Annotated in this window: 54 protein-coding genes (2 of these 54 running past the window's edge); 39 read left to right on the top strand and 15 right to left on the bottom strand. The window is 51.6% G+C overall.

Annotation, left to right across the window (positions count from 1 at the left end):
- Nucleotides 1-590: the 5' end (the start) of an undecaprenyl-phosphate glucose phosphotransferase gene (locus C510_RS0105975; RefSeq protein ID WP_025893056.1), read on the bottom strand. It extends 811 nt beyond the left edge of the window; 590 of the gene's 1,401 nt are visible here — the first part of the coding sequence; the start codon lies at nt 588-590; the stop codon falls past the left edge of the window.
- Nucleotides 591-1,045: 455 nt separating this feature from the next.
- Between C510_RS0105975 and C510_RS16150 the strand changes: the two genes are divergently transcribed.
- The 5 genes from C510_RS16150 (at nt 1,046) to C510_RS0105945 (ending at nt 7,639) form a co-directional block, all read left to right on the top strand.
- Nucleotides 1,046-1,237 (top strand): hypothetical protein, encoded by a 192-nt coding sequence (locus tag C510_RS16150; protein ID WP_022340025.1) that lies wholly within the window; start codon nt 1,046-1,048, stop codon nt 1,235-1,237.
- A 411-nt stretch (nt 1,238-1,648) separates the two neighbouring features.
- Nucleotides 1,649-4,006, top strand: coding sequence for a DUF3987 domain-containing protein (locus C510_RS0105960; protein ID WP_040366042.1), 2,358 nt, complete (start codon nt 1,649-1,651; stop codon nt 4,004-4,006).
- 356 nt (nt 4,007-4,362) lie between these two features.
- Complete coding sequence (locus tag C510_RS0105955; RefSeq protein ID WP_018710428.1) at nt 4,363-4,590, top strand: DUF4248 domain-containing protein; 228 nt, start codon at nt 4,363-4,365, stop codon at nt 4,588-4,590.
- A gap of 473 nt (nt 4,591-5,063) precedes the next feature.
- Nucleotides 5,064-6,527 carry an ATP-binding protein gene (locus tag C510_RS0105950; protein ID WP_018710427.1) on the top strand — a complete coding sequence of 488 codons (1,464 nt, stop codon included), beginning with the start codon at nt 5,064-5,066 and terminating at the stop codon, nt 6,525-6,527.
- Nucleotides 6,528-6,697: 170 nt separating this feature from the next.
- The gene (locus C510_RS0105945) at nt 6,698-7,639 is read left to right on the top strand and encodes a hypothetical protein (RefSeq protein WP_018710426.1); all 942 of its coding nucleotides are present in this window, start codon (nt 6,698-6,700) and stop codon (nt 7,637-7,639) included.
- A gap of 25 nt (nt 7,640-7,664) precedes the next feature.
- Here C510_RS0105945 and C510_RS0105940 read toward each other — a convergent pair whose 3' ends face one another.
- Together C510_RS0105940 and C510_RS0105935 are read right to left on the bottom strand one after the other, a co-directional pair.
- Nucleotides 7,665-8,297, bottom strand: coding sequence for an MBL fold metallo-hydrolase (locus C510_RS0105940; RefSeq protein WP_018710425.1), 633 nt, complete (start codon nt 8,295-8,297; stop codon nt 7,665-7,667).
- The gene (locus C510_RS0105935; protein WP_018710424.1) at nt 8,297-8,620 is read right to left on the bottom strand and encodes a hypothetical protein; all 324 of its coding nucleotides are present in this window, start codon (nt 8,618-8,620) and stop codon (nt 8,297-8,299) included. The genes C510_RS0105940 and C510_RS0105935 overlap by 1 nt, the downstream gene beginning before the upstream one ends.
- Nucleotides 8,621-8,926: 306 nt before the next feature.
- Between C510_RS0105935 and C510_RS0105925 the strand changes: the two genes are divergently transcribed.
- The 10 genes from C510_RS0105925 (at nt 8,927) to C510_RS0105880 (ending at nt 19,552) form a co-directional block, all read left to right on the top strand.
- Nucleotides 8,927-9,367: an HU family DNA-binding protein gene (locus C510_RS0105925; RefSeq protein WP_018710422.1), complete on the top strand. Its 441-nt coding sequence runs from the start codon at nt 8,927-8,929 to the stop codon at nt 9,365-9,367.
- 127 nt (nt 9,368-9,494) lie between these two features.
- On the top strand, nt 9,495-9,977 hold the full coding sequence (locus C510_RS0105920; protein WP_018710421.1) for an N-acetylmuramoyl-L-alanine amidase: 483 nt from the start codon (nt 9,495-9,497) through the stop codon (nt 9,975-9,977).
- Between the two features lie 365 nt (nt 9,978-10,342).
- Nucleotides 10,343-11,308: a toll/interleukin-1 receptor domain-containing protein gene (locus C510_RS0105915; RefSeq protein WP_018710420.1), complete on the top strand. Its 966-nt coding sequence runs from the start codon at nt 10,343-10,345 to the stop codon at nt 11,306-11,308.
- 110 nt (nt 11,309-11,418) lie between these two features.
- Nucleotides 11,419-14,019 (top strand): hypothetical protein, encoded by a 2,601-nt coding sequence (locus tag C510_RS0105910; protein WP_018710419.1) that lies wholly within the window; start codon nt 11,419-11,421, stop codon nt 14,017-14,019.
- Nucleotides 14,016-14,897: a M48 family metallopeptidase gene (locus tag C510_RS0105905; protein WP_018710418.1), complete on the top strand. Its 882-nt coding sequence runs from the start codon at nt 14,016-14,018 to the stop codon at nt 14,895-14,897. Before C510_RS0105910 ends, C510_RS0105905 begins: the two co-directional genes overlap by 4 nt.
- Before the next feature lie 19 nt (nt 14,898-14,916).
- Nucleotides 14,917-15,171, top strand: coding sequence for a hypothetical protein (locus tag C510_RS0105900; RefSeq protein ID WP_018710417.1), 255 nt, complete (start codon nt 14,917-14,919; stop codon nt 15,169-15,171).
- 9 nt (nt 15,172-15,180) lie between these two features.
- A complete protein-coding gene (locus C510_RS0105895) occupies nt 15,181-15,699 on the top strand; it encodes a zinc ribbon domain-containing protein (RefSeq protein WP_018710416.1) in 519 nt (172 codons plus the stop codon).
- Nucleotides 15,700-15,857: 158 nt separating this feature from the next.
- The gene (locus C510_RS0105890) at nt 15,858-16,841 is read left to right on the top strand and encodes a hypothetical protein (RefSeq protein WP_018710415.1); all 984 of its coding nucleotides are present in this window, start codon (nt 15,858-15,860) and stop codon (nt 16,839-16,841) included.
- 49 nt (nt 16,842-16,890) lie between these two features.
- Nucleotides 16,891-19,254 (top strand): hypothetical protein, encoded by a 2,364-nt coding sequence (locus C510_RS0105885; RefSeq protein WP_018710414.1) that lies wholly within the window; start codon nt 16,891-16,893, stop codon nt 19,252-19,254.
- 4 nt (nt 19,255-19,258) lie between these two features.
- Complete coding sequence (locus C510_RS0105880) at nt 19,259-19,552, top strand: RyR domain-containing protein (RefSeq protein WP_018710413.1); 294 nt, start codon at nt 19,259-19,261, stop codon at nt 19,550-19,552.
- Nucleotides 19,553-19,645: 93 nt separating this feature from the next.
- Here C510_RS0105880 and C510_RS0105875 read toward each other — a convergent pair whose 3' ends face one another.
- The 3 genes from C510_RS0105875 to C510_RS16850 are packed head-to-tail and all read right to left on the bottom strand — an operon-like array spanning nt 19,646 to nt 24,764.
- Nucleotides 19,646-22,603, bottom strand: coding sequence for a CHAT domain-containing protein (locus C510_RS0105875; RefSeq protein WP_025892549.1), 2,958 nt, complete (start codon nt 22,601-22,603; stop codon nt 19,646-19,648).
- Nucleotides 22,604-22,648: 45 nt separating this feature from the next.
- A complete protein-coding gene (locus C510_RS0105870; RefSeq protein ID WP_018710411.1) occupies nt 22,649-23,299 on the bottom strand; it encodes a hypothetical protein in 651 nt (216 codons plus the stop codon).
- Nucleotides 23,300-23,312: 13 nt separating this feature from the next.
- Complete coding sequence (locus C510_RS16850) at nt 23,313-24,764, bottom strand: SUMF1/EgtB/PvdO family nonheme iron enzyme (RefSeq protein WP_018710410.1); 1,452 nt, start codon at nt 24,762-24,764, stop codon at nt 23,313-23,315.
- A 511-nt stretch (nt 24,765-25,275) separates the two neighbouring features.
- Here C510_RS16850 and C510_RS0105860 point away from each other — a divergent pair.
- The 17 genes from C510_RS0105860 (at nt 25,276) to C510_RS0105780 (ending at nt 42,837) form a co-directional block, all read left to right on the top strand.
- A complete protein-coding gene (locus tag C510_RS0105860) occupies nt 25,276-25,710 on the top strand; it encodes a BACON domain-containing protein (RefSeq protein WP_018710409.1) in 435 nt (144 codons plus the stop codon).
- Nucleotides 25,711-25,733: 23 nt separating this feature from the next.
- The gene (locus tag C510_RS0105855) at nt 25,734-28,100 is read left to right on the top strand and encodes a M64 family metallopeptidase (RefSeq protein WP_025892552.1); all 2,367 of its coding nucleotides are present in this window, start codon (nt 25,734-25,736) and stop codon (nt 28,098-28,100) included.
- A gap of 179 nt (nt 28,101-28,279) precedes the next feature.
- Complete coding sequence (locus tag C510_RS0105850) at nt 28,280-29,542, top strand: MFS transporter (protein WP_018710407.1); 1,263 nt, start codon at nt 28,280-28,282, stop codon at nt 29,540-29,542.
- A 9-nt stretch (nt 29,543-29,551) separates the two neighbouring features.
- Nucleotides 29,552-30,142: a bifunctional nuclease family protein gene (locus tag C510_RS0105845; protein ID WP_018710406.1), complete on the top strand. Its 591-nt coding sequence runs from the start codon at nt 29,552-29,554 to the stop codon at nt 30,140-30,142.
- Nucleotides 30,143-30,164: 22 nt separating this feature from the next.
- On the top strand, nt 30,165-31,727 hold the full coding sequence (locus tag C510_RS0105840; RefSeq protein WP_018710405.1) for a DUF4836 family protein: 1,563 nt from the start codon (nt 30,165-30,167) through the stop codon (nt 31,725-31,727).
- A gap of 228 nt (nt 31,728-31,955) precedes the next feature.
- On the top strand, nt 31,956-32,657 hold the full coding sequence (locus C510_RS0105835) for a 16S rRNA (uracil(1498)-N(3))-methyltransferase (RefSeq protein WP_018710404.1): 702 nt from the start codon (nt 31,956-31,958) through the stop codon (nt 32,655-32,657).
- 4 nt (nt 32,658-32,661) lie between these two features.
- Nucleotides 32,662-33,306, top strand: a complete 645-nt coding sequence (locus C510_RS0105830; protein ID WP_018710403.1) for an ATP-binding cassette domain-containing protein — start codon at nt 32,662-32,664, stop codon at nt 33,304-33,306.
- Nucleotides 33,307-33,914: 608 nt separating this feature from the next.
- Nucleotides 33,915-35,102 (top strand): hypothetical protein, encoded by a 1,188-nt coding sequence (locus C510_RS0105825; RefSeq protein WP_025892556.1) that lies wholly within the window; start codon nt 33,915-33,917, stop codon nt 35,100-35,102.
- Nucleotides 35,103-35,457: 355 nt separating this feature from the next.
- Entirely contained in the window at nt 35,458-36,987 is a 1,530-nt protein-coding gene (gene atpD, locus C510_RS0105820) for a F0F1 ATP synthase subunit beta (RefSeq protein WP_018710401.1), read from the top strand.
- A 5-nt stretch (nt 36,988-36,992) separates the two neighbouring features.
- Nucleotides 36,993-37,253: an ATP synthase F1 subunit epsilon gene (gene atpC / locus C510_RS0105815; protein WP_018710400.1), complete on the top strand. Its 261-nt coding sequence runs from the start codon at nt 36,993-36,995 to the stop codon at nt 37,251-37,253.
- 68 nt (nt 37,254-37,321) lie between these two features.
- Nucleotides 37,322-37,747, top strand: coding sequence for a hypothetical protein (locus C510_RS0105810; protein WP_018710399.1), 426 nt, complete (start codon nt 37,322-37,324; stop codon nt 37,745-37,747).
- Nucleotides 37,748-37,753: 6 nt separating this feature from the next.
- Nucleotides 37,754-38,872 (top strand): F0F1 ATP synthase subunit A, encoded by a 1,119-nt coding sequence (atpB, locus tag C510_RS0105805; RefSeq protein ID WP_025892558.1) that lies wholly within the window; start codon nt 37,754-37,756, stop codon nt 38,870-38,872.
- A gap of 63 nt (nt 38,873-38,935) precedes the next feature.
- Nucleotides 38,936-39,190 carry an ATP synthase F0 subunit C gene (atpE, locus tag C510_RS0105800; RefSeq protein WP_025892560.1) on the top strand — a complete coding sequence of 85 codons (255 nt, stop codon included), beginning with the start codon at nt 38,936-38,938 and terminating at the stop codon, nt 39,188-39,190.
- A 13-nt stretch (nt 39,191-39,203) separates the two neighbouring features.
- Entirely contained in the window at nt 39,204-39,710 is a 507-nt protein-coding gene (gene atpF / locus C510_RS0105795) for a F0F1 ATP synthase subunit B (protein ID WP_025892562.1), read from the top strand.
- 2 nt (nt 39,711-39,712) lie between these two features.
- Nucleotides 39,713-40,270, top strand: coding sequence for a F0F1 ATP synthase subunit delta (locus C510_RS0105790; protein WP_018710395.1), 558 nt, complete (start codon nt 39,713-39,715; stop codon nt 40,268-40,270).
- Nucleotides 40,271-40,354: 84 nt separating this feature from the next.
- Nucleotides 40,355-41,944 carry a F0F1 ATP synthase subunit alpha gene (atpA, locus tag C510_RS0105785; protein ID WP_018710394.1) on the top strand — a complete coding sequence of 530 codons (1,590 nt, stop codon included), beginning with the start codon at nt 40,355-40,357 and terminating at the stop codon, nt 41,942-41,944.
- A 5-nt stretch (nt 41,945-41,949) separates the two neighbouring features.
- Nucleotides 41,950-42,837: a F0F1 ATP synthase subunit gamma gene (locus C510_RS0105780; protein ID WP_018710393.1), complete on the top strand. Its 888-nt coding sequence runs from the start codon at nt 41,950-41,952 to the stop codon at nt 42,835-42,837.
- A 290-nt stretch (nt 42,838-43,127) separates the two neighbouring features.
- On the opposite strand, the gene C510_RS16135 is transcribed toward C510_RS0105780, so the two are convergent.
- On the bottom strand, nt 43,128-43,559 hold the full coding sequence (locus tag C510_RS16135) for a hypothetical protein (protein ID WP_018710392.1): 432 nt from the start codon (nt 43,557-43,559) through the stop codon (nt 43,128-43,130).
- Nucleotides 43,560-43,695: 136 nt separating this feature from the next.
- Nucleotides 43,696-44,643, bottom strand: a complete 948-nt coding sequence (locus C510_RS0105770; protein WP_018710391.1) for an NAD(P)H-dependent flavin oxidoreductase — start codon at nt 44,641-44,643, stop codon at nt 43,696-43,698.
- Nucleotides 44,644-44,739: 96 nt separating this feature from the next.
- Between C510_RS0105770 and C510_RS0105765 the strand changes: the two genes are divergently transcribed.
- A complete protein-coding gene (locus C510_RS0105765; RefSeq protein ID WP_022340060.1) occupies nt 44,740-46,056 on the top strand; it encodes an anaerobic C4-dicarboxylate transporter family protein in 1,317 nt (438 codons plus the stop codon).
- 13 nt (nt 46,057-46,069) lie between these two features.
- Here the strand turns inward: C510_RS0105765 and aat are convergent, their stop codons facing one another.
- Genes aat through C510_RS0105750 form a run of 3 tightly spaced genes read right to left on the bottom strand, consistent with a single transcriptional unit; the run spans nt 46,070 to nt 49,284 of the window.
- A complete protein-coding gene (gene aat / locus C510_RS0105760; protein WP_018710389.1) occupies nt 46,070-46,708 on the bottom strand; it encodes a leucyl/phenylalanyl-tRNA--protein transferase in 639 nt (212 codons plus the stop codon).
- A gap of 2 nt (nt 46,709-46,710) precedes the next feature.
- A complete protein-coding gene (locus C510_RS0105755) occupies nt 46,711-48,963 on the bottom strand; it encodes an AAA family ATPase (protein WP_018710388.1) in 2,253 nt (750 codons plus the stop codon).
- A gap of 12 nt (nt 48,964-48,975) precedes the next feature.
- Nucleotides 48,976-49,284 (bottom strand): ATP-dependent Clp protease adaptor ClpS, encoded by a 309-nt coding sequence (locus C510_RS0105750; RefSeq protein WP_022340062.1) that lies wholly within the window; start codon nt 49,282-49,284, stop codon nt 48,976-48,978.
- 158 nt (nt 49,285-49,442) lie between these two features.
- Between C510_RS0105750 and cobT the strand changes: the two genes are divergently transcribed.
- From cobT to C510_RS0105730, 4 genes are all read left to right on the top strand, one after another.
- The gene (cobT, locus tag C510_RS0105745) at nt 49,443-50,483 is read left to right on the top strand and encodes a nicotinate-nucleotide--dimethylbenzimidazole phosphoribosyltransferase (RefSeq protein ID WP_025892565.1); all 1,041 of its coding nucleotides are present in this window, start codon (nt 49,443-49,445) and stop codon (nt 50,481-50,483) included.
- 3 nt (nt 50,484-50,486) lie between these two features.
- The gene (locus tag C510_RS0105740; protein WP_018710385.1) at nt 50,487-51,239 is read left to right on the top strand and encodes an adenosylcobinamide-GDP ribazoletransferase; all 753 of its coding nucleotides are present in this window, start codon (nt 50,487-50,489) and stop codon (nt 51,237-51,239) included.
- Nucleotides 51,240-51,245: 6 nt separating this feature from the next.
- Nucleotides 51,246-51,773 (top strand): alpha-ribazole phosphatase, encoded by a 528-nt coding sequence (gene cobC / locus C510_RS0105735; RefSeq protein ID WP_018710384.1) that lies wholly within the window; start codon nt 51,246-51,248, stop codon nt 51,771-51,773.
- 110 nt (nt 51,774-51,883) lie between these two features.
- Nucleotides 51,884-52,741: an MBL fold metallo-hydrolase gene (locus C510_RS0105730; protein ID WP_025892567.1), complete on the top strand. Its 858-nt coding sequence runs from the start codon at nt 51,884-51,886 to the stop codon at nt 52,739-52,741.
- A gap of 178 nt (nt 52,742-52,919) precedes the next feature.
- Here the strand turns inward: C510_RS0105730 and C510_RS17025 are convergent, their stop codons facing one another.
- The 4 genes from C510_RS17025 to fldA all read right to left on the bottom strand — a co-directional run bounded on the left by C510_RS17025 (nt 52,920) and on the right by fldA (nt 55,481).
- Nucleotides 52,920-53,078, bottom strand: a complete 159-nt coding sequence (locus C510_RS17025; RefSeq protein ID WP_018710382.1) for a YqaE/Pmp3 family membrane protein — start codon at nt 53,076-53,078, stop codon at nt 52,920-52,922.
- A gap of 44 nt (nt 53,079-53,122) precedes the next feature.
- Nucleotides 53,123-54,400: a GTP-binding protein gene (locus C510_RS0105720; RefSeq protein WP_025892568.1), complete on the bottom strand. Its 1,278-nt coding sequence runs from the start codon at nt 54,398-54,400 to the stop codon at nt 53,123-53,125.
- 169 nt (nt 54,401-54,569) lie between these two features.
- Entirely contained in the window at nt 54,570-54,932 is a 363-nt protein-coding gene (locus tag C510_RS0105715; protein ID WP_018710380.1) for a DUF2023 family protein, read from the bottom strand.
- Nucleotides 54,933-54,974: 42 nt separating this feature from the next.
- Nucleotides 54,975-55,481 carry a flavodoxin FldA gene (gene fldA, locus C510_RS0105710; RefSeq protein WP_018710379.1) on the bottom strand — a complete coding sequence of 169 codons (507 nt, stop codon included), beginning with the start codon at nt 55,479-55,481 and terminating at the stop codon, nt 54,975-54,977.
- Between the two features lie 340 nt (nt 55,482-55,821).
- On the opposite strand from fldA, the gene dnaB reads away from it, so the two are divergent.
- Together dnaB and pheT are read left to right on the top strand one after the other, a co-directional pair.
- Nucleotides 55,822-57,384 carry a replicative DNA helicase gene (dnaB, locus tag C510_RS0105705; RefSeq protein WP_018710378.1) on the top strand — a complete coding sequence of 521 codons (1,563 nt, stop codon included), beginning with the start codon at nt 55,822-55,824 and terminating at the stop codon, nt 57,382-57,384.
- Between the two features lie 110 nt (nt 57,385-57,494).
- On the top strand, nt 57,495-57,671 hold the start of the coding sequence (pheT, locus tag C510_RS0105700) for a phenylalanine--tRNA ligase subunit beta (protein WP_018710377.1). Its footprint extends 2,286 nt past the window's final position; only the first 177 of its 2,463 coding nucleotides appear in the window; it begins with the start codon at nt 57,495-57,497; the stop codon falls past the right edge of the window.

The following is a 57,671-nucleotide window of genomic DNA, read 5'->3' as shown; positions in this document are numbered from 1 at the left end:
GCAGGTACCTCGTCGGGGGTACCCAGGTAGGGACATTTCTCCGGAAAACGGTCGCTCGGGGCGAAGTCGAAATAGCCGTTCACCCGGTAACCGGTATAGGAATCGTCCATCATCTCGTGGTACAGTTCCAGGTTGCTGGTGCTGGCTCCCACCAGGACTACAAAACGAAGGTTCCCTCCGCGGCGGCGGTAAAGCTTGACGAACGAGCTGAATACCAGCCGGTAGGCACTGACGACCAGGAAGCAGAGGCAGATGTAGGTAAGGTAGAAGTAGCTGTCTACCCGTACATATTTCAGGACCGAGAAGGCCAGTCCGGAGATGACGGCGAAATACACTGTATTGCGGAAAGCTTTCATTACAATCTGGTGGGCATACACCTTGCGCATGTGCAGGATGACGCTGTTCCGGCCGGTGGCTACCAGGTAGCTGAAGCTGATGATGAGCTGCAGCGCCCAGACAGATACCCATGGGGCGACAGCTGAATTTTCCGTTTTGCACAACAGGTAGAACAGCAGGTTGTACAGGATGAAATCGCCGGTTTTCACAAGGAACACCACAAAACGGTTGTAGCGGTTGGTCTGCATTTCCATAATCAAGAACTTTCTATTTTTGTTAGCCATTGGGACCCGGAATTTCGGAAGGGCTTCCCCGTCCGGGCGCGCTTCGCGGCTACCTGCCACAGAAGCGGACAGGCAGTCGCGGAGAAATTTACTCTTCTTTTATCCGGCAAAAATAAGGATTTTTATGCGACTTACCAAATGAAAAAAGGCCGTAAAACGCTTCCGGAACGGTGTTTTGTACGATTTGTTAAAACTTTTGTGTGTTTCCGGAAGAGGAATTTTACCGAAGTGGGGGGCGAAATGCGAAGGAAGTGTAGGAAACGGTAAATTTGCGGAAGAGTTTCAAGGCCTGTGCTTTCAAAAAAATAAAAAAAATCAGGAAAAGGTTTCCTTCGTGTTGAATTTTTCCCGACCTTTACACCCGAACCGGAAAGGACGGTTCGGCAATTTGTTACTACTTTTTTAATCTTTAAATTTTGTGAACTATGAGGAAGGGTTGGCACAAGAAAACGAAAAAAATTGATGAATTATTGAATGAACTGTCGAATTTGTTGACATTGCTCATAGATCGGGATGCCTCGGAATTCACTTACGACCGTTGTCGGCTTATCCTCAAGTCTGCCATCCAGCTGGGGAGACTGACGCTCCGGAACAACCGCATGAGAGGCAGATTCTAGCACACGTTGTTTTTCTGACACACCATTTTCTCCTTTTTGACACAAGACGGCTGTCAACCTTCGTTTCCCGGTAGAAACCTGTCGGGCCCGATTCGTATGCCCTTTCAGGAACTCCGCCCACTCAACTCCATCCACGCTCCATCCCCTCGTCATTCATTGTCAATGATTCATGATTCATGATTCATTTTTCATGATTCATGATTAACCGGATTATCTTTTATTAAATTTTAATCAAACCTAAAAACAGAGACCATTCTCGCCCTTCATCGGCCCTGTAGCCCCTTAAAACCCGTTATTGAACAGAGAATACCCTACTTTTTTAACATTTGACAGTCCCGGAAATACGCCGTACATTTGCGCCGACCTCACGAAAGAGGTGTATATTTTTTTTAATTTTTAAATCCATTTCTTATGGAAAATCAAAAGATGACGCTGTTCGCCAACGTGAACAGCAAACGGGCAGAACGCCTGGTGACACTGGAAGAGTGGATCCAACAGATCCGGACAAACAAGACTTTTGCCGAACGGGTAGAGCGGCGGCAAAAGCTCCTCCTGAAAGGGCGGAACGATGAAGCCGACCGCATCAAGCGCTCGCTGCCGGCTCTGGTACCGGCAGGCAACTGCCAGAACGGAAGGAAGGTGAACCTGCTGACGGACCGCACCGGTATCGCTCCCTTCGACTTCGACCACCTGGAGGCCGAGCGCCTGGAGGAGGTCAGACTGGATTTGCCGCAGTATCCCTGGGTGAAGGCGGTACACCGTACCTGCTCGCTCGACGGACTCCGCGTGTTTGTCAACGTAGGGGTGATGCACCCGGATGTCTATCCGCAGGCTTACCGCACGGTGGCCGACTGGTTCAAGAAGGAGCTGGCCCTGGCGTACGACCCGGCCTGCAAGGACCTGTGCCGGCTTTCGTTCGCGGCCTCGGACCCGGAGGCCTACTACACCGCCAAGACGGAGGTGTTCCCTTATCCCGAGGGCTTCTCGCCCTTCGGCTACCAGCCGCCTACGGGGCCTGATTTCTCGGAGGACCATCATTATCCGGTGCGGATGCAGCAGGATAACTCGGCCGTACGGGTGAGCTGTTTCCTGAACAGCTTCCTGCAGAAACATCCCTTCGAGCCGGGCAGACGACACACCACCCTGGTGCGGATGGGACAGGTGGCCCGCTGGAGACACCTGACACGGACTGACCTGGAGGAGCTCAAGAGCATGGCTTTCCAGAGCCTGGGACAGCTCCCGATGAAGGAGTACACGGATGCCCTGGAATGGGGGTATGCGCACTCTTCGGAAGCCCCGCTTTCGTACTGGGAGAAGGTTCAAAAGGTTCAAAGGTTCACCAATGGGTGCTCCGACGGGACAGAAAACGGGTTTTTGGAGGGTAAAACGGTGCCCGATGAGGTTGATACTGAGGCAGAAGCTATATCGACGGCGCCCTTTTTCGAAGAGGAGGTTGTTCAGACCCTTCCGAGCCTGTTTTTGCGGGGGATGACGGCTGCCGCGACGCACCGCCAGCGTGACGCGCTGCTGCTGGGCATGCTGGGTATTCTGTCGGGTTGCGAACCGGGCGTGCGGGTACGCTATGCCAACCAGGAGGTGTCGCCGCACCTGTATGTGGCGGTACTCGGTCCGGCCGCTGCCGGAAAGGGGGTGCTTGCCTATGCCGCCAGCCTGGCACAGCCCATCCACGAGGAGCTGGTGGAGCAATGGAGAAAGGCGATGAAGGAGTTCTCCACGAAACGGGTGGCCTGGGAGCTGGAGCAGCGGCGGGCGCTCCGGGAGAAACGGATGCCGGACATGGAGCTGAAACCGGAGGAACCGGCCCGGCAGGCACTGCTCGTACCGCCGAATACTTCGAAGAGCCAGCTGATAGCTGACCTGGAGACGGCCGACGACAGGGGACTCATCTGCTACACCTCGGAGATGGATGCCTTTACGGCGGCGGTGGCGACGGACTACGGGAAGCATGCGCCGGAACTGCGTATGATTTATCACCACGAGCCGGTGGGGCTGAACTACAAGGGAGACGGACGCATGGTGTATGTGACGCAGCCGCGACTGGCCATCTGCATGTCGGGCACGCTGCAGCAGTTGGTGAACTTCGTGCCTTACCGCGAGGACGGGATGCTGAGCCGTATCTGCTTCTACCTGCTGCCGTCGAACCCGGAATGGGTATCGGCCGAACCGGACGAGGCGGCCTTCGACCTGAAGAAGCTTTTCCAGCAGTTGGGCAGGGAAGTGGCCGACCTCTTCCACTTCCTGGAGAAGAATCCTACCCGGGTGACCTTCACCAAGGAGCAGTGGCGGATACACGACCGCCTGTTCCGCTCGCTCCTGGGACGGGTGCTCCTGGAGGACGAGGAGAACACGCAGTCCATCGTGAACCGCCACGGGCTGATGATGATACGCATCGCTACCCTGCTGACAGCCATCCGCAAGTATGAGCAGCGCTCCGTGGCCAAACAGTGTATCTGTACGGACGTGGACTTCCGGACGGCTCTCTCGCTGGTGCAGACCATGCTGGTACACAGCCTGCGCGTATCGACCATGCTGGAGAACCAACGGGGGAAAAGGAAGCCGATGCGGGTATTCCGCCAGATGCAGGAGGTGCTGGACAAGCTGCCTCAGGAGTTCACGCACAAGCAGTTCATCGAGGCTGCCGTACAGGAGGGTCGCTCGGTCAGTACCGCCAAGCGCTCTTTGGACAAGGCCATTGAGCTGCAACTGGTGGAGAAAACGGACCGGAACTATCGGAAGATGAGCCAATAAACCGGTCGCAAGGCGGTGTCTGGATATTGTAGCTGTTTTTGTGAACCTTTGTGAACCTAAAACGGGTAAAAAAGCCCCGAAAACGGGAAAATTTGCGTGGTGAAGGGGTATATGGGTGAACCTTTGGACCTTTTGGACCTAACGGTATGAAATGACTATGAAAAACGAACGGACGTGACGTGTCGGACGAACGGACGTTCCTGGAAAGACATCCGCACGTGTGGCATGAAACATCCGTACGTTTTTGGGAGAACGACGGATGTGACAGAATGCAGACATGGGGTGGATTTGGGTAGGTTTTATTTGCATATCTGACAGAAATTCAGTAACTTCAAGGAAAATTAAATCAATGAATCATGGTAGCAGAACAAACTTTCAGGTTGCGTATCTATCGGAAAAACGAGCTGGCGATGCTGTACTTTCCCGAAAGCAGCAAACAGACGGCGATGCGCAACCTAGGACGATGGATCCAACATTGTACTCCGCTGAAAGAGGAACTGTTGGAACGGGGATATGACAAGAATCGGAAATATTTCCTGAAACACGAGGTGGAACTGATTTTGAAGCATTTTGGGGAACCGTAAATCAATGAATAATTAATAATGAATAATGAATAATGAATAATTAATAATTAATAATGAATAATGAATAACGGGGGGCGTGTGGATGACGATTCGGGGTGTTTTGTTCCGTAAAAAATGGAAAATGTTTCTTGTGTAAAGATTTTACAGTGGGGCAAACCTTTTTGTCAATGCATTGTTTATATCTGTGCAGGCTCTTCAATAGGGTTTGTATACTTTTGAACCTGTTTTGGATTTCGTTTTAAAATTAAAAATTGTTTCATAATGGACGGAGAGAGGCGGTACGTGATGTCTTGTTTCAATCCAATGTATATTAGTTAGCAAGGTGTTCATGAGTATATACAGACGTGATGTCTGGAGGAACGGGGTGTCCGAAGGGGCGCCCTTTTTTTATGGGGTGAAAATCCTTGGAGATATCGGAATTTTTGACGAATATTGCAGGTTGATTGAGTATAACAACGATAACAGTCAAGACTATGTGCAAATTCATTACGAAAATAACGGTTCCCCGGACACTCTGGGGACTGAAACCCCTGCAGGGCTATATCTGCGAACTGGCGGCTATCTGCGGGGTGGCACCCGAGAGACTGCTCCATGTAGAGATGCTCGTCGAAGAGCTGGGGGTGAACATCGCCCGCTATTCCCTGCGCAACGATCCGGAGGGGCAGATTGAAATCACGGTATTGAAAGAGTTGTCTTCGTTCATCCTGCGGTTCCACTACCGGGGGATTCCGTACGGATACGACATCGACAATCCCAAGGACGAACTGGGACGGATCAGCATGGACCTGATTCACGGACTGAGCTCCGCGTACAGCATGCACGAGGACGGGAAGGCGGGACAGACCGTCGAGGTGAAGGTGGCCCTGCCGGAAAACAGCCTGGCACCCGAACTGGAGCGGCCGGGACTGCTCAAGACCACCGAGGAGGTGGGCCTGGCTACGGACGAGACTTACATCCGGCACATTGCCGACACGGACATGAAGCTGCTGGTGCAGTGCCTGTATTCGGTGTTCGGCTACAACTACTCGGCCGACTACATGTATAACCCGGAGGCACTGGTGAAACGCCGGGCCGACGGACTCTATGAAGGCATCGTGGCCGTGAACAGCAAAGAGGAGGTGGTAGGTCACGTGGGTCTGCTGAAGAGCAAACCGGACGACTGCATCTGCGAATGCGGACAGGCTTTCGTGATGCCGCAGTACGGCAAGCGGAAACTGTTTACACGGCTGAAACAGCAGCTCATCGATTATGCCGACGAAATCGGACTGATGGGGGTATTCAGCAGCGCCGTGACGGGACACCCGTTCACACAGCGGGGGAACCTGGCACTGGGATGCGTGGAGACGGGACTGGAACTGGGATACATCCCGGCCGATGTGGAGAGTATGATCAAGCGGCGGGGCGAAGGAAAACGCCAGCCGGTGATGAACTTCTTCAAGCCGACTTCGCACCACCGCCACCAGCAGCTGTGGCTCCCGGCCTGTCATGCCGACATCATCACCGAGACATATACCCGCCTGGGCATCGAACGCGACCTGCGCCAGGCACCTGAACAGGGACTGGAGGAAGGGACTTCCATCATCCATTCGGAGGTGAACAACGTGTGGAACCAGGCACATCTTTCTATCGGGAAGGCCGGTACGGAGGATTTCGTCCAGCGTATCGAGACCATCCTGATGCGTTCCGCTTCGGCCGGATGTGCGGTCTGCTACGTGTCTCTGCCGCTCGACCGGCCGGAGACGGCGCCCATCGTGGACGTGCTGCAGCAGAAATGCGGCTTCTTCTATGCGGGCATCATGCCGTACGAACTGGATGGGGTGGACGCCATCCGTCTGCAATGCCTGCTCCAGCAGGATGCGATTACCCGCGACGATGTGATGGCCGAAAGCGAATGGGCACAGAAGCTCAGCGACTATATTTTTGAGGCGAGAGGCTAGAAGGCAAGTCTTCATTTGACCGGTTGATTTTTTTCTGGTAGGGCCGGATTTTCCCGGCCCGATTGAGGCGGAAAGAAATGTTGACTTGGACGGTAAAATTCCAGTCTTGTTGCGTTATAATAAGAAAAAGCGTATATTCGCCAGTCACTAACCTTTTAAAGATTCAGACCATGACACTGATAGCAAACCCCATTTACGACTCTGTGTTCAAGTACATGATGGAAGACGACCGGGTCGCCAAGATTCTGCTTTCCGCTTTGCTGCAGAAAGACATCATTGATCTCCAGATGAAGCCCCATGAGTATACGGAGATGATGCAGACCCGCATCTCCATGCTGCGGATAGACTTTGCGGCTACTGTCCGTAACCAGGATGGCAGTACACAGCTGATTCTCATTGAACTGCAGAAGACCTGGCTCGCTACGGAGACGTTGCGTTTCAGACAGTATCTGGGTACCCAATACCTGGATAAGAAGAATGTGTTGCCCAAGGATGTCAATCCGAACGGGTACGGTATTCCCATCGTCTCCATCTACATATTGGGCCATAAGTTGGGCGATCTGGAAGAGCCGGTCATCTATGTGAGAAGGAATTACCTGGATTACAATTCCAATCCGATAACCGACGGCGTTCCCGATCCTTTCATCGAAAGTCTGACGCATGACAGTGTCATCGTCCAGATTCCGTACCTGAAGGGTCGTCTCAGGAACCGTCTGGAGAAAATTCTTCAGGTCTTCGATCAGGAGTATTGCCTGAAGGATGACGAGCATCTGATGGAACTGGATGAAGAGTCTTTGGGTGATGATGGCCGTCTGATAGTGGGACGTCTCATGAAAGCCGCCATCGCTCCTGAGGTGAGAAGAGCCATGGAAGTGGAGGATGAAATCCTGTCGGAGATAGAGGCCAGAGATACGACCATCATGCTGAAGGATAAAATGATCGAACAGAAGGAACGGCTTATCGAACGGAAGGACCAGGAGATTGAACTGCAGAACAGTCTGATTAAGAACATGATTCAGATATTGTCCCGTCAGGGACTCAGTGCGGCGGAGATAGCAGCACAGCTGAATCTGACAGAAGAGGATATCCGGCGTTATTGGGACGGGGTATAACCGGCGGATACGCTATAGGATAAAATTAAAGTAGCATGGCTTTCTCCGCTCCGACAGTGGTCGGTTCGTAATGACCGGGATAGACGGCGGTGTCGTCCGGGAAGCGGAGGAGCTGATGCCGGATGCTTTCTGTCAATAGCCGGCGGTTGCCTCCGGGAAGGTCTGTACGTCCGATGCCACCCCGGAACAAGGTATCGCCGGAAAACAGACAACGGGCTGTAGGGCTGTAAAATACCAGGCTGCCGGGAGAATGTCCGGGTACGCTAAGGACCGAGAGGGTTTCGCTGCCGAACCGGACAGTATCGCCATGCGCCAGATAAAAAGTAGGGTAGACGAAAGGCATACGGACTTCCAGTCCGACTTCCCGACAGCGGTCGGGTGCCCGGTCAATCCAATCGTTGTCCAGAGGAGAGGCCCCGAACGGACAGCCGTAAGTTTCGGTCAGGAAATGTGTTCCGAATATATGATCAATGTGAAGGTGCGTAGCCAATATCTGTACGATGTGCCAATCGTTCAGCCGGATGAGGTGCTGTACCCGGGTCCGTTCCCGCCGGAAGTAGCATCCCGGGTCAATGATTACCGTGCTGCCGCTTTCCTCGTCGGTCAGGAAATAGCAGTTGGTGTGATAAGGGTTAAAGCATTCGGTGTGCAGGAGCATTACGCGTTGTAATACAGATTCACTTTCCGTACTTTCACATCCTCTACATCGATTTCCGTGCGGTAGGAATCGAACAGGCCCAGTGTCTGGAGCGTCTCGTCGGCCAGAGCCTTGCTGACCCGGATAACCACTCCTCTGCCTACGGCCACTCTGCACGAGGCGTCTGCCGGGAGACGTTTCAGGATTGCTTTGTCCAGCGTCTCATTCTGAATCCGTCCGGCTAATACGACGGCATTTCCTAACTGTTCGTCCGGTATTTCAATGTTATAGGTATGTGCTTTCAGTGCATTTTCAAGCTCCTGGAAATTCTTTACAATAGTCATCGGCTCAATTCTTTTAGTTAACACCCGACAAAGGTAGCGTTTTTTTCGTTAGCAACTTTTTTTTTCGTAAAAAAGTGAAGCGGAAAAATCGGGACGGACCGGAAAGGGAGGCGGACAGTTCTGTCCGGAACGGCGGACGGAAGGGTGGGAAGGCAGCCGAAGGAAGTGACATTCGGACGGAATCGGACACAAGCCGACAGCGGCGAAAACGGTGTGCTTACCTTTGTACTGTAATCGGAACGGAAGCGCTTCCAACAGAGACGGTTACCAGTTACCTTATTTATTAACAACCTAAACAATGAATGTATGGAAAGAGCAGTGACTTATTCAGTAGCACAACGTGTAGACCCGAGAGAACCTGAAGTAGCGGGCAAATTTTATGCCACCGCACAGGCGAGAGGCGTGATGGGAATCCGCGAGATGGCCGAACGCATCCAGCAGGCCTGTACCGTGACCAGGGCAGATACCATGGCGGTACTTACGGCACTGGAAGATGTGGTCAGTGACGGACTGCAGGGCGGTGAGATTGTCCGACTGGGAGAATTGGGCTCCCTGCAAATCAGCCTGAGCGGTAAGGGAGCCGTATCGGCCGAGGAATACCACGACAGCCTGATTACAAAGGCCCGCATCCTCTTCCGACCCGGTACGACCTTGAAAAATGCCATCTCGAACCTGTCCTTCCAGCGGGTGAACGTGAAAACGACCAAAACCGATGAAGAGGAGGAGACCGGCGGAGCTGGAGTCTGATGGTGGAACCGATAACAACTGATGAAAATGACGCAACGGATTAGATGGATATTGATGCAAGTCCTGCGGTGCCTGATCTGTGTGCTGACAGGAAGAAATCGGATTGAAAAAGATAAAACGGAAGAGAATGAGAAAAATTGACCGGATAGTGATCCATTGTTCGGCAACGAGAGCGGACCAGCCGCTCTCGGCTGCCGAGCTGGACCGAATGCATAGAAAGAGAGGATTCAATGGCTGTGGTTATCATTATTACATCCGCCGTGACGGCCAGATTTGTACGATGCGGCCCGTGGAACGGGTGGGTGCTCATGCAAAGGGTTATAACGCTACAAGTATCGGGATCTGTTATGAAGGGGGTCTGGATACGCAGGGAATGGCGGCTGATACCCGTACCGACCTTCAGAAGCGGTCCCTGCGCGTACTGGTGCGGGTACTCGCTGCGGATTACCCGATCCGCGAAATCGTAGGCCACCGGGACCTGAGCCCTGACCTGGACGGCGACGGAGTGGTGGAACCCGAGGAATGGGTGAAACAGTGTCCGTGCTTCGATGTGGCCTCCGAACGGGAGGAATGGCTCGGTAAAAGGCCTCTGAAAGGGTTTAAACCTTAAATAATGTGAAAAGCAAACGATTTTTTGCTTGAATATTGTGTTACATAACATAAAACGCCTATCTTTGCACCATGTTTTTCATGGTATTAGATTTAAGGTTAATTAAGATTGGGAGTCTGGGAAGATTCCCTTTTTTATGCCCGATCCGAAAGGGACATTTTAAAGGGGATAACCATCTCGTATCTCAATTTTTTGAACTCCTGTCTTTTGACAAATAGGTACAAATCCGAGATTTATTATGTATAATGGTAAAAATTGTTCTGAATAGCTATCTTTTTGTAGTTTGTTCGTGAAAAAATGAATGCAATCTTTGGAAATTCTCCAGTTTCTTTTTAACTTTAAGACAATCTTTAATTCTAAAGAATATGGAAAATTCAAAGGTAGACCATTTTGAAGTTTTTATCAGTTATCGGAGAAAAACAGGTGCCCAAGATGCCCGGACTTTGTACTATGCATTGAAATCAATCGGTATCCGTGCCTTTTTTGATTACAACAGTATCCGTAACGGAAAATTCAATGAAGCGATTTACGATGCCATTGATAAGGCCGATTGCTTTATCTTACTCTTGACTCCAGGCTCCTTAGACCGGTGTGTGCAGGATGAAAAAGATTGGGTACGGAAGGAAATAGAATATGCGATTACTCATCAGAAGATAATAATACCGGTCAGTCCTACCAATCAAGGAGTAATCTCTGTATTGCCTCCTGAACTTCCGCCTTTGATGGAAGAGGCTTTACGTGATTTGCAGATATCCAGATTGGATACTGAAGATTTGTTTCCGGAGTCGTTGTTTAAAATAATTTCCGACCGTTTCCCGAAGGCCGTGTGTGACAGGCATCCGAATCTCTTGGAAGAGATTAAACCGGAGAAACTGCCTTCTGATGATGTATATACAAATGACACGGAAAATGCAAGTGGAGAAGAGCTGGATGTAAATCTTGTTTTTCGGCTCCGCCTTTGGAATGCCATTGATGCGTTTAAAGTATCTGTCTTTGAATATTTAGTGAAAGACTTCCTGGCCGATCTGCATAATGGAGGCAACATACAGGTAAAGCGACAAGCTCAGGCTTCGAAGAGGCTGATGGATTTATTAGGGGAAAGCCGATGCTATTTGAATGAAGATGAATTCCAACAAGTCTACGATTTGTGTGATAACTATCTGGCTAAGAGCTATAATGACTTCTTTGGTTATGTGAGGGCTTTGCAGGCTGCTAATAAGGGAACTACTGTCTCCGATTTGCTTCAGTTTGTCAGCTCAAGGATGAACGATGATTTCTTCAAGCATTACAATGCTGTCAAAGAGATGCTGGTCGGTTCTACAGATGCCTGATTCATTAAGGAGGGTTGACCAAGTATCCCTGACATGGGTGGATGGTTTACCCTCCTTAAATATTTTGGATGAAAAATGACCTTACAATCTTCTGCTGATTATTGATTACTATGAAATCACGCATCAAATCGATAATGGATTATACCTTGATTGCTGTCGGGGTGGTGGCTTTGTTTCTCTTTACGGTGGAACCTTCGTGTCTTGGCCTGTATAATGTGGTCAGTATGTCACTGGGGGCTATCGGATTGGTGTATGCGGCCTATGGTACCTCGTTCTTCTGGCAATCCCGTATCATTGATTTTGACTGGAAACTGATGAACGGGCATTTCCTTCGGAAACTGATTTGTCTGGTCATTCTTCTTCCTTTCTCGCTGACTTTTGTTCTGGAGCAAGTGAACAGGGTACGCTGTGCGCAGGAAGAGGAGCGGAAATGCCTGTCGAAAGAACTGGTCTACGATGAACAGCTCTACGCCCAAGGTGACAGCCTTCCGGTGTTCATCCGGGAACGGCAACAGAGTCCGAACCTGTTGTGGACCGTGTACTGCCATTTCGTGGATCCGGGCAGCCAGCCGATGGCTACTTCGGCTGTAGGTAGGGGATGGGCAGCTTTCTTTGCCATTCTGGGAGTCTTCCTGCTCAACGGCCTGTTGATTTCTATTCTGACCAACTGGTTCGACAAACGCCGCGACCATTGGCTGCGGGGAGAAATCAGGTATTCCAGACGGAATTTCAAGAAGAACCGGTATGCTGTAGTAATCGGTGCCAATGAAATTGTGGCTTCAGTCATCAAGAACCTGTTGAACCGGACAGAAGAGAAAATCAATTTCAAGTGTGAAGGAGAGAATGAATACGTTATTCTGCAGACCAGAAAAGAGGCTTTGGAGGTACGTGAAGAATTGTCGTCTTACCTGTCGGAGGCCGAACTGCGTCGCGTCGTAATCTATAATGCGCTCCGTGACTCCAAATCCGAATTGGAGAAACTCTATCTGGACTATGCGACTGAAATCTACGTGCTGGGTGAGTCTACCCTTCAGGATTCAGGAGAGACATATCACGATTCGCTGAACATGAAATGTGTCAACCTGATAGCAGAATGTCTGGAAGCCTGTTGCAGCAAACGGGAAGGAGAGGAGGAAAATGAGAAAACCCGCATTCACCGCAAGGTATGTAAAGTCATGTTCGAGTACCAGACCACGTATTCCATCTTCCAGTTTTCCGACTTGCCGCCTAAAGTGAACCGATACATAGTATTCATTCCGTTTAACCGGTATGAGTCCTGGGCACAGCGGGTGATGGTAGAAGGAGTCTTTTACGATGATGAGGGAGAAAGGGCCGATTCCATCCGATATACGCCGCTTGATGGAAGCGGAATTCCTGCAGATTCGGACGAGTATGTTCATTTTGTGGTGGTCGGGATGTCGAAGATGGGAATTGCTATGGGAGTACAGGCGCTGCTACAGGCTCATTACCTTAATGCCGGTAAGGTGCGCAGCAGGATTACTTTCATCGATACCCATGCCGATGAGGAAATGGCGTTCTTCAAGGGGCGGTATGAGAGTCTTTTTGAGTTGACCCGTTATAAATACATAGATGCCAACAGGTGTCCGGTCAGTAAGCTTGACGGCCGGGTGGGATGGACAGACCCTGCCGTACAGAAAGACTATCCATGGAAACACTTGAGTGAGCACAGTGAAAATTTTATCGACGTGGAACTGGAGTTTGTGAAGGGGGAAATAGAATCGGATGGGGTCCGGGCATATTTGCGGAGACTGACTGAAGACGGACAATCGAAACTGACTCTGGCCATTTGCCTGACACAGACTCATCAGGCGGTGGCTGCCAGCCTGTATCTGCCTCTGGAAATCTACAAGAAGGTACAGGAAATCTGGGTGTACCAGCGTGAAGCCGGGGATATCGTCACCAACCTGATCCGGACGGAAGAAAAGAACAAGCGGTATGAAAAACTACGTCCGTTCGGAATGCTGCACGGACAATATATGCGTGACCGTTCGTTGTATCTGAAGGCTTTGCTGGCTCATGACGCCTATCTGTGGAAAGGGAAGATACACGAAATGGATATGGCGGACAAAAATACTTACAAGAAGTCGCGGGCAGCATGGAAATCGTTGAGCATCGCGCATAAGTGGTCGAACAAGTTCTTCGTCGATACCATTTATGAAAAAATACGGGGAGTATTTCCGGGTATTGTTACGGATACTGATACCTCCGGTTCCTACAAGGAGAAACTGTTTGCCGTCCATGACCGGAAAGATTTGATGACGAATCTGGCACAAGCCCTGAAAAGGTATGAAAACGAACTTGCCGTATGCGAACACAACCGATGGAATGTACAGCAGCTGCTGATGGGATTCCGGCCGTGCGAGGAGGTACAGGAACAGGAATGCATAGTCCTGAACAAGGAATATAAATGTAAGTACGAAGCTGTTGTCGGCTGCCCGGAGGATGCGCCCGAATATGAACGGCTGGAAGCTGAAAAGGAGGCGACCCGGCAGCGGTTCAAGGAGAAAAAGGAGGCACTGAAAAGCTGTGAAGACCATATCCATCCGAACTTATGCAGTTATGAACATCTGGATGAGGTGGATTTCGGTGCAAAGGATTATGACAAGTTCCTGAACAATGCCATTCCTGCCATCCTGGTGCTGGTAGACGGATATGATTATGAAGAACTGAAAAATAAAAAAAGAGTATGATTAGACCTGCAGAATTTATTCATCCTGAGGATGCGGCTGCCCTCAGTCAGTTGGAAAGTATTCCTGGTTTCCCGGCTCTGGTAAAGAAGATTCTTTCTTTGGGGCTGGAACAGTTTGCGTATGGCATAAACATGGCCTCGACTATCCGCCTTTCGCCGAATCAGCTTCCCAGACTGTATAACCATTTGCCGCCTATCTGCCGGAAACTCGGTATTGACGAACCGGAGTTCTATCTGCAGATGGATCCGAATCCGAACGCATATACGTTCGGAGATACTAAAATATACATTACCGTTACTTCCGGACTGATTGAGCTGTTGGGCGATGGTGAGGAATTGGATGCGGTGATAGCTCATGAATGCGGACACATTCTTTGCCGGCACGTACTTTATCACAGCATTGCCGACTATATCCTGAGGGGAGCCGATGGACTGGGAATTTTAGGTGCGCTGACCGTTCCGATACAATATGCTATTCTTTATTGGCAGCGTAAAAGTGAGTTGTCTTGTGACCGGGTAGGAAGCATCATCACTTCCCCGGAAGTCGTGGCGAGAACCATGGGACGGCTGTCAGGGGGGCCGAAATCCATTACTGCAGAAATCAGTATGGCCGAATGGGCAAAGCAGGCGGACATTTATGACAGTATCCGTAATGATGGCTTGTGGAATAAGGCCTTACAGATTTATGCCGTAGCATTGCAGAACCATCCGTTCTGTGCTGTACGTGTACGGGAAATTATCAAGTGGGGGGAAAGCGGACAATATAAGAATCTGATGCGGAACCTGCATTTGAATGAGTCCGGAACAGTCTGTCCGAGGTGTCATAAACCGGTCGATAAGGATTGGGCATTCTGTAAACATTGTGGAATGAAATTATAAACCTTAAAAATAGAATTTTATGTTTTTTGACGAGAATGGAATACTTGATTTGGATGAGATGATTGCTCAGCATGACTCTTTCAGGAAAATAATGGAAGACGGAATCGTTACAGATGACGAACTGAAGGAACAGTCCGACAAAGTTGTCAGTATTCTGCAGCAGATGGAAGAGAAGTATTCTCCCGAACAGTTGGCGGAAGTGAAGGAACTTCTGGTGGAATCCGGTGTACTTTATGCCGTGTATCAACACTATGCAATTCAATCAATCAAATAGGAGGGTGGTATGGGAACATTCAAAACTAAGAAAATGATTTATGGGGCATCGGCCTTGATTCCGGAAATGGCGGCTCGGATTCAGCAGAATTTTGAGATGGAAGGTTATGTGGTTTCCGGCAATGGAATGAGTAGTGGCGCTTATGACCTTTCCATTACGAAAGGTGGGATGTTTAAGGCTGTCATCGGTATGAAAACAGCGCTGAAGGTTACCTTGATTCCACAGGGTAATGACGTATGTTTTGAGGCCGGAGTAGGAATATTCGGTCAACAGGCTATCCCTACGGTCATTTCCATGCTCTTTTTCTGGCCGGTACTGATTACTCAGATATGGGGGATGGTGGAGCAGGCAAAACTGGATGACAAGGCGTTGGCCATTGCAGAGGAAGTGGCAGCGACGAAAAACAGGTATACTGCCTCTTCAACCTATTCCGGAGGGACTGCTGCCATGCAGTTCTGTATACATTGCGGACATCAGACGGAGGCCTCGGCAAGGTTCTGCCCGAATTGCGGAAAAGCCTTGAAATGATGGATAGGGATGGAAAGGGACCGGAATGCCCGCTTCCGCAGTATTCTTCCACAGCATGATGGCTGCGGAAGAATACTGTCCGGTTTCATGGAAGGCGTACAGATAATTGTCACAATAAAATAGTAGTCGGAATATCTAAAACAGATAGAATCGGAAAAATGAAGAAAATCAGATGTTTCATTGCCGGAGCCAAAGATCAGGAGCGTCAAAGGGAGATATTGACCAGCATTTTCGGAAACAAGCAGACCAAATGGAATGTGATGTTCGAAACCAAATCTTTCCTTGATTTTGATGGAACTTTATCTTCGGATGGTCAGCAAAAGGATTACAACAGTTATATATTGCAGAAGGCAAATCTTGTGGTATTTGTCTTTGACCATAATGTGGGTGAGAAAACGATAGAGGAGTTTATCCTGGCATATAAGGGACTTTTATCGAGGAACCACCCTGACATTATAGTCTTTTACAATGCTCGGGTTGTCAAGGATTCCAATCTGCAGGTGATGAATATGATGATGAACCAGCTGAAGCAATATTACATTGAATACGAGACGGATGAAGATTTGAAACATTTATTTTCGGAGGAAATTGACAAATATATCAAGCGGTATACGGAGAAGAGTCTGCTGAAATGGCTGATCCATGATTTTTTCTGGAGCAACCGTTATATACAGGCAAAGAATGCTGTAATTGTTGTGTTGGGGGTGTTATTGTGCTGTTCGATAGGATACATGTCGCTGCAGAAGCATTCATCGGGCAAGGAGGAACCGGAATTGATTACAAAAATACTTGAGAATGAGTCTGTTTATGACGGAAGTGTAATCATAGGCTCCAGAACAATACGGACTACCAATAACATCGTGCGTGTGGAGAAATTGGTCGATGGAGTATACCGGTATTTGTCCTGGAACGTGGTTCGGGGAGAGAAGGGGAAGAAGGAACCGTCACTGGTCATATCAGGAGGGGAGTATAAGAATCGTTATTATCACTTCAAGAAGGAGACATATCAGTACTGTGTGCCCGCATTAAAAGGAAATCCGCTAATCATTATGGAAGGCAACCGGATGCTTGGTAGTGAAGTGGTGATGGATTTCAATTATCAAGGGGTTCTGGAACAGAACAATAGTAGTATGAAAGATTAGAGATGAGCAAATGTATTTTATTAGTCCTAGGACATAAAAGAGAACATGTATGATGATAGATGGAGGTAAGGAACTGAGTGATTCTTTGGCTTATGTGGACAGTATCCTGAAACAGGCAGAATACATCCAGAAGCATTCGAACAACGCTTCCGGACATGTGGAGGATACGACCGGAATAGAACATTTCCTGCTCGGGTGTGATGAATTTTTGCCTGCGCGGGATTCGGAGGCTATGTTGTGGCTAAGTCTTGCGGGGGCTGTGGCCGTGTGTGGGTTCCTGCTCTATTGCATCCTGAATACTAAATGCCGGAACTGGATTTTCCATCACCTGAAGCAGGTGGCGCTAACCGTTTTTCTGGCGGGAGTTCTGGTGTATGGAGCCGGTTTCAATGATGAAGGCAGTGAGAACAATGTACTGGTATTGCTGCTGCGTGCCTGCGTATCGTCGCTGGAGATGTTTGTTTCCGAATCGGAACTGATTGAAGTGAAACACATACTGAAGGACTCTGTCACTTACATGATTATCTTTTCGACAGTCCACTTTGCCGCAGTGTTTGTAAGTGCCATCTTTATCTTGCGTCTGTTCGGGTTGCGGTTGCTGTCGATGTTAAGGCTCTGGTGGTACGGGCATAGACCGGAGAGCGTGCCACTGTATGTATTCTGGGGAATCAATGAGCATGCGCTTACGGTAGCTGAAAGCATCCGGGACAAGAATGCCCGGTTGGTATTTGTCAAACCGCCTGAAGAGAAACATGCTTATTCGTCACGGTTTACGTTCAGCCATTTTTTTCATACTTCGGGAGAGGACATTGAAAACTACCTTGACCGTATAGAGGCGCTCAATAGGGGAAAGAACAAGGCTTTTCTGACTGTAGCGGATAAAGGGCTGAACGGAAACCTGGATACGCTGAACCAAGCGGACGACCTGTTTGTCCAATTGGGATTGCGGAATCTGCAACGTATGTTGCGTAAAAGCATACGGAAGGAGTCCATAGAATTCTTTTTCCTTTCTGACGACGAGAAGAAGAATATCGGAGCGGTCGTCAATATGCTGAAGTTTTTTGCTCTGAAGAAAATGAAAAAGGAAGAAAAAGAAGCGATATTGGCGGCCGCACGGAGAATTAAGGTCTATTGCCATGCCCGGAAAAACCGTTTTAATGAATCGGTGATGAGCAGGTCGGGATTGAAACATGATGTACATCTGGTGGATTCTTCCATGCTGTCTGTGCTTCAACTGAAGGGAAACGGGAAACGTATGTGGGATTACGGAAAGAATCATCCGGTAAATTTTGTGGATTATGACGGGAACACCGGTACTGTCTCTTCGGCTTTCACCGCATTGATTATCGGCTTTGGGGAAACCGGACGTGACGCTTTCCGTTTCCTTTACGAATTCAGTGCTTTCGTCAAGAATAGTGTAAGGCAAGAGGGAGGAAGGATTACCGTGACCGAACAGGTACGGAATATTTATGTGGTGGACAAACATTTGAAAGAACTGAAAACAAGATTCCTGGTCAATACGCCCGCACTGGTGGATAAGCCGTCCATCCATTGGTTGGACAATATGTCTACCCATTCGATGGCTTTCTGGGACAGGTTGAAGGAAATCATTGATGCCCTTAATTATGTAGTGGTATCTGTGGATGACGATGAAGAAGCCGCTTCCGTAGCGATGCACCTGTTTGATTTCGCTTACCGCTACCGGAAGAATCTGGAAAAGTTCAGAATCTATGTCCGGTTGAGGAGTAATAACAGTATGCGGTTGATGAAGGATGTTGACCGCTACAATGTCCTTGTCGGTGGAAAAACGGTCAGTATCATTGAAGTGTTCGGGACCGATAAGGAGGTGTTGTCGCACGAGAATCTGTCGGCGGTTGCTGAAGAGAAAGACGCGAAGGATTTCTACCTGAGGTATGGTGAAATCTGCGGGGACACAAAAGTCGGTACCATGGATGCCGATGCCTGGTGGAGGAAACGGAGGAATGAAAAGGATGAGCGGATGAATACGCTGGACAATGAGCTCCGGATTCTTTACCAGGAGGAGCAGGACCGCTCGAATGTCTGCCATATCTATACAAAACTGGTGCTGGCCGGAGCTGTCAATGAGGAAGGTATATCGGTGGCACGTCTGGATGAGCTGGAACAGATGATGGGCAGAGACGAACTCTTGATTGATAACCTGGTCTATACAGAACATATCCGATGGAATGCCAAGATGGAACTGCTGGGCTTTGTTCCCGGTAGAGAAAAGTCGATGAAGGAAAGGATACATCCGTGCCTGATGCCGTGTTCCGAACTGATAGCCTCACAAGACGAGGCCATAAGGAGGACGCTTCTGTATGATAGAGGAATTGTAGAGCTGAGTATTAAGAAAGGAAAGGAATGGAATGCCTTGCACCTAAAACACGATTAAGCAGATGAAAAATAAGACTTATATACCACAGCCGGTAGATGTAACAGACGTCCGTCTACCGGATGAACTGAATAACCTGGTGGAACAGATGGCCCGAAATGTACATGAGGTATGGGCGGAAACACGTATCGCCCAGGGCTGGACGTATGGGGAGCAGCGGGACGATGTGCATAAACAGCATCCTTGCCTGGTGCCCTACGAAGAACTGCCTGACGCGGAAAAGGAATATGACCGTCAAACGGCCGTCAGTACATTGAAACTGATCATGAAGCTGGGATTCCATGTCTCCCGGGAGTAACAGTTCCTGCGAAGAGGGGAAAGAAAGTGCCCTGCCATTCTCCATGACCGGGAATGGCAGGGCACTCTGTGACGGACAGATGAATTTTCGGGATCAATACGCATCGAGCAGGATAAAGGTGGCCCAATACATGGGGTCCGTATAGCCGTTTGCACGGACGTCCTGCTGGGCTTTCGTGAGGGCTTCGCGTTTGGAGGAACCCTCCATGAGATGCCTGTAGAAGAAGGTCATCAAATCGGCTGTGGAACTGTCGTACACTTTTTTCAGACTCATCAGCAGGGTACGTACACCGGCATTCTTGAATCCCCGTTGCAGACCGAATACGCCGTCCTCACTCAGTTTCCCCAATCCGGTCTCGCAGGCGGATAAGACAGTCAGGTCGCAGTGGCGCAGGTCCATTTTCGCTATTTCGGACGCTGTAATCAATCCGTCATCACCAAGATTCGCTCCGGCAAATGCCAGCAGACTGTTGTCCATAGAGGCGGCATCGGTAGCCTTTTCAGAAGGAAGGTAGGAGCCGTGTGTGGCAATATGCAGCAGGTTGACCTTTGAGCCGTCCAGCTTTTGGAAGGCCTCTTTGCTGGCTTCTGCACCTGTCAGGGTTGCAATGTCCTTCACACGATGGTCCTGAAGGATTGTCCGGATATCGTTGATTTCACGGGGGGCATGTCTGAGGCGGATAAATCCCTCGCTGTCTACTGCCGCACGGAGGGTGGCGAGGGATCGTTCTGACGCTTCCGACTGTACGGGAGCGTCGTTGTAATCGATGTCGCCGAACAGGGCAGCCTTTGTGACCGCTATGTCGGGATGCTTGTAACACAGCTCTTTGGTGGAAGAAAGCCGGTATACCTCGAACTGTTCGGACAACGGCTTGTCGTTGTAAAGGAGGTATTCGATACCGATGCGGTTGAAACTGCCGTCGGCGGAGAAGAATATCCGCTTTTTCCCGGAAAGGTATGACGAGAGATTTCCCCATAAAGGATTTCCCTTCTTTCCGAACAGTTGTTCGTCGGTTTCCATCTGCTGTGCCTGAACCAACAGACAGACGGGAAAAGCTACCGGGGCAGGAGCATCGGCCGTCAGTACCAAAGCAGCCATGTAGTTCTCCGAATCAAGAATTCCGGTCTGGATAGCGGCAAATTCGATGGCGATGTCTGCAGGTCCCAAAGCCTTCTGTACATCTTGCCACGAATAGGACAGGTAGTCGGTATAATCGGCAAATTCCGCGCATTCCTGGTAGAGCTTCAGCTGCAGAGACTGGCTCTCTTGCGTCAGTCCGAGCAGTTCCTTGGAGTGTTGTTCCACCGAACCGTTTTTCCTGAGCTGTTCAATCTCGGCTTCCAGCGCCTGTGAACGGTCATAGGCCTCCAGCAATCCGCTGTCGTTCCGGGCAATCAGGACTTTCTTGAATTCGATGGCCGAGGTGAGCAGGATACCTTTGGAGAGGAGTTCCGCATCGTAAACCACCGCAGCCAGTTCGTCCATCAGACCTTCATTCCCTACCGGAAGGGTGGCAAGAAGCAGTTGCAGGTCATGTAGGGTAGGCAGCTCTTCGTTCCAGGTGGCCATCCGTTCCGATTCGCTCTGCAGGCGGAATTCTTCCTGTATGGCTTTGCGGATATCCTTTATATACCGGGTGTAATATGTGACTGCATTCCGATAGTCTTCTTTGAGGGCATAACATCCGGCTATCGTGGCCAGCGAACGGGCATATGCTAGTCTTCCCAGGTAGGTCTCCGTCAGTTTCAGACTCGCAAGTTCTTCTTCGATCATCCGGTCCAACTTTTCGTTCTGTGCCTTTTTCACCATCTCGTCTTTTGCGTCTACTTCCCCTTTTTTACCTGCGTAGAAGTAGCAAAGTTTCAGGGAAGAGGCTGCATTGGCGTATTCTTCGGTCATTCCCTTGGCCTCGAACAGCTTCATGGCCTGTCGGTAATGTTCGATGGCGGCATCGTATTTACTCAGATTCTTTTCTGCCATGGCTACGTTTGCGATGGCCTTGGGGTATTCTTTGTCGTCAGGGGCGTTCGTCCCGTAGTAGTCCATGACTTTCCGGTAGCAGGTGTAGGCCTGTTCATGCTCTGTCAGCGCACTGTAGGCGTTCCCCAGTCCGGTATAGCATTGGATTTCATTTCTCCGTGCAGCAGGTTGGTCGTATGCTGTGTAGAAATCGATGATTTTCCGGTAGCAGTCGACGGCCTGCTGGTATTGTTGGGCGATGTAGCTGAAGAGGGCGGCACGGTAGAGGTAGCCGATGGAAGTTTCTGTATCTTTGCCGTCGATTTCTTTGCGGAGGTTGGCGGCAGACAACTGGTACTCGGCGGCGGCAACACAATCGTTTACCTGGAACAGCTGTTTGGCATAGGCTTCGTGAACCTTTACTTTCATTTCCGGGTCCATGGGCATGGCCAATACCTGGAGAAAGCACTCTTTCGCATGGGCATGGTCGTTGATGGCCTGGTAATATTCTGCGCGTTCCAGCATGCACTCCGGTTCGTTGCACGGCTTGGAGAGCTCATGGAGGTTATGTTCTTCCGTCAGTGCCATGATGTGTTCCAATCCCTCCTTGTCGTTGCGCTCGTCATACACCATTCCCAATGCATTCAGCAGGTATTCGTAGATGTCGCCGTGTTTCTCGACCAGGGGAAGGGCTTGTTCCCAGCAGCTGATGGCCCGGGTAGTATCTCCGTTCAGGTAATAGAAACGTCCCATATTGGTGGTATACATCCCTAGATTGGGGTGAGGGCTTTTCAGTTTCCGGCACAGGTCCATGACCTGTGCCTGCAGTTCGACGGCCTGCGCATAGTCTTCTTCGGTGGCGAAGGACAGGGCATAGTTGTTCAGGGAAGTGATGTAGTCTTCGTTGACTTCGCCGAACAGCTTCCGTCGCATTTCCATGGCTTGGCGGGTATATTCCCTCCCTTCCGTAATCTTTCCTTCGTTCAGGCAGGCGCGTCCTTTTTCATGGAGCTCTTTGGCCTCCTCGGCTGTCTGCGCCCAGAGAGTAACACTCAACAGGGCAGACACGGCAAACAGTAATAGCTTTTTCATGGTACGTCAGGTTTTATGTAGATAAAGGTTGATTGGTGGCTCTTGTCAGTTACTGATGATGGCGAAACTGATGTCCCGGGAGGTTGTGTTGATGACTTCTACCTCGAGGACGCTGACTTCGTTCTCCGGTAAATCGAAGACCAGCAGCCGGGATGATTCTCCTTCTTTCACTTTCTCGGTGTCGTTGTACCAGGTATTGTGGGTCTTGTCGTGTACCCGGAGGGTTATTTTCCCGCCTGGTTCGGCTACCACTGCCAGTTCCTGTCGCCCTTTGGACCGGAAGGAATAGCTCGCACTGGAATTTCCGCTGACGGCGTGTGTGGCGACGAAGATGTTTCCGCTGCTGGAGAATCCACGGACAGCACGTGAATCGGCGTAGCGCTGGGCGAACTGATAGACATGACGGCCGGCTATGAGGCTGTCGATGAAAACCTCATCAAAAATGAAATGGTTGTTGAGGGACAGAGGGTGGTCGTCCAGTACTTCCAACTGAGCGAATTCTTTGGCCTGACAGGCTTTGAATGCCTTGTTGGCCGCCTGCAGTCCTGCCTTGCTTCCACTGCCGATAGCTTTTGTCAGACGGATACAAGCTTCGTAGACCGCTTGTGTCTGCGGTGAGAGAGACGGGTCTTGCGCAAACGTACCGAACGGCAACAGCAGGCAGATGAGTACGGTGATTATTCTTGACGTTTTCATGATAATGAATGTTTTAGTCTCTGATAATGAGTCTGAAACCTACTGTCTCCACTTTTTCGTAGGCATTCATCGGTTCGCGGTGATAGACTGTCAGCTCGTAAGCCTCGGAGTCGTAATTCCCGCCTCGGATCACTTTTGAGTCGGGGTCGATGACAAGCGGTTCGGAAGAGCCGCTTGCCAGGTCTGAATATCGGCGGAAATCCGTGTCGCACCATTCGCTGACATTTCCGCTCATGTCATACAAGTTCAGGCTATTACAGTACATCGGAGAGTTTGTGGCATCGCACACATGGGGGCTTCCTCCGGAATTCCGACTGTACCAGGCTACCTTGTCGGGGTCATTGTTTCCCGCATACTTGGTGTCATCCGGTTTGTTCCCTCCCCGGGCGGCATATTCCCATTCGGCTTCAGTGGGCAGACTGAACTGTAAGGCTGTCAGGTGATAGAGCTTTTCAGCGAAGCGTCTGCACTCGTCGAAGGATACGGAAGTTTTGGGCAAGGAGGCTTCGGATGCTTCGTAGGATTCACCCATAATCCGTGCCCATTCACTGACGGATACTTCGTATTTGCCCATCCAGAAGCTTTTTACGCTTTGTTCTAACTGCGGTGTTTCTGTTTCGGTGTCTACATCGGTATCGTAGTTCCCGTTTTCAGTGGGAGCAGCTCCCATAAGGAATGTTCCTCCGGGTACCGGAACCATATTGTCCAGGATTTCGTGGACGGCTTTCAGTTGTTCCAGGGTGATATCCTTGCTCCAGTTCAGGTAGTGTCGGCCGTCGAGCGCTGTCGCGGTCTTCAGTTGTTTCAGTTGTTCCTGTTGGCGGTTGGTCGTGTAATACAGGATACCGGCTCCAGCCAGTGCTATCAGCAGGATGGCCGCTCCTATTTTTATACTCCGTATGAAGGGCCTGTCCGGTTGAGACCTCAGGTGTGTGCGGAGCGTAGCAACCGTATTCTTGAAGAGGGCATTCGGGTTATCGCTGTAGAAAACGGCTTCATAGCGGGTGATTTGACTGATGTCCGGGGGCAAACGGAGGTTCTCAAAGACAAAAGTATCTGTTTTCTCCGGGACAATGGGGATGATGTGGATGTCCTTCCGGTTCAGAGCCCGGACAATCTCAATGCGGACAAAATCGATGGGAGCATGGGGCCCCAGTTTGATGATTTTCTGTTCGAATGCTTCGAGACTGCTTTTCCCAAAATCCTCATAGAGCTTGACTTGATCGGGAGCAAAATCCTTCTCTTCGAATACAAGTGAATCTTTTCCCAGGACCAACAGGAAGTCGGTGCATTGGTCGATACGGTCGGCAAGTGCGACATCAAAAAGTCCTGTCAGATTCTCTTTGTCAAAACTGATCCGGTTCCGGTAATAAGGCTCCAGCAAGTCTTTCAGGTGTTCCGCTTTGTCGCCAGTATCTTTCCGGCGGTAGCTGATGAAGATGTCATATTTCTTTCTTTTTCTCATGATTCACTCTTGAAATTTACTGTGGCTAAACTATGATGGATGAAGCAGAATTGAAGCTGCTGACATACCTGTGAAGACGAGTCTGTGTAACTCGGTAACGGTTGGACAGACTCTTGAGGTCTTGTGTGAATATACTGCTTTTTTGTTGATATTTTGCTATTGATTATGCATTTTTTCCTGCATGATTACTTAAAATTTATCGATATACAAAAAAGGGGCGGCGTGGGTCGAATTCGGTCTCCTTAACGAAACTTCCGCTCGATTGGAAGTGTTTTCTGTATCGGGAGGTTGGGAGCCTATCCTTTTTTCTTTCGTAACTACCTTGTTCTGTGACAGGATAAGGATAGTATTTGTACAGATAGTCCAGCTTTTCTTCCTGTTAGGCGTGAAATGAATGGAGGGGTTGCTTTTTTGGACTTATTTTAGTATTTTTGAGAAAATGTTTTAATTCTTTTAAAGAAGCCTTTCCCCTTGTGTTTTGTGCCATAAAGATATAATAAATAAGAAGAATATGACTAGCTGTTTGAACTTGAAGAGATTCCTTACCAGTGTAGTGATGGGACTGGTCGGGATGGCATTTTTCTCTGCACTATGCAGTTGCGAGAAAGAGGACGACTTTGTATTGAGTGTTTCTCCATCGGAAATGTCTCAAGGAATCGAGCATAAGGGCGGTACTTATTCGCTTCTGATTCTCTCCAGCGATGTCTGGACGGTAGAAGTGGCTGCCGAAGCGGCTTCGTGGCTGCATGTGTCGCCTACGGAGGGGGCTGCCGGAGAATGTATTGTACAACTGACCGTAGACGGACATGAGGGGGAACAGCCGCGGGTAGGTACCCTGACTTTCCGGAGTGGGGAACTTAGCCGGACCGTGACAGTGACCCAACAGGAATGGGTGCTGCTGCCGGACAGTGACGGTGTGGACGAGATGCCGGTTGAACCGTGGTAAATGAACCTTAAATGTATGATGCTATGAAAAGACTGATGAATTATATAAGTATCCTGTTGCTGGCAGGTATCGTGTTCGGCTGTACAGACGAGCAGCTGTTCCATAATTCCAGTGGAGAATTATCGGTGACGGGAAGCGTAGAGAGTTCTACACGAACAAATTATGCGGTAGGTGATAAAGCGGTGACCGTTTCGTGGGCAGGGGGCGACAAAATCGGGCTGTTCACAGCAGACCAATCTGACGCGATGTGTTATCAGGCCACCGCGGAAGGGAAGCAGACTGATTTCACTCCAGTAGATATGCGTCTGGAAAATGAAGAAGGCACGGAGGTGTATGCCTACTATCCGTATGAGGAGTCCGATGCAAGTTATCCGTTGGCTCCGCTTCCATACCTCTTCGGTCAGAACTATCATGAGGGAATGCCTGACCCGGACCTGGATTTCATGTACGCGAAGGGGGAAATCAAGGAGTCTTCGCTGAATCTGGATTTCCGCCATATGTTTGCTTTCCTGAAACTGAATATCCGGACTGAACTTCTGAAGGATGCACAGGGACTATTGGTCCGTTCGAGTGAACCGATAGCGTACAGAAACTATGATGAGGGACAGGTTTATTATGACTTGAAGGAAGACACACTTGTCGCAGATGTCAAGTATGATTATTTATGGTATTATTTCCCGAAGGACGTTCTGGGGATTGAGAAACTGATTACCTGTTACATCGCTGTCCTTCCTACGACAGAGAAAAATGTGATTACATGCTTCATTCATGGGGATGACGGGAACAGTGAACGGGGGCTGGTAGAGAAAGAAGCGCCGGAAGGAGGTTTCCAGGCAGGACATGTGTATGACTTGTCGGTGGAGACGAATGAATTTGATAAGATTGTTCAGCAGGAACGGGAGGCGTTGATAGCCTTATATGAGGCTACCGGAGGAGACAACTGGATAGATCATACCAACTGGTGCAGTGACAAGCCACTGGACGAATGGTATGGAGTGGGGTATTGGGACGGACATGTAAAGTCGCTGAATCTTTGGGACAATAATCTGACAGGAGAGATTCCGGAAGCATTGGGGGATTTGAGTGCCATGGAGACGCTATACCTTTCTGGCAATAAATTGGAAGGAGACATACCTGAAACTATCGGAAATCTTTTACGCTTAAGCACACTGGATATGAGTAACAACGACTTGACGGGCGGATTGCCTGCTTCAATGGCTGGACTGACCGAGTTGTGGTACCTGAATCTGTGTGGCAACAAATTGAGCGGTAAAATTCCGGATGAGATTTTGAATTGTGTCTGGTGGAATGAACTGGGTCTTAACACGGTTTATTATCAGAAAAAAGGGTATAAACTGTCTTTCCCGCTCTATGAATCTTCCGACTATTCGATGGATGGAGTGGTAACTACCTTGCAGAAACATACGGTAGGAAATGGACTGAAAGTGGTAATTCTGGGAGAAGCGTATACCGACCGCCTGATAGCCGACGGAACTTACCGGAAGCATGCGGAGATGGCTATGGAGGCTTTCTTCTCGGAAGAACCGTATGCTTCTTTCCGCAATTATTTTGATTTTTATATGGTCAATGTCGTTTCCCGTAATGACATCCTGGGTGAGAATACGGTGTTCGAAACATTTTATGAATTTGAGCGGAATACCTTTGAAACCAATCCGACAAAGGCCGTTGAGTATGTCAGTACAATGGCAGAAACAAACTATACGGCAAAGGATGTAACAGCTATTGTCCTGATGAATAGCAATGCTCCCTTCCGTTCGAACTGCTGGATGTTTGGAGACGGTTTCTCGGCGGCTTTCTGTCTCTGTAACGGAACGGAGGAAGCCTTGACAAGCCTCATACATCATGAAGCCTGCGGCCACGGTTTCGCCAAGTTGGATGACGAGTATACCGAATTCGAGGGTACTTATCCTTATCCGGAATCGATACCGCCGGCTCATGCGGTGAACGAATCGATGAACGTGGATGTGACGAATGACCCTCAAGAAGTTGTCTGGAGCTATTTCCTGACCGATATGCGGTACGAGAAAGAAAAGATAGGCATCTATGAAGGGGCTCTCTATTATCCGAAAGGTGCTTATCGGGCCACGGAAAACAGTATTATGCGGCATAATACGGGCGGTTTCAACGCACCGAGCCGACAGAGCATCTACCGGCGTATCATGGAAAAATCCGGTGGGGTGTACAGTTTCGACGATTTCCTGGAATACGATGAAATCAACCGTCAGCGGATAGAAAATGAAGGGGCCAGCCGGGTCGGTACGGTAAAGAAAGGGTTGGTTGGACTACCACCGATCAAATGTGATTATCCTTCCAGCGAAGCAAAATACCGCTTGAAGAAAGGGCAGGCCGTCAACGTACCGCTCCGTTAATCTGCATACTGTTCCCTGAAGGGAATCACGGACCGGAGAAGACCGTCCGTTATCGTGCTGTACGCGGCCGATGACGGGCGGTTTTCTGTTATCTTTATTATCTTTTTTCTTTGGATGTGTATTGTTTCTAAAATATTATTTATATTTGAATGAGAAAAACATAATAGACTGACGAACCTATGAACATTAAAATCCGACTGACCGTAATGAACTTCCTGCAGTTTGCTGTGTGGGGAGCTTATCTGACCTCGATGGGGACGTACCTGGCAGGCGTTGGCCTGGGTAGTCACATCGGTATTTTTTATGCCATGCAGGGAATCGTTTCCCTTTTCATGCCTGCTATTCTGGGTATCATTGCCGACCGCTGGGTGCCTGCCCAACGCCTGTTGGGAATGAGCCATCTGCTGGCCGCCCTTTTTATGGGGGGAGCCGGCTATTATGCCATGGAAGCGGGGAGTGAGGTGGCGTTCGGTCCGCTCTTTCTGCTCTATTCGCTGAGTGTCGCTTTCTATATGCCGACCCTGGGACTCTCCAACTCGGTGGCCTTTACGGCCCTCGAACAGGCGGGGCTGGATACCATCAAGGCTTTCCCGCCCATCCGTACCTTCGGTACCATCGGGTTCATCTGCTCCATGTGGCTGGTAGATCTGATGGGCTTCCAGGCCAATTACATGCAGTTCTTCACCTGTGCGGTGTGGGGACTGCTGCTGGCGCTTTATGCCAACACGCTGCCGGGCTGTCCGGTGAGCAAGGGAGGTGCCCGGAAATCGTTGGTGGAGGCGCTGGGCCTGAACGCTTTCCTGCTCTTCAAGCAGCGGAAGATGGCTATCTTCTTCATCTTCTCGATGCTGCTGGGGGTTTCGCTTCAGATTACCAACGGGTTTGCCAACCCGTTCATCACGAGCTTCCAGGCCATTCCGGAATACGCCGATACGTTCGGGGCACAGCATGCCAACCTGCTGATTTCGCTCTCGCAGGTGAGTGAGACCTGCTGCATCCTGCTCATCCCGTTCTTCCTGAGCCGGTTCGGCATCAAACGGGTGATGCTGATTGCCATGGTGGCCTGGGTGCTGCGTTTCGGACTCTTCGGTCTGGGAAACCCGGGCAGCGGGGTGTGGATGTTCATCCTCTCCATGCTGGTGTATGGAGTGGCGTTCGATTTCTTCAACGTATCCGGCTCGCTCTTTGTGGACCGGGAAACGGATATCTCCATCCGTTCGAGCGCACAGGGACTGTTCATCATCATGACAAACGGTATCGGTGCGACGGTGGGTACGTTGAGCGCACAGGCGGTGGTGAACCGTTTTGTGGACTTCAGCAGTACGGAACCGCAGGTGGCCGGATGGAGCCAGGCGTGGTTTATCTTTGCGGCGTATGCGCTGGTGGTGGCAGTGGTGTTTGCCCTCGTCTTCCGCTACAAACATACGCCTGAAACAAAATAAGGAGATTTTATGGAAAGAGCATGGAATGAGATACCGGTACGGGTGCTGGACATGTCGACGGTGCTGAAACCCTCGGATGCCTTTGCATTGGTGCTGGAGGAGATAGAAGGGGGACACCGGAGGCTGGCGCTGATTATCGGCGCGGTGGAGGCACAGGGCATCCGGATAGCCCAGCTGGGGTATCGCCCGCCCCGCCCGTTCACGCACGAACTGATGCTGGACGTGATGAAGCAGGGGGGACTGGAACCGGTGAAAGGGGTGATTTCGGCCGTCAAGAGCGGGGTCTACTACGCTGACCTGTACGTGCAGCGGCCGGATGGAAGTGTCTACCAGGTGGATGCACGCTCTACGGATGTGATTTCGCTGTCCATGCGTGCCGGCTTCCCGCTGTATGTGCTGGACGAGGTGCTGGAACGGGAACAGTTGCGGTACATCTCGCCGGACGGTTCGGCTTATACGGTTCCTGTCAACATGGTGGACCTGGATACGCTGAAACAGGAGATGCAGGCGGCCGTGGATAAGGAGGATTATGAACGGGCCTCGCAGTTGCGGGACGAAATCAGACGCCGCGAAGCGGAAGAGAAGGAAGGAAAGGAATAGGAAACAATAAAATGTGAGAGATATGGTAAAACACGTTTGGAATTATGCGTTGCTGGTGGTACTGGTATTGCTGGCAGCTTGTTCGGAGAAAAATGAGTACACCCGGGTAATCCCGCAGGATGCCTCGGTGGTAGGTTCGTTCCAGGTGTCGTCGCTGGTACAGAAAAGCGGTCTGACGGAATCGGTGGACAAGGCGACTCTGGATAAGATGAAGAAGAATGTCACCCAGGGACTTGCGGCCGAAGAGGCGAAGGTGCTGGAAGATATCCTGAACAACCCGAGCGAAAGTGGTATCGATTTCAAGAAACCGATTTATTTCTTTATCCAACCGGACGGGGAGACTTCGGGCGTCGTGGCTTGTGTGCAGAACAGTGACAAGCTGCATGACCTGGTGGATGTGCTGGCCGGTCAGCAGATGTGTGCTCAGCTGGAAGAGAAGGACGGGGCTTCGTGGACCGAGAGCGGCAAGCTCGTGCTGGCCTTTACGGATGAAGCGCTGCTGATGGGTTCCGGACGCATGAAGAGCGAGGAACTGAAGGCGCAGATGAAGGGCTGGCTGAACAATCCGAAGGAACGTTCGTTCGCCGCAACCGACGAATACAAGTCGATGTCGGAGGCAAACGCGGACATGGCTTTCGTGAACGGTCTGGACCTGATGCCGGTGGAACTGCGCTCCATGATGCAGGCTGCACTGCCCGAAGGAGCCAAACTGAGTGACATCCGGATGCTGACGGCTGTCCGTTTCGAGAACGGAAAGATGGTGGCCGATATGCAGACAATTTATAAGAACAAGGAACTCAGAAAGATGGCGGAGACACAGATGGCTGCACTGGATAAACTGAACGACAAATACATGGACGCTTATCCGGAAAATACGTTCTGCTGGATGGCGTTGCGGGGCAACGGCGCGAAGATATATGAACAGCTGGACAAGCAGAAGGTGTTCGGATCCGCGCTGATGAGCATGCCGTTTGACATTGACTTGAAACCGGTGTTCGAAGCGGTGGACGGTACCGTGACGTTGGGCATGAACATGCTGGATGAGAAGATTCCGCAGGTTTCTCTATTCGCGGAAGTGAAGAACGCTGATTTCCTGCAGGCCCTGATGAACCAGCTGAAACCGATCATTTCGATGGCCGGACGTTCCATGCGCCTGGTGCCGACAGGAAAGGACAGCTATGAACTGCAACTGGCCGACGGCTCACAGTTCGGTATGGGACAGGGACCGACTTCCATCTGTATCGGTGTGCGTGACAAACGTTTCTACCTGACCAACGACAAGCTGCTGCTGAACGAGGGCGTGAAAGGGAACAGCCTGGTCAAGGCTCCCTGGGCGAGCGAAGTGAGCGGCAAGCGTTTCTTCATGGCCTTGAGCATATCCAGTGTCCGTGACCTGATTCTTTCGGAAGTGCCGAGATACAGCCGGGGATTGGCCGGACAGGTGGTCGATAACTTCAGCTACCTGACCGTGGATGTCAAGGATGCCGAACATACCACCTTCACCGTTTCTTCGAAGGATGAAAAGACCAACGTATTGAAACAGTGGATGGACCTCGGTTTGAAATTGAGTGGCGTGGTACGGTAATTCCGGTAGGGGCGGGGTAACCCGCCCGGAAATCGCTGGCCCGTTGACGGAATGTCAGGTGGTTTCGGGGAGTTTCTTACCGGCCGGACGCACGGACCGTGCGTCCCTACATGGATGATTCGTTCTGTAGAGGTAGGGCCCACCCAGAAACATCCACTCCGTTTTTAACTTTTAACTTTTAACTATTAACTTTTAACTATTAACTTTTAACTTTTAACTATTAACTACATGCATGTATTCTATACACCGGACATCGCGACAAGTCCGGAACTTCCGGAGGAAGAAGCGGGCCACTGCCTGCGTGTACTCCGGTTGGGAGTGGGCGATGAAGTGATGCTCACCGATGGAAGAGGATATTTCTACCGGGCGGTCATCAGTGCCGCCACGGGAAAACGTTGCCAGGTGAGGGTGACGGAAACCATCGAACAGGAACCGTTCTGGCGGGGACACCTGCATCTGGCACTGGCACCGACCAAGAACATGGACCGCATGGAATGGTTGGCCGAGAAGGCCACGGAAATCGGTTTCGACGAGCTGACGTTCCTGAACTGCCGGTTCTCGGAACGGAAGGTCATCAAGACGGAACGGATTGAGAAGATCGTGGTTTCGGCGGTGAAACAGTCGCTCAAGGCCCGCAAGCCGGTGGTGAACGAGCTGACGGATTTCCAGCGCTTCGTGGCGCAGGATTTCCCGGGACAGAAGTTCATTGCCCACTGTTACGAGGGCGAGAAGCCGTTGCTGCAGGACGTGCTGGAGCCGGGAAAGGACGCGCTGGTGCTGATTGGTCCGGAGGGTGACTTCAGCCCTGAGGAAGTAGCTCAGGCCGAAGCGGCGGGATTTCAGCCCATCAGCTTGGGGAAATCGCGGTTGCGGACGGAAACGGCGGCGCTGGTGGCTGTCCATCTGATGAATCTGAAGAATGCGCTTTAAGGCTATGAATACGATTGAATTGCAACAGACCCTGCCGGAAGTGTTTGCCGGACGCGACGGAATCGTGTCCGACATCTGGCACCGGCAGGTGGCTTTCCAGAAAGAGAAGTCTTATTTGATAGAAGCTGCATCGGGTACGGGAAAATCGTCTCTGTGCAGCTTTGTGTATGGTTACCGGCAGGATTACCAGGGAATCATCGCTTTCGACGGGACGAACGTGCGGAAGCTGCATGTGGCCGACTGGGTGGAACTGAGGAAGCGCTCGCTGAGCATGCTTTTTCAGGAACTGCGGCTCTTTGCGGAACTGACTGCCTGGGAGAACGTGAAGCTGAAGAATAACCTGACGGGATTCCGTGACAAGAAGGAAATCCGACGGTGGTTCGAGGAGCTGGGCATCGCCGACAAGTGGGACCAGCCCATCGGACGGATGTCGTTCGGACAGCAGCAGCGGGTGGCCTTTATCCGGGCGCTCTGCCAGCCTGCAGATTTCATCTTTCTGGACGAGCCGGTGAGTCACCTGGACGACGGGAACGGACGACTCATGGCGCGTATCCTGACGGAGGAGGCCGCGAAACAGGGCTTCGGCATCGTGGTGACGTCCATCGGCAAGCATCTGCCGCTGGAGTATGATGCGGTGATGCAGTTGTAGGGTTTCTTACTTTTTCTTTTGGGCGTCCAAAAGAAAAAGGTAACAAAAAGAAAAAACGCCGGCTTCCGTTTTGAGGCGGCTACGAAGTGTTTCCCGTCGGAAGCGCAGGAACTCGCTTCGCTCAGACAGCCTGCGCTTCTGTTCGCCGGGCTCCTCTTCTCCGCTTTTCGCCTCAAAACTAAGGCCGGAGAGAACGTTGTTCCGAAATCCGTTTGTGGGCGTTGTTCCGGGGGCCGTTCGTGGACGTTGTTCCGGAATCCGTTTGTGGGCGTTGTTCCGGGGGCCGTTCGTGGACGTTGTTCCGGGGTCCGTTCGTGGGCGTTGTTCCGGGGGCCGTTCGTGGACGTTGTTCCGGGGGCCGGAGAGAACGTTGTTCCGAAATCCGTTCGTGGGCGTTGTTCCGGGGGCCGTTCGTGGACGTTGTTCCGGGGGCCGTTCGTGGGCGTTGTTCCGAAGTTTGTTCGTGGGCGTTGTTCCGGGGTTTGTTCGTGAATACTGTTTGCCTGTAGTGAGGTCAGCTCGTCCGGAAAACGCTGGTTGATGTTTATGCTTACAAACTCACAAACTAACTTTTAATTTTTAACTTTTAATTTTTAACTAATTACGTTTTGATCTGGAAATTATTGAAACAGCATGTGAGCGTATCGCAACTGACCGGGTTCTTTCTGGCGAACCTCTGCGGTATGGTCATTGTCTTGCTGAGCGTACAGTTTTATAGCGATGTGCTGCCGGCCTTTACCGCAGGAGACAGCTTCTTGAAAAAAGATTACATCATTGTATCGAAGCGGGTGAGTACATTGGGTTCGGCCGTAGGTCAGAATACGGGCTTTACCGAGGCGGAAGTGTCCGACCTGAAGACGCAGCCTTTCACCGAACGGGTGGGGGAATTCCGCCCTGCCCAGTTCAAGGTGTCGGCCGGGATGGGGCTGGAAGGCATGCAGCTTTCTACGGCCATGTTCTTCGAGTCGGTGCCCGACGGATTTGTGGATGTGAACCTGGACGGATGGCATTTCGAGCCGGGGATGCAGGAAATCCCGATTGTCATTCCGCGGAATTACCTGAACCTGTATAACTTCGGATTTGCCCAAAGCCGGAACATGCCCCAGATTTCGGAAGGCATGATGGGGATGATGCCCCTGGATATCCGCCTGAGCGGTCGCGGACAGGTGAGCCGGATGCAGGGACGCATCGTAGGTTTCTCGGACCGGCTGAATACGATTCTGGTGCCGGAGAGCTTCCTGGAGTGGGCGAACAGCCAATACGGGGAGGGCGTGAAGGAAGAACCTTCGCGGCTGATTCTGGAGGTGAAGAATCCGGCGGACGACCGTATCGCCAAGTATTTCAAGGACAAAGGGTATGAAACGGAGAACGATAAGCTGGATGCCGGAAAGACCACCTGGTTCCTGAAGGTCATTGTGGGAATTGTACTTTCGGTGGGGCTGCTCATCAGTGTGCTTTCCTTCTACCTGCTGATGCTGAGCATCTACCTGCTGCTGCAGAAGAATACCACGAAGCTGGAGAACCTGCTGCTGATAGGGTACAGTCCGGCCAAGGTGGCGGCTCCGTATCAGGGGCTGACCGCTACGCTGAACGCGTTTGTCTTTATCCTGGCCCTGGTGGCGGTAGTCCTGGTGCGCAACGCCTACCTGGACAGGTTGACCCAACTGTTCCCTTCGCTGGAGGCAGGCAGTGTATGGCCGGCCTGTGTGGCGGGAGCTGTGCTGTTTGTCATCGTCTCGTTGCTGAATATTTTCGCCATACGGAAAAAAATTGATAAAATCTGGTACCGCCGCTAAACCTTTGGGTGCGGCAGATTGTTTTTCAAGTAGAAAAACAAACCAGATACGGAAATCCAGTCCGGATAGTTTGTTTCAGTGCCCGTTTACGGAAAAATACTGACACCAAACGATGCCAGACTGGATTTCTTTTATTAATAAATGTTTAGATTTGTGAGGATTTGGAAAATCTTTTGGGTAATATTTCTTGATTCGTAGCAATTTTTCAATATTTTGGTCTAAAAAATGTTACTTTCTGAACACTCACACGGATATTCAAGTAATTTTGCGTAACCCAAAAAAGATAGGGTGCCGGAACGACTCCGAATGGGGGAAATCCGGATACTTTTTATCGTTTTAAATAAAAGAATAGCTTATGTCAAAAATCGTTGGACACATTTCGCAGGTAATCGGTCCGGTAGTCGACGTACACTTCAAGTTCGAAGAAGGACAGGAGGCCGAACAGGCTTTGCCGAAAATCCACGATGCACTGACCATCAAACGGAACGATGGCCGTACATTGGTAGTGGAGGTGCAACAGCACATCGGTGAAGACACGGTACGTACGGTAGCCATGGACAGCACCGACGGATTGCAGCGTGGAATGGAGGTCGTACCTACCGGACAGTCTATCACAATGCCGGTAGGAGCCCAGATCAAAGGCCGAGTAATGAACGTGGTTGGCGAAACCATCGACGGAATGAAGGCTCTGGACAAAACCGGAGGCTTCCCCATCCATCGCGAACCGCCTAAATTCGAGGACCTGGCTACGACTCAGGAAGTCCTGTTTACAGGTATTAAGGTAATTGACCTTCTGGAGCCTTACCTGAAGGGAGGTAAAATTGGTTTGTTTGGTGGTGCAGGTGTAGGTAAGACTGTACTTATCAAAGAGTTGATTAACAACATTGCGAAAAAGCACAACGGTTTCTCTGTATTTGCCGGTGTAGGGGAGCGTACCCGTGAAGGTAACGACCTGCTACGTGAAATGATTGAGTCAGGGGTTATCCGCTACGGCGACGAATTCCTGAAGAGCATGGAAGAAGGCAAGTGGGACCTGTCGAAAGTAGACTACAACGAGGTGGAAAAATCGCAGGTAGCCATGGTGTTCGGACAGATGAACGAGCCTCCCGGCGCCCGTCAGGATGTGGCACTCTCCGGACTGACACTGGCCGAATCGTTCCGTGACCGTCAGACCGGCGAAGGCGGACCGCGTGATATCCTGTTCTTCATCGACAACATCTTCCGTTTCACCCAGGCAGGTTCGGAGGTTTCAGCGTTGCTGGGACGTATGCCGTCTGCCGTAGGTTATCAGCCGACGCTGGCTACCGAAATGGGACAGATGCAGGAACGTATCACTTCTACCAAGAACGGCTCCATCACTTCTGTACAGGCCGTATATGTGCCGGCCGATGACTTGACCGACCCGGCTCCGGCTACGACCTTCACCCACCTGGATGCGACGACCGTATTGAGCCGTAAGATTACCGAGCTGGGTATCTATCCGGCTGTTGACCCGCTGGAGTCTACCTCGCGTATCCTGGACCCGCTGATTGTGGGTAAGGAACACTACGAGACCGCACAGCGCGTAAAACAGATTCTGCAACGTAACAAGGAATTACAGGATATCATCTCCATCCTGGGTATGGACGAACTTTCGGACGAAGACCGTGAGACCGTGAACCGTGCACGTCGTGTGCAGCGTTTCCTTTCGCAGCCGTTTGCCGTAGCCGAACAGTTCACCGGCGTACCGGGAGCGATGGTTTCCATCGAAGATACCATCCGCGGTTTCAAGATGATTCTGGACGGCGAAGTGGACTACCTGCCGGAACAGGCGTTCCTGAACGTGGGTACCATCGAAGACGCCATCGAGAAAGGTAAGAAACTGCTGGAAGCTGCTAAGGGATAAACGCTATGGGACGGAAAGAATTTCATCTGGTGATAGTTTCACCCGAGCGGACGTTGTACGAAGGAGATGTACGGGCGGTCATCCTGCCCGGCGAGCTGGGCAAGTTCGAGGTGCTGAAAGACCACGCGCCTGTCATCTCGTCGCTGACGGCCGGTGAGGTGAAGTTCCGGGAAGGAAGAACCGGAACCGAATTTCAGACGCTGCAGATTCAGGGCGGATTCGTGCAAGTGAAGGACAACCAGGTGTCTGTCTGCGTAGAAACCTGAGACACGACGCCACCTGCCGACCCTCCGGCCCGACCGGAACATCCTTGATAACCGAAAAACACATAGATATGAAATTACTGAAAGTACGGAAGGCCTTTCTGATAAGGCTGACATTATTGACCGTGTATCTCACGGTGATTATCGCATTGGTCTATCACCTGTTCATACCCGATCGGTATTTCCTCTGGTTTCCTGCCATACCGGTATATTACTACCTGTGCGGCCTGTTCTATGTGTTCATGTTCGAAACGAGTTATCGGATGGGCGAGAAGAAGCTGATAACGGCTTTCCTGGTCTGCAAGGTGTCCAAATTCATATTGAGTGCGTTCATCCTGATGTTCTATGGATTTGTGGTGGCCCACGAGGTGCTGGCGTTTACCGCCACCTTCCTGGTGTTCTACTTCGGATTCCTGATATTAGAGACGCGTTTCTTCTTCCGCTTCGAGGAAAAGCTGAAGGCCGAGAAGAAGAAAGGAACCGACAAAAGTGAATAAGTAAACATGAAAAAATTACGGTACATAGTAACGATGCTGGCACTGCTGATAACCGGAGCATTCCCGATGCAGGCACAGACGGCCGACTCTACTGAGGTGGAGAAGCTGGATGCTGTGGTGGCGGAGGAATCGGCTACCGATGCGACAGAGGATGTGGATGTGAATGCACTGGTGTTCGGGCACATCGGCGATGCCTATGAATGGCACATCGCCACCATCGGCGATACGTCTGTCCGTATTCCGCTACCGGTCATCGTGAAAAGCTCTACGGGCTGGCACTGCTTCTCTTCTTCCCGTCTGGAAGAGGGAGAAACGTATGAAGGCCTGTATATCGCCGAAGGAGGTACTTACGACGGCAAGATTGTGGAACGGAACGCTGCCGGTGAGGAGGTACGTCCGCTGGACATCTCCATCACTAAGAACGTACTGGGACTCTTCATCAACAGTACGGTACTGGTGGTCATCCTGCTGAGCTGTGCCCGCTGGTACAAGAAGCATCCGATAGAGGAAGGAGCTCCGCGTGGCGGGGTAGGAATGATCGAATCGCTCGTGGTGATGATCAACAAGGATGTCATCAAAGGGTGTATCGGTGAAGACTACAAGCGTTATGCGCCCTATCTGCTGACCGCTTTCTTCTTCGTTCTGGTAAACAACCTGATGGGGCTGATTCCGATTTTCCCGGGCGGTGCGAACGTGACAGGTAACATTGCCGTTACCCTGGTACTGGCGATGATTACCTTCCTGTTCACGAATCTCTTCGGTACAAAGGCTTATTGGAAGGACATCTTCTGGCCTGAAGTACCTACGTGGCTGAAGGTGCCGATTCCGATGATGCCGCTGATAGAATTCTTCGGAATCTTTACGAAACCTTTCGCGCTGATGATTCGTCTTTTCGCCAACATCATGGCCGGTCACGCGGCTGTGCTGAGTCTGGTAGCCATCATCTTCATTACGGTGAAGGTAGGCCCGGTCATCAACGGCTCAATGACGGTGGTAGCGGTTGCGTTCGGTATATTCATGGATGCCCTCGAGCTGCTGGTGGCATTCATCCAGGCATACGTGTTCACCATGCTGTCGGCCGTATTCATCGGTCTGTCACGGGTGAAGGGTCACGAAGCCAAATAATCATGTAGCAAACAGAAAGAGAAAAATAAAACAGAAAGTATAACCATTTAAAAACGAAAGATTATGTTAATGTCAATTTTATTGCAGGCTGCTGCAGGTGTAGGTATTGGTAAATTGGGTGCTGCCATTGGTGCAGGTATTGCAGTATTGGGTGCCGGTGTCGGTATCGGTAGAATCGGTGGATCTGCCATGGAAGCAATGGCCCGTCAGCCGGAAATCTCTGGCGACCTGCGTATGAACATGATTATCGCCGCTGCCCTGGTAGAAGGTGTGGCACTGATTGCCATCGTAGTTTGTCTGTTGACATTGTTCTTATAATCCGGAGTAGCTTATGGGATTGTTAACTCCGGAACCGGGGCTTATTTTCTGGATGATCATCATCTTCGGAGTCGTATTCTTCCTGTTGGCTAAATACGGCTTCCCGGTGATTATCCAGATGGTAGACGACCGGAAGGCATATATTGACAATTCGCTGAAGGCCGCCCGTGAGGCCAATGAGAAACTGGCTGACATCCAGGCCGAAAGCGAACGTATCCTGGCCAAGGCACAGGAGGAACAGTCACGCATCCTGAGCGAGGCGGCCGCTTCCCGCGACCGTATCATCAGTGAAGCGCGTGAACGCGCCCGTGCCGAAGGCGACCGCATGATGGCGGAAATCAAGAAGCAGGTGGAGACTGAGAAAGAGTGTGCCATCCGCGATATCCGCCGTCAGGTAGCCGTCCTGTCAGTGAGTGTCGCCGAAAAGGTGATGCGTGCCAAGCTGGCGGACGACAAGGCTCAGACGGAACTGATAGACCGTCTGCTGGATGAAATGATTGAAACGTCTAAAAAACAGTAACCATGAACATTGGAGTGATTTCCGTGCGCTATGCGAGAGCGCTGCTCGCCTTCGCCAAGTCCAGAGGAACGGAAGACAGGGTATATGACGAGACGAAACGTCTGGTGCATACGTCCCTCAATGTGGTTCCACAGCTGCGTCACACCATCGAGAATCCGGTGTTGAGTATCGCCACCAAACACAAGCTGTTGTGCGACGCGGTAGGCGTGAAGGAAGTCAGCGAGGAGCTGAAGCGTTTCTTCCGCCTGGTGCTGGAGGAGAAGCGCGAGAAATTCTTGCAGTTCATGATCTGGTCCTATATCGACCTGTACCGCGAGGACAAACACATCCTGGTAGGGAAGCTGACCACGGCCGTGGAATCGCCGAAACTGGTGAAGAAGCTGGAGGAACTGGCCAGTGCCCGTACCAACGGAGTAGTGGAACTCGAAACGAAGGTCAATCCGTCTATCATCGGCGGCTATATCATCGAACTGGCCGGATTCCGGCTGGATGCCAGCGTGCAGAACCAGTTGAAACGCATCCGTCGCCAGTTCATTGCGAGAAACAGAAGAATCGTTTAGAATGAATAATGAATAATGAATAATGAATAACGCGATGACTTTCGGTCTTTCATTTTTCACTCTTCATTTTTAATTAGAAATTTTATGCCAGAAAATACCATAAAACCCAGTGAAGTCTCTGATGTGCTGCTTCAACAGCTGGAAGGGATTGACAACTCACTGAAATTTGACGAAGTGGGTACCGTTCTGCAGGTGAGCGACGGTGTAGCACGTATCTATGGCTTGCGTAATGCCGAAGCCAATGAACTGCTGCAGTTCGAAAACGGTGTCATGGGTACCGTGATGAACCTGGAGGAGGATAATGTGGGAGCCGTACTTCTGGGCCCGACAGACCGTATCAAGGAGGGGATGATTGTGAAGCGTACCAAGCGTATCGCTTCCATCCAGGTGGGAGAAAGCATGCTGGGACGTGTCATCGACCCGCTGGGAGTTCCCTTGGACGGACGTGGCGAGATAGGCGGCGAACTGTATGAAATGCCGCTGGAACGCAAGGCTCCGGGAGTTATCTTCCGTCAGCCGGTAACCGAACCGCTGCAGACCGGACTGAAGGCTATCGACGCCATGATTCCTATCGGCCGTGGACAGCGTGAGTTGATTATCGGAGACCGTCAGACCGGTAAGACGGCGATTGCCATCGATACCATCATCAACCAACGTGCCAATTATGAAGCGGGGAATCCGGTATATTGTATCTATGTAGCTGTGGGACAGAAAGGTTCTACCGTAGCCAGTATCGTGAACGCCCTGCGTGAGAAAGGCGCCATGGACTATACGGTGGTAGTAGCCGCTACGGCTGCCGACCCTGCTGCCCTGCAGTACTTTGCTCCGTTTGCGGGAGCTGCCATCGGCGAATTTTTCCGTGACACCGGCCGTCATGCCCTGGTGGTATACGATGACCTGTCCAAACAGGCGGTGGCTTACCGTGAAGTATCACTGATTCTGCGTCGTCCGTCCGGACGTGAAGCTTATCCGGGTGATATTTTCTACCTGCATTCCCGTCTGCTGGAACGTGCGGCGAAAATCATCAGCCAGCAGGAAGTGGCCGAACAGATGAACGACCTGCCGCCTAGCCTGAAAGGGAAGGTAAAGGCCGGAGGTTCACTGACTGCCCTGCCGATTATCGAAACCCAGGCCGGTGACGTGTCTGCCTACATCCCGACAAACGTAATTTCTATTACTGACGGTCAGATATTCCTGGAAACCGACTTGTTCAACCAGGGTTTCCGTCCGGCCATCAACGTAGGTATCTCCGTATCGCGTGTGGGTGGTAGTGCCCAGGTAAAGAGTATGAAGAAAGTGGCCGGTACGCTGAAGATTGACCAGGCCCAGTACCGTGAACTGGAAGCCTTCTCGAAGTTCAGCAGTGACATGGACCCGGTAACGGCCATGGCCATCGACCGCGGACGTAAGAACAACCAGCTGCTGATACAGCCTCAGTATTCACCGATGCCGGTAGGCGAACAGATTGCCATCCTGTATTGCGGTACACACGGACTGATGAAGGATATTCCTATCAGTAAGGTACGTGCTTTTCAGGATTCGTTCCTGACTACGCTCCGCGCCTGCCATCAGGAAGATGTGCTGGATGTATTGGCTAGCGGTAAGATAGACGATAACGTGACAGCTCTCATTGAAGAAGTAGCGGCTGCTACGGTACAACAATATAAACAGTAAGTATCATGGCCTCACTGAAAGAAGTAAAAGGAAGAATCAATTCCATTAACGGGACGCTGAAGATTACTTCGGCGATGAAGATGGTAGCCTCTTCGAAGCTGCACAAGGCGCAGGAAGCAATCGAGAATATGCTTCCTTACGAACGGAGACTGCATCACATGCTGACCGACCTGTTGGGTTCGGGGCTCCGGGTGGACTCGCCTTTCAGCGTAAAACGTGAGGTGAAGAAGGTGGCGCTGGTGGTGTTCGCCTCCAACAGCAGCCTGTGCGGCGGTTTCAATATGAACGTTATCCGGCACCTGAACGAATGGGTGGAGAAATACACGGCTCAGGTGGGCAAGGAGAATATCCAGATTTATCCGGTAGGACGTAAAGTGGCCGATGCAGTGAAAAAGATGGGGTTCACCCCGATGGGGGACTATCAGCACATGAGCGGCAAGCCCAACTATCGGGAAGCCTCGGAACTGGCGGCCGAACTGATGAAGCGCTTTGTCCGTGGTGAAATACAGCAGATAGATTTGCTCTATAACCATTTCAAATCGACTTCTACCCAGGTATTGACCCAGGAGACTTTCCTGCCGGTGGATTTGGGAGTGAGCAACCATCCGGATGAGGATACCGAAGAACTTTCCGGAGAACTGGCCGACTACATTCTGGAACCTTCTGTGGAGGGACTGTTACGGCAATTGCTCCCGAAGGTACTGCATCTGAAGCTCTTTACGGCTTTGCTGGATTCGTCGGCTTCGGAACATGCTGCCCGTATGATGGCCATGCAGGTGGCTACGGATAATGCCAACGACCTGATTCAGGACTTGACGTTGATTTACAACAAGAGCCGTCAGCAGGCCATCACGAACGAGCTGCTGGATATCATCGGCGGTTCTTTGGCGTGATACGTTGACTGGAAGAATAGCAAAAGGCTGCCTGCCCCGTTTGAGGGGTCGGGCAGCCTTTTTCAATTAAACTAAAAAAATAATCCTATGAAAACACACGATGATAATTAATAATTAACAATTAATAATTAACAATTAAAAAATAAAAGGGTTTTTAGGTTTGTGGTTTTCCGAGTCCGCTGTAGGGACGCACGGTCCGTGCGTCCTGTCGTCAGCTGACTCAAGACTGGTATCCAGTCCCTGGTATCGGGTCGATCGATTCAAAAATTAGGGGACTTGCAAGCCAATGATTAATATGCGGTGAAATAAGCGGCTTCGTTGTCGAAGAAACAGCTGAAGCTGCGGTCGCCCCAACGGATGTTATCGATGTAGGAGTAGTCGCCTCGTCCGTAATTGAGGCGGAGGCTGGTGTAGAAATTGTCGTACCAGTCCCAGACGAAGTTGTAGGTGGATTCCGTACGTCCCCAGCGGTCTTCGATGTACATGTAGTCGCTTCCGGTCTGGTCGGGGTAGAAGGTGAGTTCCTGGTGGTAGAATTTGCCGTTGGCCTCCCATTCGTCCACCCATACGTAGCGGCAGAGATGGCTTGTATATTCGCGGTAGCTGTCGGTGCCGGTACCGATCTGGAGTCCGATGCCGTCGACTACGCAACTGGAAAGTCCGAGTGTAAGGGCCAGGCCGATGAGCCAGACCATGCTATGAAGTTTCAATCCCGTTTTCATATCAACCTCCTGTTCTTTTTTAACTTTGATGATGGTACAAAGATAGGCGAAAGAAAGGACTTCCGGGGGATGAAATATCCTAAAAGCTCCGGGGAATTTTCCTATATCGGATAGGGATTCTCCGGAGCTGCTGGTGTCAGAGGCCGGTTTCGTCCTGCATCCGGCGCAGGGCGTTATGGTAATCGTCTACCAGTTCCTGCATGACCTCGGCTACGGGCTGCAGGCGTTTGATTTGTGAGGCTATCTGGCCGATTTCGAGTTCGCCCTGGTAGATATCCCCTTCGAAGATGCCCTGTTTGGCACGTCCCCGTCCGAGGAGTTCCCGTATCTCGTCGGCGGTGGCGCCCCGTTGTTCGGCCGCTTCGATGTCGCGGTAGAAATCATTCTTCACCAGGCGGGTAGGAGCCAGCTGTTTCAGGGTGAGGATGGTATCTCCCTCGTTGAGTCGCAGGCAGCGGTCCTTGAAGGTGAAATGTGCCGAGCTTTCTTCGGTCAGGGCGAAGCGGGTACCTATCTGTACTCCGTCGGCTCCCAGGCAACGGGCAGCCAGGATGGCTTCGCCCGAGGCGATACCGCCGGCAGCGATGAGGGGGGTGGCACAGATGCGTTTCACGGCCGGTATCAGGCAGAGCGTTGTCGTCTCTTCACGGCCGTTGTGCCCGCCTGCTTCGAATCCTTCGGCAACGATGGCGTCTACACCGGCTTCTTCACATTTGGCGGCGAAACGCGAGGAAGATACCACGTGTGCCACCTTGATGCCGTGGTCGTGGAGGTATTCGGTCCACGTCTTCGGATTTCCGGCGGAGGTGAAGACAATCTGTACCTGTTCGTCGACGATAATCTGCATGATCTTGTCGATTTCGGGGTACATCAGGGGGACATTCACGCCGAAGGGGAGTGAGGTGGCCTGCCGGCATTTCCGAATGTGTTCACGCAAGGTTTCGGGATGCATGGACCCGGCTCCGATCAGACCGAGGCCGCCTGCCTGACTGACAGCCGCTGCCAGCCGCCAGCCGCTGCACCAGGCCATTCCGCCCTGGATGATGGGGTAGCGGATGCCAAAAAGATGACTGATTCTGTTCATTTTTGAGTGGGTTAAAGAAGTTTCAGTTGGTAAAGATGAGAAAAAAAAGTAATTTTGCCGCCAAAATATTCGTAAATTCTTCTAAAAACTAAACTTGTGTTATTGATTCAGTTTCTGGTCGTTTTAGCGGCTATCATTATCGGTGCCCGTTTGGGGGGCATCGGCTTGGGTGTGATGGGAGGTGTAGGTCTGCTCATTCTGACATTTGTATTTGGTCTTCAACCGACGACTCCTCCGGTAGATGTCATGCTGATGATTGCGGCGGTGATATCGGCGGCATCGTGTATGCAGGCAGCCGGCGGATTGGAGTATATGGTGAAGCTGGCAGAACGGATTCTGCGGAAGAATCCTTCGCGGGTGACTATCCTGAGCCCGCTCGTGACCTACCTGTTTACGTTTGTAGCCGGTACGGGGCATATCGCTTATTCGGTACTGCCGGTCATTGCCGAAGTGGCGCGTGAAACCCGTATCCGTCCCGAACGCCCGTTGGGTATCGCTGTCATCGCTTCGCAGCAGGCCATTACGGCCAGTCCCATCTCGGCTGCTACCGTGGCGCTGTTGGGGCTGTTGTCGGGCGCGCATTTCTCCTTGTTCGATATCCTGAAGATTTCTGTACCGGCTACGCTGGCGGGCGTACTGGTAGGGGCCTTCTGCTCGTTGAAAGTGGGAAAAGAACTGATGGACGACCCGGAATACCAGCGCCGGTTGAAGGAAGGTACGGTAGAGAATACGGCGGTAGAGACCACGGAGATACCGTGTATGTGGAAGGCCCGCTGGTCGGTTGCCCTCTTCCTGATTGCCACCTTCCTGATTGTATTGTTCGGTTCCATCGAATCGTTGCGTCCTACTTTCCTGGTGAACGGTGAGAGTGTACGTCTGGGAATGCCTGCCATCATCGAAATCGTGATGCTGAGCGTGGCGGCCCTCATCCTGCTGGTGACCCGCATAGACGGTATCCAGGCAGCCAAGGGTTCCATCTATTCGGCCGGTATGCAGGCGGTGATTGCCATCTTCGGTATCGCCTGGATGGGAGATACGTTCATCAACGGGAATCTGGCGCAGCTGACAGGCTCCATCGAACACATTGTGCAGGAAATGCCCTGGCTGTTCGGAGTAGCCTTGTTTGTGATGTCTATCCTGCTGTACAGCCAGGCGGCTACGGTGCGTGCCGTCATGCCGTTGGGCCTGGCGCTGGGTATCTCGCCGGCGTTGCTGGTGGCCTTGTTCCCGGCTGTCAACGGGTATTTCTTCATTCCGAACTATCCGACAGTAGTAGCCGCCATCAACTTCGACCGTACGGGTACGACGCGTATCGGCAAGTATGTATTGAACCATTCGTTCATGATGCCGGGGATGGTGGCTACGATTGTATCGATTGTGGTAGGTATGTTACTGATTCAGGTCCTGCTCTAGTTGGCAGAGGACATCATTCCTGGACATACTTCATGTAGGTTTCGTAGGAGATGTACCGTCCGCCCATCGATTTCAGGTGCGGCGTTTCGAACTGGCAGTCGATCAAGGCACCCCCGTGTTCCTCGAAGAAGCGGGCGAGGTGAATCAGTGCCAGTTTCGAGGCGCTGGGTACGCGGGAGAACATGCTCTCGCCGAAGAAACACCGTCCGATGGCTACTCCGTAGAGGCCTCCGACCAGCCGGTCTTCCTCCCATACTTCCACACTGGCCGCGAATCCCTGTTCATGCAGGGCCGTATAGGCCTTTATCATATCTTCGCCGAGCCAGGCTCCTTCTTCGTCTTTGCGCAGGTCGCCGCATGCCTTGATGACCCTGTCGAAAGCCTGGTTGAACGTGATGTCGTATTTTCCCTTGTTCATCAGGGTACGCATGGAGTGGGAGATATGGATTTCGGAAGGGAAGATGACAAACCGCTGGAGCGGGCACCACCATTCGATGACTCCCTGCCGGAAAGCATACCACGGAAAGATACCGTTGGAATAGGCCAGCAGCAGGCGGTCGACCGACAAGTCGCCTCCTACGGCCAGCAGCCCGTCCGGGTCGCCGTTATGCGGGTCCGGAAAAGCCAGTTCTTCAGTCAGTAGGAATACCATGGTTAAGCTTGTGTTTCAGATTTGATGTCCAGCGGTTGTAAGCCGAGGGATTGTCCGTCCCGGAGCACTACCTGTACCTGGCCGCCTTCCTTGAGGGAACCGAAGAGGATTTCTCGCATGAAGAGCGGTTTCAGGTGCGAAGCGATGGCGCGGTCCATTTCGCGGGCCCCGTATTCCAGGGTGAATCCCTTCTTCAGCAGCCATTGACGGGCTTCGGGGGTGAGCGTCATCCGTACGCGACGTGCTTCCAGTTTTCTGCCCAGTTCCCGGAGCTTCTTGTCCAGAATCAGTCCGGCCATTGTCAGGTCCATGTCGTGGAAAATGACGGTAGCCGACAGACGATTGATAAATTCCGGCTTGAAGGTCTTCTTCACCTGTTTCATCATGGCCTCTCCGGCGCTGACCAGGCCGGTGAATCCTACCGATGCCTGGCGGGCGTATTGCGCTCCGGCATTGGAAGTCATTATCAGGATGACGTGGCGGCAATCGGCTTTCCGTCCCTTGTTGTCGGTCAGGACGGCATAGTCCATCACCTGCAGCAGGATGTTGAAGATGTCCGGATGTGCCTTTTCGATTTCGTCCAGCAGCAGGACACAGTGCGGCGATTTCCGGAGGGCATCTGTCAGCAGGCCGCCGTCTTCGTAACCTACGTAACCGGCGGGTGAGCCAATCAGCTTGGCTACCGTATGTTTCTCGGTGTATTCACTCATGTCGAAACGGACGAGCGGGATGCCCAGTTCGTTGGCCAGTACTTTGGTCACTTCGGTCTTACCGACTCCAGTAGGTCCTACAAACAGCAGGCTGGCCAATGGCTTGTTGTCGTCCAGCAGGCCGGCTTTGGCCAACTGTACCGCTTCTACTACCTGTGTCACCGCTTCGTCCTGTCCGTAAATCTGGCTTCCGATGCGTTCCTGCAACGTCTCCAGGTTCGCGTTGTCGTCTTCCTTCATCGACAGGGCATCCACCTTACACATCCGTGCCAGTACATCGGTGACCAAAGCCTTGTCTACCCGTTGCACGTCGGTGTCTGTGGGGTGGATTTCGCGGTAGGCCCCTGCTTCGTCCATCAGGTCGATGGCCTTGTCGGGCAGGAAACGGTCGCTGATGTAGCGTGCGCTTGCCTTTACGGCATACGGAATCACATCGTCCTCGTAGATGACCTGATGGAACGCCTCGTATTTCTCCTTCAGCCCTTCGAGGATGCGGATGGTCTCGTCGATGCCGGGTTCCAGAATATCAATCTGCTGGAAGCGGCGGACCATTCCCTTGCTGCGGGCGAAGTAACGGTTGTATTCATCGTAGGTGGTAGAGCCGATGAAACGGATTTCGCCGCCTTCCAGGTACGGCTTGAGCATGTTCGAGGCATCCATCGAACTGTCGCCGGTCCGTCCGGTGCCCACCAGGTTGTGGATTTCGTCGATGTAGACGATGGCATTCCCTTCCTTGCGGATACCTTCCATAATCATCTTCAGCCGTTTTTCGAAGTCGCCTCTGAATTGTGTCCCTGCCAGCAGGCCTCCCAGGTCGAGGGCATAGATGCGGGCATGCTGCAGGCGTTCCGGCACATCGCCGCTTTCGATGCGGGCTGCCAGTCCGTAGGCGAGGGAAGTCTTTCCGACACCCGATTCGCCGACGTGGAGCGGGTTGTTCTTTTCCTTGCGGCACAACACCTGAATGGTGCGTTCCAGTTCGGCTTCACGGCCTATCAGCGGGTTATGCTCGTCCAGGGTATCGTTCAGGCAGGTGACGTAGTTGCGCCAGGCCTCCTGTCTGGAGTTTTCTTCCTCCTGTCCGTGGTCCCAGTTCTCGTCGTATGCCTGATAGGCGGCAATCAGTTCCTGCATGAATTCGGTCTCTTCGCCGTTCAGTTGTGTCTTCAGCAGGTGTGCCGCCCATGATTCCTGCTGCTGCAGCAATCCCTGTATCAGGTGCGGGATATCCATGCTTTCGGCGTTGGAGTCCTTGACCTGCATGTAGGCGATGTGGACAATCTCATTCATCTGGCCGGAGAGTTCCAGCCGGTAGTCGATGCCTTCGGGCACTTTCTCCACTTCCTCCTGGAAGAACTGTTCCAGTTTCAGCCAAAGCTGTCGGTGGTCGATGTCGAAAGGTTCGAGCGCTACCCGGAACGGCTCCTGTTCCAGCAAGGCATACAGCAGGTGTTCGGGAAGCAGGAACTCGTGGCGTTCCCGTGTGGCTTTCTTCTGGGCCTGATTGAAGGCCTTCTCTACAAAAGGGGTGCTTGAAATACTCATAAGTCTAAAGAATCAGTTTTCTTCGGGTTCTACGGTAAGTCGTAAAGGAAATCCTTCTTCGCGGGCCATGCGTGTGGCTTTCTGTACTTTCGACGTGGCGATGTCGTACGTATAGATGCCCACTACGGCCGACTGGCTCCGGTGTACCTGCAGCATGAGCGTTTCGGCTTCGGCAGGCGATTTGAAGAAAACCGTGGTCAAAATTCTGACGACAAATTCCATGGTGGTGAAGTCGTCGTTATAGATAATCACTTTGTATCGGCGGGGTTCCCGTAAATCCGTACGTTCCCGCTCTTTGATTGAAGCTTGTTCTTGTCCCATAATGGGAACAAATGTACAAAAAAATCCCATGCCGTTCACCGGACCGGGATGAATTTTCTGTGCGGGGATGCGAGTATCTCATCTTTTGTTGTATTTTTGTGTCCTTGAAAAAAGCGGGGCGTTCCTGAGTGAGGCCCCGGCATTATAACCGATATACAATGAAGACATTTCAGATACCAGATTTGGAGAATCCGGAATTCCGGAAAACAGTGCTCCAGAAGATAGACGACCTGACCAAGCCGAAGGGCTCGTTGGGACGCCTGGAAGAACTTGCCGCACAGGTGTGCATGATTCAGCATACCTTGTTCCCGCATTTGAACCGTCCGTACAACCTCCTGTTCGCTGCCGACCATGGCATTGTGGATGAGCAGGTAAGCGCATCGCCCAAAGAGATTACCTGGCAGCAAATCAGTAATTTCCTGCACGGAGGTGCCGGTATCAACTACCTCTGCCGCCAGCACGGTTTCCAGCTGATGATTGTAGATTCAGGTGTGGATTATGACTTGCCTGCCGGAAGAGGTATCGTTGATATGAAAGTGCGGCGGGGTACCCGGAATTTCCTGCACGAGGCTGCCATGACGGAAGAGGAATTGGACTTGTGCCTGGAACGGGGAGCGAAATGTGTGGATTTGGCGCATGCTAATGGCTGTAATGTGGTCAGTTTCGGTGAAATGGGCATCGGGAATACATCGGCCTCTTCCATGTGGATGACTTGTCTGACCGGTATTCCGCTGGAACAATGTGTGGGAGCCGGAAGCGGACTGCAAGGAGAACGGCTGGCTCATAAATACGAAGTGCTCCGCCGTTCGCTGGACCGCATCGGAGGGACGCTGTCGCCCGTCGAAGTGATGTGCCAGTTCGGAGGCTATGAGATGGTGATGGCCGTGGGAGGCATGCTCCGTGCGGCGGAACAGCAGATGGTGATACTGGTGGACGGTTTTATCATGACCAACTGCCTGCTGGCTGCCTCGAAGCTGAATCCTCTTGTGCTGCAATATGCCGTATACGGGCATCAGGGAGACGAGAGCGGCCATAAGCTGGTGCTCGATTACCTGCAGGCCCGTCCGCTGCTGAACCTGGGGCTTCGCCTGGGTGAGGGGAGCGGTGCTGTCTGTGCCTATCCCATCCTCGACTCGGCAGTGCGGATGATGAATGAGATGGATACCTTCGGTCATGCTTCCATCACGAAATACTTCTGACCCATGCTTGATAATGTTCTGGCAGCCTTCATGTTCTTTACCCGCCTTCCGTTCTGGAAGCTGAAGACCGTTCCGCAGGAATGCTTCAAACACGTGGTGGCTTATTGGAGTCTGAGCGGGTGGCTGACCGGTGGGTTGATGGCATTGTCCTGCTGGGGGTTATTGTATCTGTTTCCGGCTCCGGTAGCGGTTATCGGGGCTTTGATAGTCCGTCTCTTGGTTACCGGAGCCTTGCACGAAGACGGGCTGGCCGATTTCTTCGACGGGTTCGGAGGTGGACGTGACCGGGAGAGTACACTCCGTATCATGAAGGATTCCTTCATCGGAAGTTACGGGGTTATCGGACTGATTCTGTATTACCTGCTGGGTGTGAGTCTGCTGCTGGCTTTACCGGTCCAGGTGCTTCCGGTGGTTCTCGGGTGTGCCGACCCCTTTGCCAAGTATGTGGGCTGCCACATTCTCCGTGAACTTCCTTATGCCCGGAAAGAGGCCGAGAGCAAGGCCAAAGTGGTGTACGACCGTTTTACCTGGAAAGAAATGGTGGCCTCAGCCTTGGGGGGATTGCTCCCGCTGGTGTCCCTGCCTTTATCCTACAGCTGGATGCTTATCGGACCGGTGGTGGTCTTCTTCCTGCTGATACACTTGTTTCGCTCCCGGTTGGGCGGCTATACCGGCGACTGCTGCGGCGCCTTGTTTTTATTGGCTGAACTCTCCGCCTGGATGGGGGCAGCGATTGTTACACATTTTATGGAATAAATCAACATGAAAGTCTATTTAATCAGACATACTTCCGTGGATGTAGCTCCCGGAACCTGTTACGGACAGACCGATGTACCGCTGAAGGCGAGTTTCGAGGAAGAGGCGGCTGTCTGCAAGTCCCGTATCGAAGGATTGGTGTTCGATAAGGTCTATACCAGTCCGTTGTCCCGTTGCACCCGGCTGGCCGCTTTCTGCGGTTATCCCGGTGCCGAGCGGGATGACCGGCTGAAGGAAATCAACTGCGGCAAGTGGGAGATGAAGCGGTACGATGATATCTCCGACCCCCGTCTGCGGGAGTGGTACGACGATTACCTGCACGTTCCCGCTACCGGCGGTGAATCGTTCATGGACCTGCTTCATCGGGTATCTTCCTTCCTCGAGGAGTTGAAGCAGCATCCGTATGAACAGGTGCTGATTTTTGCCCACGGAGGCGTGCTTATCAGCGCACAGGTCTATGCAGGAGTGATAAAGCCTGAGCAGGGATTTGACGCGATTTCGCCATACGGAGGCATGGTGGTGATAGACCTTTAGGGCCTTCCCTGTGAAAAAATCGGATGGAAAAGCTGGTTTTTTGCAAAGAAATTCTAACTTTGTAATCATCATCCGGAGGGGAAGAGTTACCATTTTTAAATCTGATTAGTATGAAAAGATTACTAGAACGAAGCCTGTTGGGACTGACACTGTGTACGTTCCTGTGTGCCGGTTGTTCCGGTGGAAACAAAAAACAGGTTGCCGAAAACCCTGATGTGAATGAAATGAAAACAGACGATGGACTGAAAACCCTGCAAGTGAGTGATGTGAATGTAACCTGGATACAGGACAATGCCGAGGACAAACTGATGCCTGTATCCCTGTTTCCTGACGCTTCGCAGGAACTGATAGAGAGCTTGTCGCTGCAAGCCGGAATTCCTTCATCGGTCAGTGTCTTCCTGGTAGAGACCGACAGCCTCCAGATTCTTTTCGATACCGGACTGGGAGCGCCGGCCGGGCAGTTGCAGGAACGCCTGAAACGTCTGGGCATTGCTCCGGAGGATATCCACTATCTCTACCTTACCCATTTCCATGGCGACCATATCGGGGGCATGATGCAGGGAGACAGTGTCGTTTTCCCCAACGCGCAGGTTTACGCTTCGAAGAAAGAATATGATGGCTGGATGAAGATGCCGGACGACAAGAAGGCTCAGGTGGTGAAAACCATGGATGCCTATAAGGACAGGCTGCATCTGTTTGAGTTCGGTGAAACCTTGCCCGGAAACGTCATCGCTTGTGATGCTGTCGGCCATTCACCGGGCCATACCGCTTATCAGGTGGGTACCTTGCTCGTAGTCGGTGATTTGATTCATGGCGCGGCACTGCAGATTCCACATCCGGAAATCTGTGCTACCTATGATATGGATAAGGAAGCAGCCATCCAGTCACGAAAGAAATACCTGCAGGAAGTGGACGAGAACCAGTTCGTCATGGCAGGTATGCACTTGCCGGCACCGGGGCTGAAATAATTAAAAGTTAAAAATTAAAAGTTGAAATTCGGCTCTTGGGTAAGTTGACAAGGTACTTGGTTTTATGGGAGTGATGGAGGTGTCCAGCGCATACATGAAGCCTTGAATATGAAGTTTCTTGGTATGTTGATGTAATACCAATGTATACATCAACATACTCGAGAACTTACAAAAAACTTTACCGGTTCGGATTATTCAGGATAATCAGGGCCGCTATGACACCGGGAATCCAGCCGCAGAGGGTCAGGATAAGGACAATCAATACGGAGCCGCAACCCTTGTCGATAACTGCCAGCGGCGGGAAGATGATGGAGAGGATTACTCGGAATATAGACATGTTCAATGCGTTTGAATCGGTTGATGATGAATGTAATGACTTGCTTATTCCAGACAGGCGTCCAGATCACGGGTCAGCTGTTCCTTATCCAGGTGCTGTCCGATGAAGACAATCTTCTGCATGCGGTCGCCGTATTTCTCGTCCCAGTCACGCAGCAGTCCCGGTTCTTCCTGCATCAGCTTGATCAGTTCTTCCTCTGAGGCTGTAGCGTACCAGAGTCCGGCCTGTGAGAGCTGTTTCTGTCGGCCTGCCTGTTCAAAGAGGATGGACATGTCGCGGTTGTTGCTGAAATAGCATACTCCTTTGGCACGGATGACGTTCTTGGGCCATTGGGTTGATACGAAGCGGTCGAATTTCAGCAGGTCGAAGGCCGGTCGGCGGTAATACACGAAGGTACCGATACCGTATTCTTCCACTTCCCCTCCTTCGTGGTGGTGATGGTGGTGGTGATGTCCGTGTTCTTCCCCTTCATGTTCCTCATGCTCATGATCATGATCGTGTTCATGCCCATGGTCGTGATGGTGTTCCTCTTCCTCGTGTTCGTGGTGATGTCCGTGGAGGTGTGCTTCCTTTTCCTCTTCTTCGGTAACCTGTTTTTCGATTTCGCGAATCCATCCGGCCGAGGTGGCTGTCCGTGTGAAGTGGAAGAGATGGGTGTGGATGAGCTTGTCCAGTTCCACGTTGCCATAGTCACATTCGATGATTTCCGCTCCCGGCTGGAGGGTATGGATGATGTGACGGATGCGCTCCCGTTCGGCCGGTTCCACTTCCGAGGCCTTGTTCAGCAGCACAAGGTTGCAGAATTCTATCTGTTGGATGATAAGGTTCTCGATGTCTTCTTCGCCGATGTCCTGGCGGGTCAGGTCGTCGCCGCAGGCAAATTCACTCTGCAGGCGGAGTGCGTCGACAACGGTTACGATGCAGTCCAGACGGGCGGTTCCGTAACGGGTGTAGGCTTCTCCCATGCTCGGGATGGAGCAGATGGTCTGCGCAATCGGTTCCGGCTCGCAGATACCGCTGGCTTCGATGACGATGTAGTCGAAGCGGTTCATCTTCAGGATATCGTTCAGTTGTTCCACCAGGTCCATCTTCAGGGTGCAGCAGATGCATCCGTTCTGGAGCGCTACCAGGCTGTCGTCTTTCTTGCCCACGATGCCTCCTTTCTGGATAAGGTCGGCATCGATGTTCACTTCACCGATGTCGTTCACGATGACGGCGAACTTGATGCCCCGTTCGTTGGAAAGGATGTGGTTTACCAGGGTTGTTTTCCCGCTACCCAGATAACCGGTCAGGAGTAGTACGGGTGTTTCTTTTGTTTTCATCATATCGAAGTTTTTTTCTGTTTCTATGGTTGGACACAGGGAATTCCTGCGCTCCGGCAAAGGTACGCTTTTTATCGGTTCGCCGGTTATGTGGATGGCTGGTTTTTCTGACAGGATGATGAAGAAACGGGGAGGGGAGCCGATGGAACAAGACAGATACAACCGAAGATTAGCTCCTCGGTTGTGTCTGCTTGCGTGCGCAATACCGTTCGCACTGCGCACAGATGTCATATCCCAACATCGCCCCCAGGATGAAGTCTTCTTCGGGTGTCAGCTGGTTCAGCGGACGCGTTACCATGTGCCGGATAGCCCGGATGCATTCCGCACGTCCGAAGAACAGGTTGATGCTGTTCTCGGTGACCGGCTGTATCACGAAGGCGATGTGCTGGCTCTTCAGGCGGGCTACGGCAAATGCCTCGTATTTGCGGTTGACCGTATAGAGCACCATGCGGCGCACTCCTTTCTTGTATTCGTACACATGGTTCAGAAAAACCTTCAGGTCGGCTGGGTGGATGTCGGGAGAGGATGTCATCGTGTGTTAACTATGGGTTCTACAAAAGAGCGGTTTGTTGAATCAGAGGCTGTGCTTCAGTTCGTCTGCCCAGGCCTGGATGCGTCCGGCAGTCTTGGCGCTTTCATTCACATCGTCCAGGGCAAGACCGACAAAGGTACCGTCTACCACAGCGATGGAGCTGGAGAAGGTGTAGTCGTCTGTACTGACCCGGTTGCCCAGGAAGGTACATCCCGAGTCTTTCAAGTCTTCGTACAGGATACCCATGCCGTCGCAGAAGGTGTCGCAATAAGCTTCCGAATCGCCGCAGCCGAAGAGGGCGACGGTTTTTCCGTTCAGGTCCGCCTGCTTCAGTACCTTGATGCCGTCGTACCAGTCATCCTGTAATTCGCCGTCTCCCCAGGTGGACGTCCCGAGAATCAATACATCGTAGGCGGATACCAGTGCATCCGTCAGCTTGTCTGCACTGTGTACGTCATTGTCTGATACGCCTAAACATGTTGCCAACTGGTTGGCCAGGCTTTCGCAGGTTCCGGTGGTGGAACCGTAGATAATTCCGATTTTTTTCATTTTCTATTCATTTGTTGGTTTGTGAAGGCAAAGGTAGATGGTATCTTCCTTCTGTGAAATACCTATTTGTAGGGGTTTTTGAATCGGACCCGTATCCCCATTTGTAGGGAGAGGAAGTCTTGCCTCGCGTTCAGACTTTGCACAGAAAGCGGTCAATTGTTGAGGTTCATACAGGAATGGCGTATGAGGTTTCCTTTCCTGACCGGGTATATCTTATATGTGGCTGACGAACCCCTGGAAACGAATCTGCGAAACCTCGTCGGTGATATTTTTCTGTCGGGTTTTGTCTGTCTGCTCCGGCAAAATGTATATCTTTGCCCCGTTTAAAAAGTAACTATACATGGCAGAAACGAAAAGAACGACACGGGTCCCCAAGGCGACGAAGACCAAGCCGGTGGACGAATACGGACACTTGCAGCCGCAGGCCCCGGAACTGGAGGAGGCGGTGCTGGGTGCACTGATGATAGAGAAGGATGCATATTCGCTGGTGAGTGAGATACTTCGTCCGGAGTCTTTTTACGAACACCGGAACCAGTTGATTTATGCGGCGATTACCGACCTGGCTATCCAGCAGAAGCCGATTGATATCCTGACGGTGACGGAACAGCTCCGTTCACGCGGGAACCTGGAAGAAGTGGGTGGCCCTTTCTATATCACTCAGCTCAGTGGCAAAGTGGCCTCATCGGCACACATCGAATACCATGCCCGTATCATCGCCCAGAAATTTCTGGCCCGTGAGTTGATTTCGTTTACCAGTAACATACAGACAAAGGCATTCGACGAGACGCAGGATGTGGATGACCTGATGCAGGAAGCCGAAGGGAAGCTCTTCGAGATTTCGCAGCAGAACATGAAGAAGGATTATACGCAGATTAATCCGGTCATCCAGGAGGCATACGAGATGCTGCAGAAAGCGGCGGCCCGTACCGACGGTCTGAGCGGACTCTCCAGCGGTTTCCATCAGTTGGATAAGATGACTTCGGGCTGGCAGAATTCCGACCTGATTATCATCGCAGCCCGTCCGGCCATGGGTAAGACCGCCTTCGTGCTTTCCATGGCAAAGAACATGGCCGTGACGAATAAAGTACCGGTAGCCTTGTTCTCGCTGGAAATGAGTAACGTGCAGCTGGTGAACCGTCTGATTGTGAATGTCTGCGAGATTCCCGGTGAGAAAATCAAAAGCGGTCAGTTGGCCCCGTACGAGTGGGGACAGCTCGACTACAAGATTAAGGAGCTTTACGATGCCCCGCTGTACGTGGACGATACCCCTTCCTTGTCTGTCTTCGAACTCCGTACCAAGGCACGCCGTCTGGTGCGTGAGCATGGAGTGAAAATCATCATCATCGACTACCTGCAGCTGATGAACGCCAGCGGTATGTCTTTCGGCAGCCGTCAGGAAGAGGTCAGCACCATTTCGCGTTCGTTGAAGGGACTGGCCAAGGAGCTGAATATTCCTATCGTGGCGTTGAGCCAGTTGAACCGTGGTGTGGAGAGCCGTGAAGGTATCGACGGGAAACGTCCGCAACTGAGTGACTTGCGTGAATCGGGAGCCATCGAGCAGGATGCCGATATGGTGTGCTTCATCCACCGTCCGGAATATTACAAGATTTATACCGACGAGAAAGGAAACGACCTGCACGGGATGGCCGAAATCATCATAGCCAAGCACCGTAACGGTGCGGTGGGCGATGTGCTGTTGCGCTTCCGGGCCGAGTATGCCCGTTTCCAGAATCCGGACGACGATATGATTGTACCGATGCCGGGTGAAGAGGCACCAGGGGCGGTGCTCCATTCCAAGATGAACCGGAGCAGCGGACAGGATATGGTCCCGCCTCCTTCGGTGGAAATGGCTCCGCAGCCGGAGAACCCGTTCGGCGGACCGTTGCCGGATGTGCCGTTCTAAGCTGTAAGAAAAGGAAATGGACGAAAAAAACGGCTAACGTGTCCTTTGTATACAAATATTTGTATTAACTTTGCATATCCATTAGTGAATACATCAAACTTATACATCATATGAATATTTCTTATAACTGGCTGAAAGAGTATGTCGATTTCAATCTGACACCCGATGAAGTATCAGCCGCACTGACCTCTATCGGTCTGGAAACCGGTGGGGTAGAGGAAGTTCAATCTATCAAGGGAGGCCTGGAAGGCTTGGTAGTCGGCGAAGTGCTGACTTGTGAACCGCAT

It is taken from the genome of Phocaeicola barnesiae DSM 18169 = JCM 13652 (assembly GCF_000374585.1).
GTDB classification, from domain to species: Bacteria; Bacteroidota; Bacteroidia; order Bacteroidales; family Bacteroidaceae; genus Phocaeicola; species Phocaeicola barnesiae.
Note: the sequence above shows the minus strand (reverse complement) of the source record. Positions and strands in the feature narration are given on the sequence as shown.

Coding starts and splice junctions, on each gene's coding strand:
- C510_RS16150 (WP_022340025.1), top strand. CDS start 1,046: ATGAGGAAGGGTTGGCACAAGAAAACGAAAAAAATTGATGAATTATTG.
- C510_RS0105960 (WP_040366042.1), top strand. CDS start 1,649: ATGGAAAATCAAAAGATGACGCTGTTCGCCAACGTGAACAGCAAACGG.
- C510_RS0105955 (WP_018710428.1), top strand. CDS start 4,363: ATGGTAGCAGAACAAACTTTCAGGTTGCGTATCTATCGGAAAAACGAG.
- C510_RS0105950 (WP_018710427.1), top strand. CDS start 5,064: ATGTGCAAATTCATTACGAAAATAACGGTTCCCCGGACACTCTGGGGA.
- C510_RS0105945 (WP_018710426.1), top strand. CDS start 6,698: ATGACACTGATAGCAAACCCCATTTACGACTCTGTGTTCAAGTACATG.
- C510_RS0105940 (WP_018710425.1), bottom strand. CDS start 8,297: ATGCTCCTGCACACCGAATGCTTTAACCCTTATCACACCAACTGCTAT.
- C510_RS0105935 (WP_018710424.1), bottom strand. CDS start 8,620: ATGACTATTGTAAAGAATTTCCAGGAGCTTGAAAATGCACTGAAAGCA.
- C510_RS0105925 (WP_018710422.1), top strand. CDS start 8,927: ATGGAAAGAGCAGTGACTTATTCAGTAGCACAACGTGTAGACCCGAGA.
- C510_RS0105920 (WP_018710421.1), top strand. CDS start 9,495: ATGAGAAAAATTGACCGGATAGTGATCCATTGTTCGGCAACGAGAGCG.
- C510_RS0105915 (WP_018710420.1), top strand. CDS start 10,343: ATGGAAAATTCAAAGGTAGACCATTTTGAAGTTTTTATCAGTTATCGG.
- C510_RS0105910 (WP_018710419.1), top strand. CDS start 11,419: ATGAAATCACGCATCAAATCGATAATGGATTATACCTTGATTGCTGTC.
- C510_RS0105905 (WP_018710418.1), top strand. CDS start 14,016: ATGATTAGACCTGCAGAATTTATTCATCCTGAGGATGCGGCTGCCCTC.
- C510_RS0105900 (WP_018710417.1), top strand. CDS start 14,917: ATGTTTTTTGACGAGAATGGAATACTTGATTTGGATGAGATGATTGCT.
- C510_RS0105895 (WP_018710416.1), top strand. CDS start 15,181: ATGGGAACATTCAAAACTAAGAAAATGATTTATGGGGCATCGGCCTTG.
- C510_RS0105890 (WP_018710415.1), top strand. CDS start 15,858: ATGAAGAAAATCAGATGTTTCATTGCCGGAGCCAAAGATCAGGAGCGT.
- C510_RS0105885 (WP_018710414.1), top strand. CDS start 16,891: ATGATGATAGATGGAGGTAAGGAACTGAGTGATTCTTTGGCTTATGTG.
- C510_RS0105880 (WP_018710413.1), top strand. CDS start 19,259: ATGAAAAATAAGACTTATATACCACAGCCGGTAGATGTAACAGACGTC.
- C510_RS0105875 (WP_025892549.1), bottom strand. CDS start 22,603: ATGAAAAAGCTATTACTGTTTGCCGTGTCTGCCCTGTTGAGTGTTACT.
- C510_RS0105870 (WP_018710411.1), bottom strand. CDS start 23,299: ATGAAAACGTCAAGAATAATCACCGTACTCATCTGCCTGCTGTTGCCG.
- C510_RS16850 (WP_018710410.1), bottom strand. CDS start 24,764: ATGAGAAAAAGAAAGAAATATGACATCTTCATCAGCTACCGCCGGAAA.
- C510_RS0105860 (WP_018710409.1), top strand. CDS start 25,276: ATGACTAGCTGTTTGAACTTGAAGAGATTCCTTACCAGTGTAGTGATG.
- C510_RS0105855 (WP_025892552.1), top strand. CDS start 25,734: ATGAAAAGACTGATGAATTATATAAGTATCCTGTTGCTGGCAGGTATC.
- C510_RS0105850 (WP_018710407.1), top strand. CDS start 28,280: ATGAACATTAAAATCCGACTGACCGTAATGAACTTCCTGCAGTTTGCT.
- C510_RS0105845 (WP_018710406.1), top strand. CDS start 29,552: ATGGAAAGAGCATGGAATGAGATACCGGTACGGGTGCTGGACATGTCG.
- C510_RS0105840 (WP_018710405.1), top strand. CDS start 30,165: ATGGTAAAACACGTTTGGAATTATGCGTTGCTGGTGGTACTGGTATTG.
- C510_RS0105835 (WP_018710404.1), top strand. CDS start 31,956: ATGCATGTATTCTATACACCGGACATCGCGACAAGTCCGGAACTTCCG.
- C510_RS0105830 (WP_018710403.1), top strand. CDS start 32,662: ATGAATACGATTGAATTGCAACAGACCCTGCCGGAAGTGTTTGCCGGA.
- atpD (WP_018710401.1), top strand. CDS start 35,458: ATGTCAAAAATCGTTGGACACATTTCGCAGGTAATCGGTCCGGTAGTC.
- atpC (WP_018710400.1), top strand. CDS start 36,993: ATGGGACGGAAAGAATTTCATCTGGTGATAGTTTCACCCGAGCGGACG.
- C510_RS0105810 (WP_018710399.1), top strand. CDS start 37,322: ATGAAATTACTGAAAGTACGGAAGGCCTTTCTGATAAGGCTGACATTA.
- atpB (WP_025892558.1), top strand. CDS start 37,754: ATGAAAAAATTACGGTACATAGTAACGATGCTGGCACTGCTGATAACC.
- atpE (WP_025892560.1), top strand. CDS start 38,936: ATGTTAATGTCAATTTTATTGCAGGCTGCTGCAGGTGTAGGTATTGGT.
- atpF (WP_025892562.1), top strand. CDS start 39,204: ATGGGATTGTTAACTCCGGAACCGGGGCTTATTTTCTGGATGATCATC.
- C510_RS0105790 (WP_018710395.1), top strand. CDS start 39,713: ATGAACATTGGAGTGATTTCCGTGCGCTATGCGAGAGCGCTGCTCGCC.
- atpA (WP_018710394.1), top strand. CDS start 40,355: ATGCCAGAAAATACCATAAAACCCAGTGAAGTCTCTGATGTGCTGCTT.
- C510_RS0105780 (WP_018710393.1), top strand. CDS start 41,950: ATGGCCTCACTGAAAGAAGTAAAAGGAAGAATCAATTCCATTAACGGG.
- C510_RS16135 (WP_018710392.1), bottom strand. CDS start 43,559: ATGAAAACGGGATTGAAACTTCATAGCATGGTCTGGCTCATCGGCCTG.
- C510_RS0105770 (WP_018710391.1), bottom strand. CDS start 44,643: ATGAACAGAATCAGTCATCTTTTTGGCATCCGCTACCCCATCATCCAG.
- aat (WP_018710389.1), bottom strand. CDS start 46,708: ATGGTATTCCTACTGACTGAAGAACTGGCTTTTCCGGACCCGCATAAC.
- C510_RS0105755 (WP_018710388.1), bottom strand. CDS start 48,963: ATGAGTATTTCAAGCACCCCTTTTGTAGAGAAGGCCTTCAATCAGGCC.
- C510_RS0105750 (WP_022340062.1), bottom strand. CDS start 49,284: ATGGGACAAGAACAAGCTTCAATCAAAGAGCGGGAACGTACGGATTTA.
- cobT (WP_025892565.1), top strand. CDS start 49,443: ATGAAGACATTTCAGATACCAGATTTGGAGAATCCGGAATTCCGGAAA.
- C510_RS0105740 (WP_018710385.1), top strand. CDS start 50,487: ATGCTTGATAATGTTCTGGCAGCCTTCATGTTCTTTACCCGCCTTCCG.
- cobC (WP_018710384.1), top strand. CDS start 51,246: ATGAAAGTCTATTTAATCAGACATACTTCCGTGGATGTAGCTCCCGGA.
- C510_RS0105730 (WP_025892567.1), top strand. CDS start 51,884: ATGAAAAGATTACTAGAACGAAGCCTGTTGGGACTGACACTGTGTACG.
- C510_RS17025 (WP_018710382.1), bottom strand. CDS start 53,078: ATGTCTATATTCCGAGTAATCCTCTCCATCATCTTCCCGCCGCTGGCA.
- C510_RS0105720 (WP_025892568.1), bottom strand. CDS start 54,400: ATGAAAACAAAAGAAACACCCGTACTACTCCTGACCGGTTATCTGGGT.
- C510_RS0105715 (WP_018710380.1), bottom strand. CDS start 54,932: ATGACATCCTCTCCCGACATCCACCCAGCCGACCTGAAGGTTTTTCTG.
- fldA (WP_018710379.1), bottom strand. CDS start 55,481: ATGAAAAAAATCGGAATTATCTACGGTTCCACCACCGGAACCTGCGAA.
- dnaB (WP_018710378.1), top strand. CDS start 55,822: ATGGCAGAAACGAAAAGAACGACACGGGTCCCCAAGGCGACGAAGACC.